Annotated in this window: 54 protein-coding genes (1 of these 54 cut by a window edge); 29 read left to right on the forward strand and 25 right to left on the reverse strand. The window is 59.7% G+C overall.

All coding sequences use genetic code 11. From position 1 onward, the window contains the following. Positions 1 to 55: 55 nt before the first annotated feature. The gene (locus B149_RS18890; RefSeq protein WP_245533228.1) at positions 56 to 487 is read right to left on the reverse strand and encodes a hypothetical protein; all 432 of its coding nucleotides are present in this window, start codon (positions 485 to 487) and stop codon (positions 56 to 58) included. A 193-nt stretch (positions 488 to 680) separates the two neighbouring features. Between B149_RS18890 and B149_RS0114970 the strand changes: the two genes are divergently transcribed. Both B149_RS0114970 and B149_RS0114975 read left to right on the forward strand, forming a co-directional pair. After that, the gene (locus B149_RS0114970; RefSeq protein ID WP_018125983.1) at positions 681 to 1,754 is read left to right on the forward strand and encodes a DUF814 domain-containing protein; all 1,074 of its coding nucleotides are present in this window, start codon (positions 681 to 683) and stop codon (positions 1,752 to 1,754) included. A gap of 49 nt (positions 1,755 to 1,803) precedes the next feature. Next, positions 1,804 to 2,733, forward strand: a complete 930-nt coding sequence (locus B149_RS0114975; RefSeq protein ID WP_026167653.1) for a calcium/sodium antiporter — start codon at positions 1,804 to 1,806, stop codon at positions 2,731 to 2,733. A gap of 46 nt (positions 2,734 to 2,779) precedes the next feature. Here B149_RS0114975 and B149_RS0114980 read toward each other — a convergent pair whose 3' ends face one another. From B149_RS0114980 to B149_RS0115000, 5 genes are all read right to left on the reverse strand, one after another. Next, positions 2,780 to 3,385, reverse strand: a complete 606-nt coding sequence (locus B149_RS0114980; RefSeq protein WP_018125985.1) for a CDP-alcohol phosphatidyltransferase family protein — start codon at positions 3,383 to 3,385, stop codon at positions 2,780 to 2,782. Positions 3,386 to 3,398: 13 nt separating this feature from the next. Beyond that, complete coding sequence (locus B149_RS0114985; protein WP_018125986.1) at positions 3,399 to 4,277, reverse strand: PHP domain-containing protein; 879 nt, start codon at positions 4,275 to 4,277, stop codon at positions 3,399 to 3,401. A 109-nt stretch (positions 4,278 to 4,386) separates the two neighbouring features. After that, positions 4,387 to 5,442, reverse strand: coding sequence for an N-acetyl-gamma-glutamyl-phosphate reductase (gene argC / locus B149_RS0114990; protein ID WP_018125987.1), 1,056 nt, complete (start codon positions 5,440 to 5,442; stop codon positions 4,387 to 4,389). Position 5,443: 1 nt separating this feature from the next. Continuing rightward, positions 5,444 to 5,734: a DUF1844 domain-containing protein gene (locus tag B149_RS0114995; RefSeq protein ID WP_018125988.1), complete on the reverse strand. Its 291-nt coding sequence runs from the start codon at positions 5,732 to 5,734 to the stop codon at positions 5,444 to 5,446. A gap of 70 nt (positions 5,735 to 5,804) precedes the next feature. After that, on the reverse strand, positions 5,805 to 6,878 hold the full coding sequence (locus B149_RS0115000) for an SGNH/GDSL hydrolase family protein (RefSeq protein ID WP_018125989.1): 1,074 nt from the start codon (positions 6,876 to 6,878) through the stop codon (positions 5,805 to 5,807). Between the two features lie 692 nt (positions 6,879 to 7,570). On the opposite strand from B149_RS0115000, the gene B149_RS0115005 reads away from it, so the two are divergent. After that, positions 7,571 to 8,245, forward strand: a complete 675-nt coding sequence (locus B149_RS0115005) for an anaerobic ribonucleoside-triphosphate reductase activating protein (protein ID WP_018125990.1) — start codon at positions 7,571 to 7,573, stop codon at positions 8,243 to 8,245. Beyond that, positions 8,196 to 10,250, forward strand: a complete 2,055-nt coding sequence (locus B149_RS0115010; protein ID WP_018125991.1) for a ribonucleoside triphosphate reductase — start codon at positions 8,196 to 8,198, stop codon at positions 10,248 to 10,250. The genes B149_RS0115005 and B149_RS0115010 overlap by 50 nt, the downstream gene beginning before the upstream one ends. A gap of 529 nt (positions 10,251 to 10,779) precedes the next feature. On the opposite strand, the gene B149_RS18600 is transcribed toward B149_RS0115010, so the two are convergent. The 7 genes from B149_RS18600 to B149_RS0115045 form a co-directional block, all read right to left on the reverse strand. Further along, a complete protein-coding gene (locus B149_RS18600) occupies positions 10,780 to 10,944 on the reverse strand; it encodes a hypothetical protein (RefSeq protein ID WP_018125992.1) in 165 nt (54 codons plus the stop codon). Positions 10,945 to 11,353: 409 nt separating this feature from the next. Continuing rightward, complete coding sequence (locus tag B149_RS0115020; RefSeq protein WP_018125993.1) at positions 11,354 to 11,992, reverse strand: LexA family transcriptional regulator; 639 nt, start codon at positions 11,990 to 11,992, stop codon at positions 11,354 to 11,356. A gap of 68 nt (positions 11,993 to 12,060) precedes the next feature. After that, positions 12,061 to 14,241 carry a ribonuclease R gene (rnr, locus tag B149_RS0115025; RefSeq protein WP_018125994.1) on the reverse strand — a complete coding sequence of 727 codons (2,181 nt, stop codon included), beginning with the start codon at positions 14,239 to 14,241 and terminating at the stop codon, positions 12,061 to 12,063. After that, positions 14,189 to 15,316, reverse strand: a complete 1,128-nt coding sequence (lpxK, locus tag B149_RS0115030; protein ID WP_245533229.1) for a tetraacyldisaccharide 4'-kinase — start codon at positions 15,314 to 15,316, stop codon at positions 14,189 to 14,191. The genes rnr and lpxK overlap by 53 nt, the downstream gene beginning before the upstream one ends. A gap of 50 nt (positions 15,317 to 15,366) precedes the next feature. Further along, positions 15,367 to 16,101, reverse strand: coding sequence for a Bax inhibitor-1/YccA family protein (locus B149_RS0115035; RefSeq protein WP_018125996.1), 735 nt, complete (start codon positions 16,099 to 16,101; stop codon positions 15,367 to 15,369). Positions 16,102 to 16,240: 139 nt separating this feature from the next. Continuing rightward, on the reverse strand, positions 16,241 to 16,696 hold the full coding sequence (locus B149_RS0115040) for a YccF domain-containing protein (RefSeq protein WP_018125997.1): 456 nt from the start codon (positions 16,694 to 16,696) through the stop codon (positions 16,241 to 16,243). Between the two features lie 128 nt (positions 16,697 to 16,824). Then, positions 16,825 to 17,745: an ACP S-malonyltransferase gene (locus B149_RS0115045; protein ID WP_018125998.1), complete on the reverse strand. Its 921-nt coding sequence runs from the start codon at positions 17,743 to 17,745 to the stop codon at positions 16,825 to 16,827. A 205-nt stretch (positions 17,746 to 17,950) separates the two neighbouring features. Between B149_RS0115045 and B149_RS0115050 the strand changes: the two genes are divergently transcribed. Beyond that, complete coding sequence (locus tag B149_RS0115050) at positions 17,951 to 20,710, forward strand: winged helix-turn-helix domain-containing protein (protein ID WP_018125999.1); 2,760 nt, start codon at positions 17,951 to 17,953, stop codon at positions 20,708 to 20,710. Here the strand turns inward: B149_RS0115050 and B149_RS0115055 are convergent. Further along, on the reverse strand, positions 20,707 to 21,009 hold the full coding sequence (locus B149_RS0115055; protein WP_026167654.1) for an MTH1187 family thiamine-binding protein: 303 nt from the start codon (positions 21,007 to 21,009) through the stop codon (positions 20,707 to 20,709). The genes B149_RS0115050 and B149_RS0115055 overlap by 4 nt on opposite strands. A 429-nt stretch (positions 21,010 to 21,438) precedes the next feature. Here B149_RS0115055 and B149_RS0115060 point away from each other — a divergent pair, with 429 nt between their 5' ends. The 4 genes from B149_RS0115060 (at position 21,439) to B149_RS0115075 (ending at position 25,065) form a co-directional block, all read left to right on the forward strand. Further along, the gene (locus B149_RS0115060) at positions 21,439 to 22,428 is read left to right on the forward strand and encodes a hydrogenase small subunit (RefSeq protein WP_018126001.1); all 990 of its coding nucleotides are present in this window, start codon (positions 21,439 to 21,441) and stop codon (positions 22,426 to 22,428) included. Between the two features lie 58 nt (positions 22,429 to 22,486). Next, positions 22,487 to 24,211 (forward strand): nickel-dependent hydrogenase large subunit, encoded by a 1,725-nt coding sequence (locus tag B149_RS0115065; protein WP_018126002.1) that lies wholly within the window; start codon positions 22,487 to 22,489, stop codon positions 24,209 to 24,211. Between the two features lie 73 nt (positions 24,212 to 24,284). Then, positions 24,285 to 24,830: a HyaD/HybD family hydrogenase maturation endopeptidase gene (locus tag B149_RS0115070; protein ID WP_018126003.1), complete on the forward strand. Its 546-nt coding sequence runs from the start codon at positions 24,285 to 24,287 to the stop codon at positions 24,828 to 24,830. Then, positions 24,808 to 25,065 carry a HypC/HybG/HupF family hydrogenase formation chaperone gene (locus B149_RS0115075; RefSeq protein ID WP_018126004.1) on the forward strand — a complete coding sequence of 86 codons (258 nt, stop codon included), beginning with the start codon at positions 24,808 to 24,810 and terminating at the stop codon, positions 25,063 to 25,065. The genes B149_RS0115070 and B149_RS0115075 overlap by 23 nt, the downstream gene beginning before the upstream one ends. Positions 25,066 to 25,149: 84 nt before the next feature. Here B149_RS0115075 and B149_RS0115080 read toward each other — a convergent pair whose 3' ends face one another. The 5 genes from B149_RS0115080 to tmcD form a co-directional block, all read right to left on the reverse strand. Beyond that, entirely contained in the window at positions 25,150 to 25,374 is a 225-nt protein-coding gene (locus B149_RS0115080; protein WP_018126005.1) for a hypothetical protein, read from the reverse strand. 159 nt (positions 25,375 to 25,533) lie between these two features. Continuing rightward, a complete protein-coding gene (gene tmcA / locus B149_RS0115085) occupies positions 25,534 to 25,908 on the reverse strand; it encodes an acidic tetraheme cytochrome c3 TmcA (protein ID WP_018126006.1) in 375 nt (124 codons plus the stop codon). A gap of 11 nt (positions 25,909 to 25,919) precedes the next feature. Then, positions 25,920 to 27,260: an electron transfer complex ferredoxin TmcB gene (tmcB, locus tag B149_RS0115090; RefSeq protein WP_018126007.1), complete on the reverse strand. Its 1,341-nt coding sequence runs from the start codon at positions 27,258 to 27,260 to the stop codon at positions 25,920 to 25,922. Between the two features lie 21 nt (positions 27,261 to 27,281). Continuing rightward, on the reverse strand, positions 27,282 to 27,944 hold the full coding sequence (gene tmcC / locus B149_RS0115095; RefSeq protein ID WP_018126008.1) for a TmcC family electron transfer complex membrane anchor subunit: 663 nt from the start codon (positions 27,942 to 27,944) through the stop codon (positions 27,282 to 27,284). Between the two features lie 5 nt (positions 27,945 to 27,949). Then, a complete protein-coding gene (gene tmcD, locus B149_RS0115100) occupies positions 27,950 to 29,215 on the reverse strand; it encodes an electron transfer complex subunit TmcD (protein ID WP_018126009.1) in 1,266 nt (421 codons plus the stop codon). Positions 29,216 to 29,704: 489 nt separating this feature from the next. On the opposite strand from tmcD, the gene B149_RS0115105 reads away from it, so the two are divergent. Beyond that, a complete protein-coding gene (locus B149_RS0115105; protein WP_018126010.1) occupies positions 29,705 to 29,908 on the forward strand; it encodes a 2-hydroxymuconate tautomerase family protein in 204 nt (67 codons plus the stop codon). 68 nt (positions 29,909 to 29,976) lie between these two features. Here B149_RS0115105 and B149_RS0115110 read toward each other — a convergent pair whose 3' ends face one another. Then, positions 29,977 to 30,324, reverse strand: a complete 348-nt coding sequence (locus B149_RS0115110) for a carboxymuconolactone decarboxylase family protein (protein ID WP_018126011.1) — start codon at positions 30,322 to 30,324, stop codon at positions 29,977 to 29,979. Positions 30,325 to 30,389: 65 nt separating this feature from the next. Here B149_RS0115110 and B149_RS0115115 point away from each other — a divergent pair, with 65 nt between their 5' ends. Beyond that, positions 30,390 to 31,280: a LysR substrate-binding domain-containing protein gene (locus tag B149_RS0115115; RefSeq protein ID WP_018126012.1), complete on the forward strand. Its 891-nt coding sequence runs from the start codon at positions 30,390 to 30,392 to the stop codon at positions 31,278 to 31,280. Here B149_RS0115115 and B149_RS0115120 read toward each other — a convergent pair. Together B149_RS0115120 and B149_RS18120 are read right to left on the reverse strand one after the other, a co-directional pair. Further along, positions 31,277 to 33,394, reverse strand: a complete 2,118-nt coding sequence (locus B149_RS0115120; RefSeq protein WP_018126013.1) for an acetate--CoA ligase family protein — start codon at positions 33,392 to 33,394, stop codon at positions 31,277 to 31,279. The genes B149_RS0115115 and B149_RS0115120 overlap by 4 nt on opposite strands. Continuing rightward, on the reverse strand, positions 33,394 to 35,526 hold the full coding sequence (locus tag B149_RS18120) for a mechanosensitive ion channel family protein (protein WP_018126014.1): 2,133 nt from the start codon (positions 35,524 to 35,526) through the stop codon (positions 33,394 to 33,396). The genes B149_RS0115120 and B149_RS18120 overlap by 1 nt, the downstream gene beginning before the upstream one ends. A 203-nt stretch (positions 35,527 to 35,729) precedes the next feature. On the opposite strand from B149_RS18120, the gene mobA reads away from it, so the two are divergent. Beyond that, a complete protein-coding gene (gene mobA / locus B149_RS0115130; RefSeq protein WP_018126015.1) occupies positions 35,730 to 36,413 on the forward strand; it encodes a molybdenum cofactor guanylyltransferase in 684 nt (227 codons plus the stop codon). On the opposite strand, the gene mobB is transcribed toward mobA, so the two are convergent. Further along, a complete protein-coding gene (gene mobB / locus B149_RS0115135) occupies positions 36,414 to 36,920 on the reverse strand; it encodes a molybdopterin-guanine dinucleotide biosynthesis protein B (RefSeq protein ID WP_018126016.1) in 507 nt (168 codons plus the stop codon). Positions 36,921 to 37,030: 110 nt separating this feature from the next. On the opposite strand from mobB, the gene fdhD reads away from it, so the two are divergent. The 9 genes from fdhD (at position 37,031) to B149_RS0115185 (ending at position 46,360) form a co-directional block, all read left to right on the forward strand. Further along, positions 37,031 to 37,816 carry a formate dehydrogenase accessory sulfurtransferase FdhD gene (gene fdhD / locus B149_RS0115140; protein ID WP_018126017.1) on the forward strand — a complete coding sequence of 262 codons (786 nt, stop codon included), beginning with the start codon at positions 37,031 to 37,033 and terminating at the stop codon, positions 37,814 to 37,816. 2 nt (positions 37,817 to 37,818) lie between these two features. Next, complete coding sequence (locus B149_RS0115145) at positions 37,819 to 39,027, forward strand: molybdopterin molybdotransferase MoeA (protein WP_018126018.1); 1,209 nt, start codon at positions 37,819 to 37,821, stop codon at positions 39,025 to 39,027. Positions 39,028 to 39,249: 222 nt separating this feature from the next. After that, complete coding sequence (locus B149_RS0115150; protein WP_018126019.1) at positions 39,250 to 40,140, forward strand: formate dehydrogenase accessory protein FdhE; 891 nt, start codon at positions 39,250 to 39,252, stop codon at positions 40,138 to 40,140. Between the two features lies 1 nt (position 40,141). Then, complete coding sequence (locus B149_RS0115155; RefSeq protein ID WP_018126020.1) at positions 40,142 to 41,080, forward strand: transposase; 939 nt, start codon at positions 40,142 to 40,144, stop codon at positions 41,078 to 41,080. Between the two features lie 57 nt (positions 41,081 to 41,137). After that, the gene (locus B149_RS0115160; protein ID WP_018126021.1) at positions 41,138 to 41,371 is read left to right on the forward strand and encodes a hypothetical protein; all 234 of its coding nucleotides are present in this window, start codon (positions 41,138 to 41,140) and stop codon (positions 41,369 to 41,371) included. Between the two features lie 25 nt (positions 41,372 to 41,396). Next, complete coding sequence (fdnG, locus tag B149_RS0115170) at positions 41,397 to 44,414, forward strand: formate dehydrogenase-N subunit alpha (RefSeq protein WP_156816851.1); 3,018 nt, start codon at positions 41,397 to 41,399, stop codon at positions 44,412 to 44,414. Between the two features lie 10 nt (positions 44,415 to 44,424). After that, positions 44,425 to 45,150: a 4Fe-4S dicluster domain-containing protein gene (locus B149_RS0115175; RefSeq protein WP_018126024.1), complete on the forward strand. Its 726-nt coding sequence runs from the start codon at positions 44,425 to 44,427 to the stop codon at positions 45,148 to 45,150. Between the two features lie 83 nt (positions 45,151 to 45,233). Next, entirely contained in the window at positions 45,234 to 45,797 is a 564-nt protein-coding gene (locus B149_RS17510; RefSeq protein WP_018126025.1) for a TlpA family protein disulfide reductase, read from the forward strand. After that, positions 45,794 to 46,360 (forward strand): peroxiredoxin, encoded by a 567-nt coding sequence (locus B149_RS0115185; RefSeq protein WP_018126026.1) that lies wholly within the window; start codon positions 45,794 to 45,796, stop codon positions 46,358 to 46,360. Before B149_RS17510 ends, B149_RS0115185 begins: the two co-directional genes overlap by 4 nt. 55 nt (positions 46,361 to 46,415) lie before the next feature. On the opposite strand, the gene B149_RS0115190 is transcribed toward B149_RS0115185, so the two are convergent. After that, positions 46,416 to 47,180: an enoyl-ACP reductase FabI gene (locus tag B149_RS0115190; RefSeq protein ID WP_018126027.1), complete on the reverse strand. Its 765-nt coding sequence runs from the start codon at positions 47,178 to 47,180 to the stop codon at positions 46,416 to 46,418. Positions 47,181 to 47,794: 614 nt separating this feature from the next. Between B149_RS0115190 and B149_RS0115195 the strand changes: the two genes are divergently transcribed. Together B149_RS0115195 and B149_RS0115200 are read left to right on the forward strand one after the other, a co-directional pair. After that, positions 47,795 to 49,156 carry a protoporphyrinogen/coproporphyrinogen oxidase gene (locus B149_RS0115195; protein WP_026167658.1) on the forward strand — a complete coding sequence of 454 codons (1,362 nt, stop codon included), beginning with the start codon at positions 47,795 to 47,797 and terminating at the stop codon, positions 49,154 to 49,156. 2 nt (positions 49,157 to 49,158) lie between these two features. Next, entirely contained in the window at positions 49,159 to 50,229 is a 1,071-nt protein-coding gene (locus tag B149_RS0115200; RefSeq protein ID WP_018126030.1) for a M24 family metallopeptidase, read from the forward strand. Positions 50,230 to 50,341: 112 nt separating this feature from the next. Here B149_RS0115200 and B149_RS0115205 read toward each other — a convergent pair whose 3' ends face one another. After that, positions 50,342 to 50,824 carry a hypothetical protein gene (locus tag B149_RS0115205; RefSeq protein WP_018126031.1) on the reverse strand — a complete coding sequence of 161 codons (483 nt, stop codon included), beginning with the start codon at positions 50,822 to 50,824 and terminating at the stop codon, positions 50,342 to 50,344. Between the two features lie 247 nt (positions 50,825 to 51,071). Here B149_RS0115205 and B149_RS0115210 point away from each other — a divergent pair, with 247 nt between their 5' ends. The 6 genes from B149_RS0115210 to rocD all read left to right on the forward strand — a co-directional run. Next, positions 51,072 to 51,470, forward strand: coding sequence for a Ros/MucR family transcriptional regulator (locus B149_RS0115210; protein WP_018126032.1), 399 nt, complete (start codon positions 51,072 to 51,074; stop codon positions 51,468 to 51,470). 221 nt (positions 51,471 to 51,691) lie between these two features. Then, positions 51,692 to 52,429, forward strand: a complete 738-nt coding sequence (locus B149_RS0115220; protein WP_156816852.1) for an IclR family transcriptional regulator domain-containing protein — start codon at positions 51,692 to 51,694, stop codon at positions 52,427 to 52,429. A gap of 23 nt (positions 52,430 to 52,452) precedes the next feature. Continuing rightward, positions 52,453 to 53,982, forward strand: a complete 1,530-nt coding sequence (betC, locus tag B149_RS0115225) for a choline-sulfatase (protein ID WP_018126035.1) — start codon at positions 52,453 to 52,455, stop codon at positions 53,980 to 53,982. A 50-nt stretch (positions 53,983 to 54,032) separates the two neighbouring features. Continuing rightward, positions 54,033 to 55,133 (forward strand): anaerobic sulfatase maturase, encoded by a 1,101-nt coding sequence (locus B149_RS17515; protein WP_018126036.1) that lies wholly within the window; start codon positions 54,033 to 54,035, stop codon positions 55,131 to 55,133. A 50-nt stretch (positions 55,134 to 55,183) separates the two neighbouring features. After that, positions 55,184 to 56,098: a glycine betaine ABC transporter substrate-binding protein gene (locus B149_RS0115235; protein WP_018126037.1), complete on the forward strand. Its 915-nt coding sequence runs from the start codon at positions 55,184 to 55,186 to the stop codon at positions 56,096 to 56,098. A 161-nt stretch (positions 56,099 to 56,259) separates the two neighbouring features. Continuing rightward, positions 56,260 to 57,334, forward strand: the 5' portion of a protein-coding gene (gene rocD / locus B149_RS0115240; RefSeq protein ID WP_018126038.1) for an ornithine--oxo-acid transaminase. It continues 125 nt past the right edge of the window; the window shows 1,075 of its 1,200 coding nt (coding positions 1–1,075); its start codon is at positions 56,260 to 56,262; its stop codon lies beyond the right edge, outside the window.

Raw genomic sequence — 57,334 nt, forward strand, 5'->3', positions numbered from 1 at the left:
CCCAACAGAGCATCGAATCCCGCCAACCAAGTACCGCAACAATGCCGATCGAGGCCTAGAGGCTCTTTTGGCCGGTCACGCAGGTCCGGGTGGTGTTTGTATCCACAAACGTTTCACCCGGAGCAGTGACCGCGCCATAGAGCCTCTCGCCGAGAGCGGCGGCGCCCCCCAAAAGCGCAGTTTTTGCCTTCTTTTTTCTGCGCAAGCAAAAAAGAAGGTCGGCCAACAGGCCGAAACCTGCAACTGATGCAAACAGCAATGCCTCCGGCGGGCCCTTCAGGCGGACCAAAGGGGCGGGCCCCCTTTGGAATCCCTGAGTTGTCAGCGGCGTTGCAGCTGCCGGGTTCATGCGACCGCACAATTCGCGTTCTGGCTGCAACCCCGCTGACGGGGATTTATGGTTCTGTGCGTTTTGGTCGAACAGCTTGGAACTGCTTAGGCTGCTATATCCCTCACCACTAAAAACCGCCGCCGGCATATACGCCAAGCCGCCTCCGCACCTTAGCTTTCGGAAAGCCAAGTGCGGCTTGGCAACACAAATGTTTTTGGGAGATTCTTAAGAACCCTTTTGCAAAAGGGTTCTTAAGCCCCCGGAGGGCCCTCGGAGAGCGGCCGGAGGCATCTCCACGGCAGCAATCTGGACCTTGCCAGCATGGAAAAGCTCGGGTAAGGGTCCGCGCATGACAAAACGATATGACGGACTGGCTCTGCTTTCCGGCGGGCTGGACTCGCTTCTGGCGATCAAGGTGCTTCAGGATCAGGGGCTCGACATTCTCGGGCTTCATTTTACGACGCCGTTTTTCGGCAAGCCGTGGTTGCAGGACGAGTGGCTCTCGGAATATGGCATTGAGTCAATCAATATTGATATATCCAAGGATTATGTGCGCATGATGGTTGACGGCCCGGCGCATGGGTTCGGCAAATGGCTGAATCCTTGTGTGGACTGCAAAATCATAATGTTGCGCAAGGCTGCCGCGCTGTTGGATGAGCATGGGGCAAAGTTCCTTGTTTCCGGCGAGGTGATCGGGCAGCGGCCAATGTCGCAGCGTCGCGATGCGCTTTCGACGATTCTCAATGAAGCCGGGGTTCAGGACCGGCTGCTGCGTCCGCTTTGTGCCAAGAGCATGAAGGAGACGGTGGTCGAGAAAGAAGGATTGGTGGACCGTGAGCGGCTGCTCGGATTCAAGGGGCGTTCGCGCAAGCCGCAGCTTGAGCTGGCGGAGCATTACGGGTTCACGAAGATTCCTTCGCCTGCCGGCGGTTGCGTTCTGGCGGAGTCCGAGTCTTCTGCTCGCTTCATTAGGTTGATGCAGGCAAAGGCTCTGCCGACTCCTGCGGATTTCCGGCTTTCCCAGACCGGGCGTCAGTGCTGGGCCGGTCCGTTGTGGCTGGCGATGGGGCGCAAAAAGGCTGACAATAATCGGCTGGAAAAGCTGGTGGGTGACGGGGACATCCTGTTGCGTACGGTGGGCTTTCCCGGACCGGTGGCCATTCTGCGGCCCACCGACGACGGGCACCCTTCTGCCGAAGACGTGCGGGATGCCGCGGCGTTCACCGCATCGTACTCCACCAAGGCCCGTAGACATTTTGAGGAGACCGGCGAGCCGGTGACCGTCAGTGCGGCATCCGGGGATCATGTGGAGGAACTTCGCGTGATTCCTTCGCGTGTGACCCCCCTTGGCTGGGCCGAGCCTTCACCGGACGAGGTCAAGCCATGGAAGGATGAGCGCAAGCAGGCCGAGGAAGCCCAATAACTGCCGAATCCGGTTGCCACAGGCGGCCGGTCATGGCATTTTCACAGCGATGACACTATATATTCTAGAATTCCTTCTGGCTGCCGCCATGCTCTGGTTCGGCGCCAACTGGATCGTGACTTCAGCTTCTCTCATTGCCCGCAAGTGGGGCATTTCCGAACTCGTGATCGGACTGACGGTCGTCGCCTTCGGCACATCGGCGCCGGAATTTCTGGTGACGCTGAACGCGGCGTTTCAGGGCGAGGAAGCCATTTCCCTGTCCAACGTGGTCGGATCGAACATATTCAACCTCGGCTTCATTCTTGGCATCATGGCCATGATCAAGCCGCTGACATCCAACAAGCGCATCGTCTACCGCGACGGCATGCTCCTTTTCCTGACCACGGTGGCGATCTACGCCGTATCCTTCACCGGCATGATGAGCCGTACGTTCGGTGCCGCCTTGGTAGCCCTGCTCGTGGGATATCTTGTGTATCTGGGTGTGCGCAAGGAGTCTCCGGGCGAAGACGAGCTGGACGAACTGCCTGAGCGCGCGGCCCAGTGGTACGACTACCCCCTGCTGCTCGGCGGCTTTCTTTCCATCGCCGTGGGCGGACACTTCATGGTCGAGGCTGCCACCGGCATTGCGCTGGCGCTGGGTGTCTCCACATGGGTGATCGGCGTTACGGTCGTGGCTGCGGGGACTTCGCTTCCCGAGATGGTCACCTGCCTCGCGGCCTCCGTGAAGGGCAAAAGCAACATGATGCTCGGCAACCTGATCGGCAGCGACTTCTTCAATTTTGCCGGTGTCCTGGGCCTTACCGCCCTGCTGCGACCGCTGGCGGTGTCGAACGAGGCGCAGTCTTCGCTTATGGTGCTGGTGGGCATGGTGGCTCTGGTGTTGGTGATGCTGCGCACGGGGTGGCGCATCAACCGTCGCGAGGGCGCACTTCTGGTGCTCATAAGTCTTGTGCGTTGGTATCAGGACTTCACAGCCTGACCCACAGCGGCGTCAGCACATATCGCAACAGTGCGGGTCCGGGAGCTTATTCCGGGCCCGCTTTTTCGTGATGGCGATGGATTCGCAGCAGCACGTTCTGCACCTCGACAAAGTAGTAAAGGGCGAAGATCGTACACGGGACCGAGACAAGGTCCCGGTTCAGGTGCAGGGATGCGAGATACAGAAGAAAGAAGGCGTACTTCAGGCGCAGGAAAACCCGAAGCCGAACACCTGTTCGATTGGCATAGACTACAAGGGCGATGAACACGAGGTAGAAGCTGGCGAACAGGACCATGCCCGGTCCCCATGCGCCGAAGTGATGGATCGCCGCAGCCGGGAGCAGAGCGACGCCCAGTTGGTCGGCCACGATATCCATGAGCGCGCCACCGGGGTGTACATGTCCCGTTCGCCGCGCAAGCGGACCGTCCATGCCGTCGCACAGGACGTACAAGGCCATGAGCGCCGTCGCCGTCCAGGCGTGTTCCGGCGAAAAGATGCAGGCTCCTAGCAGCGACACGACTCCGGCCAGCGTCACTTGATTCGGCTGCACGCCGTTTCTCGCCATCACTACGACGAGCGGTCCGAAGACCCTGTCGCGCAGGCTTTCGAAGGTGTGCCGCCAGGATTGCTCCTGCGGATTGAAGTAGTCCATTTTTTCCCCCTTACTAAATAAGAGGGGGGAGCGCAAAGTCTGGTGCGGGAATGTCGGAGGCGTTGTCGTGCAGGCGGCGCAGCCTCTTGAGCGCGCCTTCCATGAGGGTGCTCACTCCGGCGCGTACGAGGCTGTAATTATGGGCCATGTTGGTCTGCCCCATGGGCATGAGCGGGGTCTGTTCCAGCTGAAGACGGCGGCTCAGGAAGTCGAACGCATCCTCGCCGGAGCGGGGATCAAGCCGGGTCTTGCCCACCACGTACTGCTCGCCCGGAAAATGGGCGTCCGAGCCGATGGCCCAGCCGAGATTTCGGCCGCGCTGGGACATGGGCAGGTCCAGCGTCCAGCGCATCTTTTCCAGCGTACGGGGGAAGAGCGGCTTGGTGCAGCTGCGTTTCAGACGTCGGTCGAGATGCAGGGCCGAGCCGTTGTGCACTTCGATGTAATCCGCGTTGTTCAGCAGCAACTTGTAGGAGCGTCTGGAAAGGTTGCTGCCTGCGGCGGTCTTGCTGATGTGGAACGGATGCGGGATGACGCAAAGGCCGCCGGTGTTTCGGCGGATGGACTTCACGTCTCGTACGGACCAGCGGAAACTGGGTGTCTCGTCCAACGCGCGGCGCAGGTCGTCCTCGGTGCGGTAGAGAAAAATCACGTCGATGCCTTCCGAGGAAACGGATTCCACGCCGGGGATGATGTTCACCGGCAGCTGCGCCGTGCTGTCTGCAAGACGCTGGTAGGCTTCGAGGGGATTCTTGTAGGAATGCTCGGTGGAGGCCAGATGATCCAGCGGATGCGACTTCAGAAATTCCACGTGCCTGAGCATGCGCCGGGCCTTGGAGCTGCGCTTCAGGCCATGCACATTGGCGTGGAAATGAAGGTCGAACGTGGTCATTGTCTGTCCTCCCTCTCCGGACGGATCGGAGATGCACCGGTTGGGCTGCGGGACGTGTCCCGCGAGGCCGCTCTGCACCAGCAAAAAGCGGAAGTCAAGCCCTTTCGGGTCAGGGCATGAGCGGCGCTGTGGGCAGGCCCAGAGAAATATCCAGCCCGCACATGAGGTTGGCGTTGGCCAACGCCTGACCGGATGCTCCGCGACAAAGATTGTCGATGGCGGAAAGAATGATCAGGCGTCCGGTGCGAGGGTCGGTCACCAGCCCGATGTCGCAGAACATGGTCCCGCGCACGAACCGGGTTTCCGGGAATTTGCCTTCGGGCAGCACCCGCACGTACGGCTTGTCGGCATAAAAGCTTTCGTAGGCCTCGCGCACGGCTTCCATGGTCACGCCGTCCTTCAGGGAAGTATAGATGGTGGCGAGGATACCGCGATCGATGGGCAGCAGGTGGGTGTTGAAGGAGAGCACCATGTCCGTGCCCGCCAACAGCCCGGCCTCCTGTTCGATTTCCGGCGTGTGGCGATGCTTCGGCAGGCCGTAGGCGCGGAAGGAGTCGTGCACTTCACAGAAAAGGTTGGGCACCTTGGCGCCACGTCCTGCCCCGGATGCGCCGGATTTGGCGTCGATGATCACGCCGTCGGTCTCCACAAGTCCGTTCTTCAACGCCGGAGCCAGTCCGAGGACGGAAGCCGTGGGGTAGCAGCCGGGGTTGGCGATGAGGTTCGCCAGCGGGATGCGGTCCGCGTAGAGTTCGGGCAGACCGTAGACCGCCTGCTCCAGCAGCTCGGGGCGTGTGTGGGGAACATCGTACCACTGCTCGTAGGTACAGCGGTCGCGCAGGCGAAAGTCGGCCGAAAGGTCCACGACCTTGACGCCTTCTTCCAGCAGCACCGCGGCGATTTCCATGGCGGCCTTGTGCGGCACGGCCAGAAAAACCACGTCGCAGGACGTGGCCAGATCGCGCGGGTCCGGCTCCGTGACTTCGAGTTCGCCGGGGCCGAGCCCCTGAAGAAACGGATAGAGGTCGGACAGTTTTTTTCCGGCTTCTGCGCGCGATGTCACGCGCACCAGCTCCATGGAGGGGTGCGACGTCATGAGCCGCGCCAGCTCCATGCCTGCGTAACCGGTCACTCCGACGAGCCCGGCTGCGATGGTTCCCTTCATTCTACTCTCCCGCCTTGTTCACGTAGCTCATGCGCAGATTGTAGAGCAGGTCGCACAGCAATTTGCGCTCGGTATCGTCGAGCCCTTTCTCGAACTTATCCTGCAACATGGCAAGCACGTCGATGGTATGCCGTGCCAGATGCGGCTGAAACTCTGTCTTCCCGGTGCCGGGATCCGGAGCCTCGCCGAGCGCGACCATGGCTGAGGAACTCAGCGAATATATGAAAGTGGTAAAGCTCATCTCGGGCAGATTCATGCCCTTCATGGGGTTTTCCCTGCAGGTGTCAGCCATTCCCTTAACTCCTTGAGACGGTTCGTTAACGCGTTCAACAGCACAGAGGTAAGGCCTGACGCGGCGCGAGTCAACTCCGGCCTGTTCCGGCGAGCAGATAGTTCACGGTTTCGGCGATGATGCGGCAGCCTTTGGGGTTCGGGTGCCCGTCCCGGGAATCCTGCGGAAAGATACGGCTTCCCAGCCGTCGCGCCAGCGGTGCGGACAGGTCATGCATACGCAGCCCGGCATTCTCGCAGGCCTGCCGGATGCCGGACAGCATCCGGTTTTCTGCTTCTCCCAGTGCGCGAAGCGACTCCGGCGAACGCACATCCGCCTCGTGCATCCGCAGGAAGGCGAGATATTCCCGGCTCGGAATCAGGGCCACGTCCACTTCAACACCTCGCTCGGACGCGGTCTCGGCGATGTATCGAACGCTTTTTGCCACCAGTTCCAGCCCCGCAGACGTCGCAGGCGATTCCGGCGCCACCACGGCTCGGGCGAGGCCGTCGCTGAGGTAGAACCTTGAAGCCCTGAGTTCGTAGCGGTTGAACTCGGGCACGTTGCGGTCGGAAAGGGTTTCCAGAAGCTCGGCTGAGGTCGCTCCCGGACGGCTCTTCTTTTCCAAAGTATATGCACGGGCTGCCATCTCCTTGGAGAGCAGCGCCGAAGGCGTTATCCTTTCATACTCCGGTCGCCAGAAGCGTCTTGCCAGCGGATGTGCCGACCGCGAGGCGCAGAGAAAAGCCCTGCGAGCATCGCCGCTGTTCAGCGTGAGCACAAGGCGGGTAGGCTGCCTGTCAAGCTGGCGGTCGAGAACCATGGCGGCCTGCATTGGCCCCCAGCCGGGCAGCGCGGCGTTATAGACCTTTTTGGAAGTCATCCAGCCCAGCAGGGCGGGCCAGCACTGTTCGGCTCCCACTCCGGCGCCGTATGCCAAGGCACCGCCGAGCACGCACATATCCGCGCGCTCCATGGGGGAGCAGTTGCGAAACCCGTGTTCGTCGTGCCCGGCATGCCCGGGATTCCCGCGAACGATCAGCTCGGGATCAGCCAAGGTCCTCGGAGCAACCTGATATCGCCTTCCACCTTCGGAATCGGTCACCTTCGGGGCGACCATGCTTCCGATGCGTCTGAAGACGCCGAGCAATGAATTATTAAGCATTCCTTATTATCCTTACGATCATTTGAAGAACCCTTTCCTCCAATTCCCGTCGATCGTCAACCTGTATCGGATCAGGCAATCAATTCTCCACGTGCTCCTTTTCCCCATCCGGACAACTAGCAAACCACGTGCCTTTCACACCCCTTTTGTGGACCCCGAATTCCCGCCTAAAACCGTAGACAAACCCCAAAACCACGGCAGACTCGGCATCCCCCGCATTTGAACTTTTGCAACGGGATTTTCCCCTATCTTCACCTGTGGATTTTGGTCGAAAATATGTTTTCAGCCAGAGGCCCCTGTGCTAGAACGTTTTCTGTCGCCGCGAACGCGTCGGCCACCTCCACGGGCACCCCAGCCCTGTCGAAAGACCACCCTCTCGATCATCCCCGAAAAAAGTTTCTAAAGTTACTCTAAAAAAAGACAAGTAATTCCACGCTATTTCTTCTGTGCAGTCTGTGGAAAAATTTTCCACAACCTGCACATTATCTTCAGATCGCCAAAAACCGGCCCACAGACGGGATGTGGAAGAGTTTTCCGGCCAAGCCCCCTGTACAAAAACCACATCCTGAAGTATACATTTCAGCGATGGGCGCAGCCGCCCGCGACCCTTGATTTTTCACGCTGCACCCTCTGTCGTCTCCCACCGAGAGAGACCCGAAACCACAAGAAACAGCCCCCCAAGGACGGAAGTGATGACTCAGCCGCAAAGCGTATGGAACCATGTCAGAGGGTTCGAGAACTACAGCCTCTGCGACTGGCCCGGGCGTCCCTGTTCCGTCATTTTCCTCGGCGGCTGCAACCTGCGCTGCCCCACCTGCCATAACGGCACTCTGGCCTGGGACATGCGTTCGCTTCACGTCATGCCCGAGAAAGAGCTCAAGAGCTATCTGCGCAACCGCGCGGCCTGGCTTGACGGTATCACCATCACCGGCGGCGAACCCACCTGCGTGCCTGCGCTGGGCGAGCTTCTCTACGAGATTCGCAAGTTCAAGCTGCCCATCAAGATGGACTCCAACGGCATGCGCCCCGAGATCATCGAAGACGTGCTCTCTTTCGGTCTCGCCGATGTCTTTGCCGTGGACGTGAAAGGGCCGTACCACAAATACCCCGAGCTGACCGGCAACGCTGTTTCCGAAGTGGCCGCACGCGCCAACCTGGATAAAGTTTTCGCCATGGCGGAAGCCAACCCCGATGCCTTCTACTTCCGGCTCACAAAGGTTCCGGGGCTCACCGTCGAGGATATCGAGACCGCCCGAAGCTATCTGCCTTCGGGCTTTTCTCTGAAATTGCAGGATTACGTCGAACCGAGGAGGGAGAATGCCCAGCCAGATCATGAAACGAGACGGCCGGTTGGAAACGTGGTCTAACGACCGCATCGCCGAAGCCATCTTCAAGGCCCTGAAGGCCAGCGGAGTCAAGGACCCCCTGCTGGCAAAGCGTCTGGCCGGAAAGGTCGAGCAGAAGCTCTCCGACCGCGACATCCCCGAGCAGGAGCACGTCCAGAACATGGTCGAGCACGTGCTCATGGAGTCGCGCCAATATGACGTGGCCCGCAAGTACATCCTCTACCGGGAGAAACGTCGCGGCATCCGCTCCCAGAAGGAAGCCTTCCTCGACATCAAGGACGTCATTGACGACTACCTTGGAAAGGCCGACTGGCGCGTGTCCGAGAACGCCAACATGACGCACTCCTTTCAAGGCCTCATGCTGCACCTGTCCGGAACCGTGCAGGCACGCTACGCGCTTGAGAAGTATCCCGAGGAAATCAGACAGGCCCACGAACACGCCTATTTCCACATACACGATCTTTCCTTCGGCCTGGCCGGCTACTGCGCCGGCTGGAGCCTGCGCGACCTGCTGCTCGAAGGCTTCTCCCTTGAAGGTCGCGCATCCGCCGGCCCCGCCCGTCACTTCGACACCGCGCTGGGCCAGATGAACAATTTCCTCGGTACGCTGCAGAACGAATGGGCCGGTGCCCAGGCGTTCAACAACGTGGACACCTATCTTGCTCCCTTCATCCGTCACGACGGCCTGAGCTACGATCAGGTCCGTCAGGCCATGCAGAAGTTCGTGTTCAACCTGAACACCACTTCGCGCTGGGGTGGCCAGAGCCCGTTCACCAACCTGACCTTTGACCTTGTGCCGCCGAAGCACATCGCCAAGGAAGCCGTCATCATCGGCGGCGAACTGCAGGACACCGTCTACGACGACTACCGCGAAGAAATGCTGATGATAAACAAGGCATTCCTCGAAGTCATGTTCGACGGCGACTATCACGGCCGCATCTTCTCGTTCCCGATCCCCACCTACAACATCACCGAAGATTTCCCGTGGGATTCCGAGATCGGCGAACTGCTGCTGAAGCTCACCGCCAAGTACGGCGTTCCGTACTTCCAGAACTTCATCAACTCCGACCTCTCGCCGGAAGACGTGCGCTCCATGTGCTGCCGTCTTCAGATGGATCTGCGCGAACTGCGCAAGAAAACCGGCGGACTGTTCGGTGCCGGCGACCTTACCGGCTCCATCGGCGTGGTCACCCTGAACCTGCCCAAGCTGGCATACCTCGCCAACTCCGAGGACGACTTCCTCGACCTGATCACCGAGTACGCGGGCATGGCAAAGGAATCTCTTGAATACAAACGCAAGCTCATCACGGACAACCTGCAAAACGGCATGTTCCCGTGGTCCCAGCGCTACCTCAAGAACGGCTACAAGGGCCATTTCTCCACCATCGGCGTCATCGGCGGACACGAAGCCTGCCTGAACCTGCTCGGCAAGGGCATCAACACCGAGTCCGGAATTCGCCTTATGCGCCGCGCCCTGAATCACCTGCGCCGCCTGACTTCCGACTATCAGGAAGAAACCGGCAACCTCTACAACCTTGAAGCAACTCCGGGCGAAGGCACCAGCTACCGTCTGGCGAAGATCGACAAGTCGCTCTACGCCGACATCCAGACACAGGGCAACGGCACGCCGTACTACACCAACTCCACGGCGCTTCCGGTGGGCATCTCCGACGACGTCCTTTTCGCACTGGAGCATCAGGACCAGCTGCAGCCCCTGTACACCGGCGGGACAGTCTTCCACACCTACCTCGGCGAAGCCGTGGCGGACGTGGACTCGCTCAAGAAATTCATCGTCACCGCCTTTTCCAAGACCAAGATGCCGTACATCTCCATCACGCCGACCTTCTCGGTATGCAAGGAGCACGGCTACCTGCACGGCGAACACTTTGAATGCCCGCACTGCGGCGCCGAAGCGGAAGTCTACACGCGCATCGTCGGCTACTACCGCCCGGTTTCGCGCTGGAACAAGGGCAAACAGGCCGAGTACACCGACCGCATCGTCTTTTCCGAATGCGACTGCGCGTAGGTTCACCTCGGGAATGAGGATATGGGGAAGCCCCCGTCTCGGGCAGAGACGGGGGCTTTCTCTCGTTCAACGCCCTTTCTCCAAGGAACTTACTGCCACTTCAAGTACACCCACCAGCCTTAACGATGCCTCCTTGCATACTGTCGAGCGCCCCTCGCTTCTGCGACGGTCTTCCGAAGGCGCAGCTCATACCGACACATCCGCCACCGATATTCCCTTCATCTCCTTAACAAGAGTCCCTCCGCACATGCCACCTTCAGGGCTTTTCACGTTCCCTGAACGATCCATACTCCATACAAACATCTTGAGCTTCTGAAACGATTCAAAGAACAACAATCGGGGGATCCACATGGCAGCATTCACGTTTGGAGAACGACAAACGCACCCGGCGGGGCAGCGCCGGATGCGTTTACACTAGGGGGAGGAAGGACCGCTATGGAACGTATACGTTCGCATGCGGTGTCGGGAAGGTCTGTAAACGCGGCATGAAATGCCGCGCACTCGCCACGAGTCGGGCGGGAAAACGCGCCTAGCGCAGCTCGTTGATATTGAGCGTCCTGCGACAGTGAGGACAGGTAGCCGTGGTGGCTCCGCCTTCTCTGGCGAATGCCCAGAAAAGAAGCCGGCGCCGCGCGCCGCGGTTGATGTACTGAACGTGGACCGGGTTGCCGCAGGTGCAATATCTTTTCTGCATGACGTGCTCCTCGCTTGATGCCTCGTTGACGACCTGTTGACTTATTGTTTATCCAACGTCGGCACAAACGTCAATCTTAAATCAACAAAAAGCCAAACAATGTGTTTAAGCGACATTTTTCTCAGCATTTCAGCAAGTAGCGAACTCACCTCTCCAAAACCACGAGCAATCTTCATACAATTTCTGCGACACATTCAGCCCCCTTCGTCATCGATCTCTCACCGACAACTCCCGAAGGCGACTGACCATCTCCACACGAGCCACTTGCTTCCGTAACTATCATCCTTGTCTCCAGCCGGAACCACCACGACACCACAACAAAAAGTCCCCCGGGACAACTCCCGAGGGACATCTATTCTCTACCTTGACCGCGCCCACTGAGCACGTCAGCCGAGAAGACCTGCTGTAACTACATATATTCCCGCGCCACCCAGAGCACACGCCCGATGACGCGGACATTGTCCAGCTCCTCACCGGTGAGCTTGACCGGGGAATAATCCTTGTTGTCACTGTGAAGGACCAGCGTGCGGGGCAGACGCTCCACTCGCTTGACCATCACTGTGTCTTCCACGCCCACGGCATACAATCCACCCGCGAGGATTTCGGTCTTGTCCTGATCCAGCAGCACGAGATCGCCTTCCTTGAGCTCCGGCTCCATGGAGTTGCCCACGACTTCCATGAGCACCATCTTGCGCGGGTTGCCGCGGGAATGCAGCCAGTCGGCGCGAAAGGAGTAATACCCCTCAACCTGCCCTTCGGTCTCGAAGGAGCCGCCGCCGGCCGAGAGTCTGGCACGCACCTTGGGGATGCGCTCGAATGCTTCGTCATCCTCGCCCGTGGCGCTGCCGTCGCCGGTCTCAAGCCAGCGGGCATCCACATCGTACCGTATGGACAACGCCAGAACCCAGCGGGACGGGACCTGGTCCTTCTTCTTGGCCAGCGAGACCGCGGCACGTCCCACGTCGAGGGCGCGCGCGAGATCCGACTGGTTACGGATATCCGTGGCCTGTTTCAGCCGCTCGAAAAACGCTTCAAACTGTTTGCTCATTGCTTCGCCTTGTCAATGTGTTGCTAAGAAATAGTCAATCACAAATTGACAACCACGTCAATGCGTTTCTAGAGCAGTTCCTTGTAGTCCTTGGCGTCATTCTCAGCGTCCGCCAGCGACAGGCTCAGTTCCAGCCTGCCGAGGCTTACGTCATCGAGGCTGACCTGCACGGACTGGCCGATGTGGAAAGCACGCCCCGTACGTTCGCCCACAAGGCACTCGCGGTTCTTCCAGTAGGTATAGTAGTCGTCTTCGAGCGATGAGAGTCGCACCATGCCGTCCGCCATGACTTCCGGCAGCTCGACGCGGAATCCGTAATCCGTAATGCCCGAAATGAGTCCCTTGAAGGTCTGCCCCACCTTGTCCATGAGGAACAGGATGGAGGCTCGGCGGTCGATCTCGCGCTCGGCGTCCATGGCCGTGCGTTCACAACCGTTGATGAGCCCGGCGATTCGATCCAGCTTCTTGCGGCCCGGCAGTGCGTATTCCGGCGCGGCCCCGAGCTTGTGCTTCACGATGCGGTGCACCATGAGGTCGGCGTAGCGCCGGATAGGCGACGTGAAGTGGCAGTAACACTCGCTGGCAAGGCCGAAATGGCCGTCGTCGTCCGGAGAATACCCGGCCTGCATCATGGACCGAAGCAGCAGACGGCTCACGAGAAATTCGCGCTCGGTCCCGCGCACGTGCTGCAACAGTCCGGCGATGGCCTGCGGCGTCATCTCCTTGGGCTGCTGCACTTCCGGGTCGGTCTGTCCGATGAGCCGGAACAGGGCGCGCAGCTTGTCCTCGTCCGCAGGCGGGTGAACGCGGTACATGCACGGCATCTCCGCGTCGCGCAGGGTCCGGGCCACGGCCTCGTTGGCCGCGATCATGAATTCCTCGATGAGCATATGCGCGAACTGCCGCTCGGAAGGACGAATGGACGTGATGCGCCCGCTCTTGCCGAAGCGGATCTCCGGCTCCGGGATGTCCATGTCGATGCTGCCGCGATCCATGCGCCGCTTGCGCATTTTGCGTGCAAGCTGTTCAGCCTGCTCCAGCATGGGCCAGATGTCGCCGAGGCCGAGCCTTTCGCCCTCGTTGCCGTCCAAAGCGCGCTGCACACGGCCATAGGTCAGCCGGGCACGGCTCTTCATGACCGCGTTGAACAGTTCACCATTGCCGCGCACCTGGCCGTCCGGGCCGGTCTCCATGCGCACGGCCAGACACAGGCGATCCTCATCGGGGCGCAGGCTGCAGAGACCGTTGGAAAGCCGCTCCGGCAGCATGGGCTCAACGGACTGCGGGAAATAATAGGAGTTGCCGCGCTCAAGCGCCTCGCGATCCAGCGCGGATCCGGGACGTACGTAATGACTCACGTCGGCGATGGCCACCCAGAGCACCCAGCCGCCGTCCTTGCGTTCCACCGCCACGGCGTCGTCGAAGTCCTTGGCGTCCTCGCCGTCAATGGTCACCAGCGGCAGATGGCGCAGATCCGTCCGGCCCGCAAACTGGTCCTCGGCCGGTGCCTGCGGCAGATTCTCCGCCTCGTCGCGGACATCCGAAGGGAAACGGGTGCGGATGGTGTGGTTCGATTTGACCAGCGCCTCCTGCACCTTGAAATCCGTCTCCTGCCCGAGCTTGGAGATGAACGTGCCCTGCCAGAGAGTGGGGTCGATCTGCTCGCCGGGGTCGCAGATGGCCACATCCCCTTCCTGCAGTTCGAGGCCCTTCTCGTTGCGACACCATACGCCGAAGTTCAGCAGCGGATCGGTGGGGCGCACAAGCCATTCGTTGTCGCGCATGTGCTTGAAGACGCGCACCGGCAGGGTCTGGCGGCCGCGTTCGATGACTCGCACCACGCGCCCCTCATGGTTCTTGCGGGTGCGCTCGCGGATGATGTTCACGGCCACCTTGTCGCCGTGCCATGCCCCGTTGAGCTGCCTGCTGCCTATGAAAATATCCTTACGCCGCACGTCATCGGGGATGACGAAGCCGAAACCGCCGCGCTGCATCTGCAACGTGCCGGTGATGATGTTCATGGGGCCCGGAAGGCCGTACGCGCGACGGATGCGGATAAGCTTCCCCTGCCGCACCAGCGACTTGAGGATTTCCTTGACCCGCGCCTTGTCTTTTTTCTTGAGATTCAGGGCCCTGACGACTTCGGCCCTCGGCAGCGGTTTCTTGGCCCGCTTGAAAACCTTGAGGACGGTTTCCTCATTCAGTTCCGGAGTGGCTTTCCTCTTCTGTCCGGGGCGATGTTTCGCCATCGGCCTGCTCCCTCCCGCTTCTGCGGATGCTTTGCCATTGTTCATCCCACCACACCGGGAACGTGGCCCCGTGTTCGGTGAGCGACGGGCCGAAGCCGATGCGGAGGTCGAAGGTATAAAATTCCTCGGTGCACATTGGGCCGAGCTTCACTGCGTCCTTGGGCGTGCACAGCACCCCCTTGGCCCCCTTGCGGCGCATGGCCGCCAGTATTTCCACCACATCCGCCTTGGTGAAGGCGTGATGATCGGGAAAGGCCAGATGATCCACCGCGCGGTACCCAAGATACCGTTTGGCGGTCCGGTGCACCTGCTTGGGCTCCCCGACGCCCGACACGAGCAGATACGGCTCGCCCCCGAAGTCCGGCGCCGCTTCGCCGGTAATCACCTGCCGGAAGCCGACTGGCTCGATGCCGAACAGAAACACGGGACGACCAAGGGCTTCCAGACGGTACTTTGCCAGAGCCGAGACCTTATTGAAACTACCGGGTTCGGTTTTTATCAGAAATGCCGATGCGCGGGAGAGTGCGCTCACGGGTTCGCGCCACGGCCCGGCAGGGATGACCTTATTCCAGTGCTGGACCAGATCGGACGGCTTGAGCAGCACGAGATCGAAATCCCGGTGCACGGCCATGTGCTGAAACCCGTCGTCGAGCACAACCATGTCGGGGCGGTAGTGATCGAACAGCCATCGGCCGCCGCGACTGCGATTGGGGTCCACCACGATGTGCGCTTCGGGATGCTGCCGGGCGAGCATGAGCGGCTCGTCACCGGACTCCTCCACGAGGCTGCCGGGACCCACCTGAAACGGATAGGATGCGGGACGGCCGCGATATCCGCGCGTGAGCACCGATGGTTGCAGGCTTTGCTTTTCGGCCCAGCGCAGGAGCCAGTCCACCACCGGGGTCTTGCCGGAGCCGCCCCAGCCGATGTTGCCCACCGAGACCGTGGGGGACGGTGGAAGCCACTGCTTGATCATCCCGCGCCTGTATAGATTCTCGCGCGTTTCCATGATCCGGGCGTTGCACCAGGCCAGCGGCTTGAGCAACGGCCCGAATCGATATTGCAGTTCTTCCACGAATGTTGACATAGAAAAAAAGGGGGCCCGAAGGCCCCCGGATACTCGGGTTACTCGCGCTGTCCGAAGAACTGGAGCAGCATGAGGAAGAGGTTGATGAAGTCGAGATACAGCCTCAGGGCGCCCATGATGGATCCACGGCGTACGGCGGCTGCGTCGTTGGGCATGGTTTCTCCCATGGTCTTCAGCGACTGCGTGTCATAGGCGGTGAGGCCGAGGAACAGGATGACGCCGATGCCGGAGATGACGAAGCTCATGGCCGAGCTCTGCAGGAACATGTTGACCACCATGGCCAGCACCAGGCCGATGAGGCCCATGAACAGGAAGCTGCCCCAGCTGGTCAGGTCCTTCTTGGTCACCAGACCGTAGACGCTCATGGAACCGAACATGCCCGCGCAGATCAGGAAGGTCTGCGCCACGGACGCGCCGGTGTACACCAGCAGAATCGGCGTGATGGTGATGCCGTTGAGCCCTGCGTAGAGCAGGAACAGGCCGGTGGCGGTTCCCGGTGCCATTTTGGCCACGCGGGCGGACAGGTAGAAAACGATGCCCAGTTCGGCCACGATCATGACGATGTAGGGCACGGACAGCCCCGCCACGTTGCCGGTGGCCGGATCAACGGTGAAGAAAAGGGACAGAAGGGCCTGATTCTGCGTCAGCAGGAAGGCAATTCCGGCGGTGAGTGCCAGTCCGGCGCACATCCACCCGTAGACGCCCCGCATGAAGGTGTTGACGAGCTCACCCTGCGCGGCGCGGGTCTGCTGGACGTAGTTGTTGGGAGTCATTGTACTTCCTCCGTATACGTAGAATGCATGGTTTCCGGATTTCCCGTGGGCCCGAAGGGGCCGCAATGAGGACACAATCTAAACACGAAAACACCCTGAGGCAAGGGAAACCGTACGAAAAGTGCCCGACCCTGCGGCGTTATCGCCTCGACGAATCCACGAAGCGCTCGGCCTTGCGGCGGTTGACCTCTTCGGCCACGTGCACGTCCACCACGCTCTTGCCTATGGGTGCCAGCGATATTGCCGCCAGCTTCAGATGCTGCCAGCCGAAGGGGATGCCGATGATGGTCACGAAGCAGGCCAATGCCGAGGCCACGTGCCCCACAGCCAACCAGATTCCCGCCACGAGGAACCAGATCACGTTACCCACAAAGCCCACCGGACTTGTTCCGAGATCCTCGCGCCCGGTGAGGTCACGGCGATTCACGATGGTCTTGCCGAAGGGAAAGAACGAGAAGCCCGCGATGGTAAAGCAGGCGCGCCCCCACGGGATCCCTATTATGGAAATGAACATCAGCAGCCCGGCCAGCACCCAGCCGATGCCCATGACGATGCCGCCGAGAACAAACCAGATCAGATTCAGAATAAGACTCATGTGACTGTCCCTCTTTTTTCGTTTCTCTCTTCGTTTCCAGTCTCCAGCTTTACCCGAAGAACCGCCGGAGCAACAAGAAAAAAGGCCGGAACCACGGTTCCGGCCTCGTACGTATTATCAGGCGTCGGCTAGGACACGGCATCGAGCGAGTCGATATTGCGGCCTTCCCACGGTTCGTCACGGTCCTTGAAGTTCGGCTTGAGCAGCTTGAACAGCACGCCCTTCGGCCCGATCTCGGCAAACTCCCGCATACCGTCGCCCCACATGGCGTCGAGGGTCTGAATCCAAAGGACCGAGGAAGTCATCTGCTTCTTCATAATCTCGCGAATGACCTCGGGATCGCTTTCGGTGGAAGCGGTGGCGTTGTGATACACCGGAAACGCGGGGCTGTTCCATTGCAGGGTGTCCAGAAAACGCGCGAACTCGTCGGCGGCTTCCTGAATGAGCGGACTGTGGAACGCGCCGGATACCGGCAGGGGCACCGCACGACCCTTGATTTCCTTGATCATGCCCTGCGCAGCCTCAAGGGCCTCGGCTTCACCGGAGATAACGAACTGGGCCGGTGAGTTATAGTTGGCGATGCGAAGTTCCGCGCCGGTCTGCTCCACTGCGCGCTCCACTATGCCCTCTACATCCCCGATACGGGTCTTGAGCACGGCGGCCATGCCGTGGCCCGCCCCGCCGGATTCCGCCATGAGCTTTCCGCGAAGCGTCACGGCACGCACGGCATCCTCCGGGCTGAGCACGCCCGCAGCGGCGAGGGATGCGTATTCGCCGAGGCTGTGTCCTGCGGTGCAGGCGGGAGTCAGCTTGTCTTTCAGCGCCAGCCACAGGGAGATGTTGACCACGGTCAGCGCGGGCTGCAGGGCGCGGGTGTCGGACATGTCCGCGTCTTCGTCTTCCCAGTAGATAGTGCGCAGGGGCAGGCCGGATTCCTTTTCGGCAAGCTCCCACAGGGCCATGGCTTCGGGAACGGCCTCCGCCGCATCGCGGCCCATGCCTTTTTCCTGCGAGCCCTGACCGGGGAACAATATGGCGAGTGAACTCATTGAAGTCTCCTTTGATAAAGAAATAGGCGCGGCGTCGTTCTCGCGTCCCGCGTCCGACGGCGTCCATCCGCTTCATACACAAATATTTGGCTCATGCAATCCGTCAAACGTTCGTTTGCCGGAGGCTGCCATTCGGCACTTGCGATATACAGGCAGTGTGATACAGCTTTGCTTACGGGACAAGTCTCATCAACGGGGACCATCAATGAACTTCGCTGAACGATCGGGCGCGGAAAGAAACTGGGTCCGGCGGCACGAAGCCTTGAGCTACTGCCGCCTCGCCGACGGCCAAGCCGCCCGTATCCTGCTGATTCAGGCTCGGGCCGGACAGGGAAAGACCACCCTTGCCGAACAGCTTTCGCAGGAATTCGAAGGCCGCACCTGCTGGTGCGACTGCTCTCCGTCCGACGCCGACCATGTCGGCCTGTTGGAAAAACTCTGCCAATCTTTCACATCCATATCCGGTTTCGACGCTTCCACCGTGCTCGCCGCGGCGCGCTCCAGCCAGTCGGCGGTGGAATGCGTCATCGCAGTCAGCAAAGGGCTTCCCACTGCATTCCCGCCCAGCGGACCGCCCGTCCTAGCCGTCATAGACGATGCCCACCTGCTACAGGAGCATCCGGCAAGCCTCGCCGTGCTTCGCGCCTTCATCGACGCATCGCCGCAGCGCGTCACCTTTTGCATCCTGACGCGCACCACGCTGCTCCTCGATGACAGCCCGCTTTTCAGCTTTCACGAGACCATCAGCATTGACGATGACATTCTGGCGCTTACCGGCGCCGAGGTGGCCCAGATTCAGGAGCGCGTCTTCGGCAGAAAGCCGAGCAACGAGGAATGTGCGGCCATTCTCATCGCCACCGGCGGCTGGACCGCCGGCGTACTGCTGCTCGGCTCCGGGACCGTCCACCGCGGCAGCCGGATGGAGCATACACCGGCCGCGCTCGCTCAATATTTCGAAAAAACCTGCCTTGCCGACGCGGATCGTCAGGCGTGGCGTGAACTGATGTTCATGTCTCTGCCGGACGAATTCCCGGCGAGTTTCGCCGAAGACCTGAGCCTTGCCCGCGGCACGGCGCTGGCGGGACGACTGGCGCGTCGCAACCTTTTTGTCAGGCTCGCGGAACGGTGCGGATGGTTCGTATATCGCTTTCACCATCTCTTTCGCGACACACTACGGACCATGGCCCGGGACAACCTGACCCCGGAGGAATGCAATGCGTTCCTGACTGACGCGGCATGGCTCTTCGCATCGCGAGGTCTGCCGGAGCGGGCGGCGGTCTGCCTTGCTTCCGCCAAGAACTGGCCAGCCCTTGCCGATTTGTTTCGCCAATACGGCCTGAAACTGGTGAACGCCAACCATCTCGCCATCATCTCGCAGGTCTGCGCCCAGTGCCCAGATGAGGTCCGCAGCTCTCATCCCTGGCTCGAGCTCATGAGTGCTCGCGCCAGCATGAACGCTAATCCGGGACGCACTCGCGAACGCATCTGCAACGCCATGCGCCGCTTCAGGGCACAGGGCGACCGGACAGGGGAACTGATCGCCATCGCCATGATCATTCATTGCGATACTTTTTTTACCGGAATGCTGAGGCTCTGCGCGCAGCTTTTGTCGCGTGCCTGCACGCTATACGAGCACTCCATGGACACGCTTTCGGCATCGGAAGCGCTTTTCTGCGACTGCGCGCTGTTGCTGGGCTTCAACTACTGCGCGGTCGATAATTCGAAATGGCGGCTTTTCCACGAGCGCGCCATGGAGAACTCCCGCAAGCTCGGCATGGAGACACCGCCGCCGGAGATCAATAATGCGCGAGTCCTGCATCACACCCAGCTGGGGGACATCGACGCTTCACTGAGCCATCTGGATGCCCTATTCTCAGAACTGGAATCGCCCGCGCTGACGGACTCCGTCAAGATGACCCTGCACATCATGTACATGAACAGCGTGCTCATGAAAGGGGATTTCTGCGCCTACAGGAGCTGCAAGCAGGAAAGCGTGTCGCTGTACGAAGACATATTCAAGCAGACTCACCTCGGCGGCTTTCTCGAAATATGGGACGCCGACATGCTGTTCGCCACGGGCGACCTTGCCGGAGCGCTCGACCGGGCACAGGCTCTGCTGGAACACCCCGTTTACGGCAACATTCCACACATTTCATCGCAGGCGCATCAATACCTTGCCCTCATCCACGCCCTTTCCGACAGGAAGGAAAAGGCGCTGGCCAACGCCTTCAAGGCATGTTCGATCCGGGCATCCTGCGGCGGATGGTTCTTTCTCAGGCTGGCGCATACGGTTCTCGGCTCCACCCTCATCCTGTGCGGGGAGCACCACAGTGGACAACGCGTGCTGGGAAGATGCCTGCAAGCCTTCGCGAAGGCCGGCGGCTGTTACCTCGCCCCGCAGGCTTTGGCATACAAGGCCTGGTCACATCTGCAACAGGAAGACATCCCCGCAGCCATGCAGGACGTCGAATCAATGCTCGGCCAGATGGAGCGACAGAAAAACAGCCATTTCTTTTATCAGCCAAAAGCCATTATGGACAATTTGCTGCACTTGGCCGCGAAAAACGGCCCATACCGCCACACGGCAATGCAGATCGAGGAAGTGCGCCGTGTTGCCTTTGCCCCCCCCACGGTCCACGACATCCCGAGACTGGCCTCCACGGCGCGGAGCCATCTGGAGAACGACAGGCCGTGGCACGCCCACAGCATCTTCTCGGCCATGGCAGCCACGGCACGAGAGAACCCGGCATCACTGCCTACGCACGTACGCCAGACGCTCTATGATGGATTCTCTCGCTGGATCGACATGTTGCGAAGGCACGACAGGCCAAGGACCGCCCTTGCTGCCGCCCGGTTCGCACGCCGCATATTCCCCAGCGAGGGGCTTTTCATGCAGCACGAGTACCAGCTCAAACGTTCAGGCGCTCCATCGGCCTTTTCAGACAGAACCGGGCCGCCGAACTAGCTGCCCCCCTCGCGGACTTCGAGGCTTTTCAGCTTGCCGCGCATCCCGTTTTGCCGTCCCTTCCGCCAGTCCACCTTCATGGTGGCGTAAACCCTGTCGCTGTCCTCTTCCAGAACGGCGAAGCAGCGGGTGCAAAGGGACATAAGCTCCGCAATCTCCCCCTCTATGCACGTCCCCATGGAATTGGTTTCATAAGGAAGGCCGGATTGCTTCACGACCTCCAGCACCCGCCCCACATAGGTGCTGACGCTCCCGGTCTTGTCCATGGGAAAAATTGCAAGTTCAAGAATGGCGCTCATGATGCCTCCGTATGATTTTTTGCTTTTCAGCTTGAGGGCCGATTCGATCCGTATCGACGATGCAGGGATCATCATAACAGGCTCGGGACTGCCGCAAAAGCGCCCGCAGCCGCCCTGGTCTTTCACGCATTTTGACACTGAGCCTATTGTACGGGCTATTTCGCATCAGGCTCCTCCATAGCATCCCATCTTCGCAAATCTTTTTTCTACGGCCTATTGATTTTGTATTGAAAGGCAGTTACGTAGGTCGTTAACTAAAGTTTTCAGATGTTTATACGCTTTTTCTGAAAACGTATGGCTATAATGGCACGGACGTGAATACAGTGCCACTATGGGTGGATACAGGTAGAGTTGCGGACGACCACTTTTGTCCGGTTCGGACAAATTCGACGGGTCGTAATCTTGAACTCAATTGTACGGAGGTGTTCCATGAAAATTTCCGTAGGTCATGGCAAGAACGGTGCCGTGGAACGGTTGGAAAAGCGCGGCGTGGGTCGTCGCGACTTCATGAAGTTCTGCGGAACCGTGGCTGCTGTCATGGGTATGGGCCCGGCCTTCGCTCCGAAGGTCGCCGAGGCTCTGACCAACGACAAGCGCCCCAATGTCATCTGGCTGCACAACGCCGAGTGCACCGGCTGCTCCGAGTCCATTCTTCGGACGGTCGAACCCTACATTGACACCCTGATTCTGGATGTCATTTCTCTTAACTACCACGAGACCATTATGGCGGCCGCCGGCGATATGGCCGAAAAATGTCTCGAGGAAACCATGCACGATCCCAAGGGATACGTGGCTGTCGTCGAAGGCGGCATTCCCACCGCCGTCACCGGCTGGGAAGGCGAAGCCGGCGCTCACGGCAAGGTCTCCGGGCACACCATGCTCGCGACCACCAAGAAGGTCGTCAAGGGCGCCCAGGCAACCATCGCCTACGGTACCTGTGCCACCTACGGTGGCGTTCAGGCCGCTGCGCCGAACCCGACCCAGACCAAAGGCGTGGACAAAGTCATCCCCGACGCACCGGTCATCAATGTGCCCGGCTGTCCGCCGAACCCCTACAACCTGGTCGGCACCATCGTGCACTACCTCACCAAAGGCATCCCCGAGCTGGACGACGTTGGTCGCCCCTGGGCCTTCTTCGGCGAGTCCGTGCACGAGAACTGTCCCCGCATGGGTCACTTCGACTGGGGCGAGTTCGCCGAATCCTTCGGTTCCGAGGAAGCCCGCAAGGGTTGGTGCCTGCGCAAGGTCGGCTGCCGCGGTCCCGAGACCTACAACAACTGCCCGACCATCAAGTTCAACCAGATCAACTGGCCCGTTCAGGCCGGCCACCCCTGCATCGGCTGCTCGCAGCCGGACTTCTGGGACGGCGCCGATTGGGGCGGAATAAAGGATCTGTACGCTGATCTGACCGAATGGTAGTTGGGCACTGTTGCCCGGTTTCGTTAAGAGACAAATCTTCTTTTTAGGAGGTTGAAATATGTCCGGTTGCACTCCGAAAGGCGCCCCGGGTATGGCTCATGGTGAAAAGGTCATCGTTGACCCGGTAACCAGAATTGAGGGCCATCTCCGTGTGGAAGCCGTCGTAGACAATGGTAAAATCGTCGACGTCCGCAGCAGCTCGCAGCTGTTCCGCGGCCTCGAAATAATCCTCAAGGGCCGCGATCCTCGCGACGCCCAGCACTTCACCCAGCGTTCCTGCGGCGTCTGCACCTACGTGCACGCTCTGGGTTCCATCCGCTGCGTGGACAACGCCGTGGGCGTGGACAAGGTCCTGCCCCACAACGCCACCATCATCCGCAATCTCGTGCTGGCATCCCAGTTCATGCACGACCACATCGTGCACTTCTATCACCTGCACGCTCTGGACTTCGTCAACGTCGCCAACGTCCTGAACGCCGACGTGAACACCGCAGCGGAGATGGCCAACGCCAACTACAAGATGGTGAACAAGGACTCCTCCCGAGTCACCACTCCCGCAGATCTGCAGAAGGTCAAGGACACCATCAAGGGAATCATCGATTCCGGCCGCCTCGGCATCTTCAACAACGCCTACTTCCTGAAGCCCGGCGGACACCCCGCATACAAGCTGACCCCCGAGGTCGACCTGATCGGCACCGCCCACTATCTGGAAGCCCTGCACCTGCAGGTCAAGGCCGCGCGCATGATGGCCGTGTACGGCGCCAAGAACCCGCACACCCAGTTCACCGTCATGGGCGGCGTCACCTGCTACGAAGGTCTGCAGGAAGACACCATCCAGACCTTCCTCGACATCTACGAGGAAGTGAAGAACTTCGTGGTGGAATGCTACATTCCCGACCTGATCACCGTGGCCTCCTTCTACAAGGACTGGGCTTCCATCGGTGGAACCAGGAACTTCATGAGCTTCGGCGAATTCCCCGCACAGGGCGGCGAAGCGGATCTGGACTCCCGCTACGTCAAGCCGGGCGTCATCTACGACCGCAATCTCGGCAACGTCATGGATTTCGATCCGTCCAAGATCGAGGAGCACGTCAAGCACTCCTGGTACAAGGAAGACACTCCGAAGCATCCGTACGAAGGCGTCACCGATCCCATGTACACCAGCCTGGACGACCCGCAGCGCTACTCCTGGATGAAGGCTCCGCGCTACGAGGACAAGTCCGTGGAAGTGGGCCCGCTGGCCACCGCGCTGGTCAACTACGGCCTCGGTCATCCCGAATACGTGAAATACGTGGACTTCGTTCTCGGCGCTCTCGGCGTCGGCGCCGAAGCCCTGTACTCCACCCTGGGCCGCACCGCAGCCCGCGGCATCGAATGCCTCATCATCACCCTCAAGACCGCTGAATGGGTCGAGGACCTCAAGGCAAACGTGGCCGCCGGCAAGCTGGACATCTGCAAGGACTGGGAAATGCCCGCGGAAGCGGAAGGCGTCGGCTTCGTCAACGCCCCGCGCGGCGGCCTCTCCCACTGGATCAAGATCAAAGACAAGAAGATCGACAACTTCCAGCTCGTGGTTCCCTCCACCTGGAACATCGGTCCTCGTTGCGACAACGATCTGCCCGGTCCGCTGGAAGAAGCACTCATGGACAACACCCCCATCGCCGATCCCGAGCGTCCGGTCGAAATCCTTCGCACCGTACACTCCTATGACCCCTGTATCGCCTGCGGCGTGCACGTCATCGACAACAAGACCGGCAACGTGGCCAAGTTCCGCGTCCTGTAGGAACAAGGCTCCAAGCGAAAGACACGGGGACCCGAAGGTTGACCTTCGGGTCCCCTTCTTCTAGAGCGTGACAATGACGAATGAACAAAAGCGCATTCTGGTTCTGGGCGTGGGCAACATCCTCTATACCGACGAGGGTTTCGGCGTCCGCGTGGCCGAGGAACTGGAACAGAAATACGAGTTTTCCGGCAACGTGGAGATTCTGGACGGCGGCACGCTGGGCACCAAGCTCATGGGACCCATCATGGAAGCCGACCATCTGATCATCACGGACATTGTGCTCAACGAAGGGCAGCCGGGCGATCTGCATCGGCTTCTGGGCACTGAACTTTCCAAAAGCGTGGCCTTCAAGAACTCCATGCACCAAACGGACTTGCTCGACGTGCTCGCCCATTGTAAGCTGATAGGGCAGGTGCCGGACGAAGTGGTCCTTCTTGGCGTGGAGCCTAAGGATTATGAAACCATGTCCACCGAGATTTCCGGCACGCTGGCCGCGAAACTGCCCGAGGTAGTTGAAGCGGTTCTCAAGGAAATCACCGCCGCGGGTGCCACGTATACCCCCCGCTCGGCGGACAACCCCTCATCGGAGAAGGTCTATGTGCCTCGCAGTTCCAGCTGAGATCCTGTCCATCGAAGATCAGGTGGCCACCTGCCGAGTCGGCGAAGGTGACGCCACCATTCAGGCCTCCATCATGCTTCTCGACGAAGAAGTGGAGCTTGGCGACTACATAATTGTTCACGCGGGCTTTGCCCTGCGCAAACTCGACTATGAAGAGGCGCAGGAAACCCTGCGCATTCTCAGGGACATGCTCAAGCTCGCCGACGAGCACGGCGTCGAGCAGGACATGCTGTAGCCGCAATCAAGAAAACAGACAAAAGGCCGCTTCCCAAGGAAGCGGCCTTTTTTTGTGCGAAACGACACGATAGAAGATTTGAGACTACCCTCTACCTCCGTATACCGCGTCAATTTCGTTGAAAATCGCCTCCACCCTTTCCTGCTGCCCGATGCTCATGCTGCCGCCTGCCCGCGCTGCGAACAGGTCGTCGAGCTCAGTCTGCAACTTGTGAATCCGACGTGCCTGACAGCTCGTGATGGGCATCTCCGGAACCGGAGCCGGTACGTGCGAATCAGGCTCGAAAAGGGCGCAATCATGCTCAATCATACTCCTTCCTCCGTTCCTTGACGTTTCGCACTCTACTGAGCAACACCCATGCCACCATCGACACCACAGAAGTAACAAGCTGAAATCAAGACACAAAAAAGCGAGGCCGCCGGAAAAACCGACGGCCTCGCGCTTATTGGTGACGGAAAACCGTCCCGGTTAGTTCACGTGGCACTGGCCACAGGCAACCGGTCCGACCTTCTTTTCGGTATGGCAGTCGATGCACATCTGGTGGTACGCCTCACGAAGCGGGGTTTCCCCTTCGCCTGCGTCCTCGTAGTGACAGTCGGCGCAGCCCATCTCGGGATCGCCCGGGATGAATTCGCCTTCCTCGACGCCTTCATGGTGACACGGGGTGCAGTCGTATATTTCGGCCATCTCGTTGTGCTCGTCGTGGTTGAACACGGCGGCCGGGCGCTTGTTTTCGGTAAACGCCGGGTTGCTCAGTTCCACGATGTCCTCCTGACCCATGGCGGGCAGGAAGAACACCAACACGAGCACGGCTGCAAGCAATGCGGGTACGATCTTATTCATGGCGCTCCTCCTTATTCCTCGACAGCCTTGGTCTTGACCATGTTGGCGTAGATGATGTCGCCGATGAACTTCAGCTCCATGCCGAGGTCGTATCCGTGAATGATGTCTTCAAGACCGCCGTGGCAGTTGTGGCACGGGGCGATGCAGATATCGGCGCCCTGTTCCTTGGCGCCCTTGAGCTGCTCGGCCTTGGCCTTGTTGCCCTTGACGCGGACGTTCTTGAACGGAGGACCGCAGTTGATGACGCCGCCGCCAGCCGCACAGCAGAAGTTGTGCTCCTGATTGGGCGTCATTTCGATGACCTCTTCCGCAATCTCGTGAACCACGTAGCGCAGTTCTTCCATCAGACCGCGGCCGCGGATGATGTTGCAGGGGTCCTGAATGGTCACGGGGCCAGGGATCTTGCGGGCCATCTTGATCTTGCCGGAGCGCAGCAGCTCTGCGTAGAACTCGACGGCATGGACCACTTCAACCGGGTAGTCGGCCCAGCCGAGCCAACGGTTGCCCTGGTCGTACACGGAGCGGAAGGCGTGACCGCATTCGCCCATGACGATGCGTTTGACTTTGAGCTTCTGCGCACACTCGAAGTGGTCGCGCTTCAGACGGCCCATCATTTCGAAGTCGCCGGTGAACATGGCCATGTCGGAGTTGTCCCAGCCGTGCAGGGTCGGCATGGTCCAGTCAACACCGGCTTCATGCATGATGGCGGCGGCCTGATAGATCAGGTGCGTGCGGAACTTGGGCTCGGGTCCGATGACCGAGTACATGATGTCCGCGCCATCCTTGTCCAGCGGGATGCGCAGGTCCGGGAACTCGTCGCGGGCCTCTTCTTCCTGCCAGAGCAGGGAGTCCACCCATTCATCGTCCTTGACCCACATCTGGTTCATGGTGGCGGAATGGGAATGCGCGGTGTCCTGAATGTACTGCGGCGTCACGCCCAGCTTATGGCAGATGCGGCGCACGGTTGACATGATGTACGCGGTGTCGATGCCCAGCGGACAGTAGTGCACGCAGCGGCGGCACAGGTTGCATTCGGTGTAGGCGATCTGCGCGGCGCGGTAGATAAAGTCCGCATCGACCTTGCCCTTCTTGTCGATCATCTCGGTCATGGTCTGCACGACCTTGCCCACAGGAGAGTAGGTCGGGTCGCCGTCATGGGAGACATAGAAGTGGCAGGCCTTGGCACACAGGCCGCAGCGCACGCAGGTTTCGTGATAGACCTTCAGCTTGGCGCCGGTCTCGCCTTCAAGCACGGCCTGAATGGTCTTCTGTATCTTTTCGGGCGTAAGCTTACCGGCTCCGGTCTGCAGCCCGATGTCCTCGATTTTTCTGTCGAAAACTGGTTTCTTCATGTCGCTATTTCTCCTTTCCCTCTACCAGTCCTTGCAGTGGCGGACGCCCTGGAACTCGGAGCCGATGTAGGCGCGAGAGTACCAGGAAACCAGCATGTGGCTCAGACGGCTAAAGGGGATGAGGGCCAGCCAGGCAATGCCCGTGACCACGTGCAGCACGATCATGACCTCGTAATTGAAGATCTGATGGTAGGCCAGGAAGCCGGTCACGAACGGAGCGACGACCACGCCGAGTACCCACCAGTCCTTGGCCTCGGTGACGAAGGCCACTTCGGGAACGCTCAGACGACGCCATGCGTAGAAAGCGCCGCAGAGGATCACCAGGACGGTCATGATGTCTGCCACAGTGTTGGGCAGTGCCGGAATGCTGACGCCGAACCACTCTTCCCAGAGGATGACGTGGGCCGACAGGAAGATGGGAACCAGCACCAGACAGATATGGAAGATGAAGGTCACCACGGTGACGGCGGGATTCTCGCGCCAACCGAGGGTACCGAACGGAGTCAGCCAGTGCGCGATGGAGCGCAGGGCGAACTTCGGCTTCACATAGTGAATGGAGGTCTGATCCTTCTTTCGGGCAAGGCTCCAGAGGCTTGTAAGCTTCCAGATGGAGCCGAGGATGAACACACCCCAGCCGAACCAGGCAAGGGGACCGGTCACGAATTCGTATATTTCGTTGAACATGGTGGCTATGCCTCCTTGCGGAAGTCGCCCACGGTCGCGACGATGCGCTCGTAAGCTCCGTTGCGAATGCCCTTGACCAGTACCTTGTCGCCCTCGGGGCTGAACACGGGGTCGAAGACCATGTCGAAGTCTTCGCTGTAGGGCTTGCCGTCCAGCACGATGTTGTAGCGCCCGCCCTTCTTGACCTTGGCGGCCACGGCGGACCCGTCGGGGCTGAACACCGGCTTCCATGCCATGTCGTAGTCACCGGACCAGGTGGTACCGTCAACGATGACGTTGTACCCGCTGTCGCGGTTGTGACCCAGCGCCGCGGCGCGGCGTCCGTCATGGCTCAAGGAGAGATCCACCACCGCACCGAAGGTGCAATCCCAGGGCTTTGCGTCGCGACATACGGTGAACTTGCCGAAGTCGGTGGCGCAAATGGCCCACAGGGCGGATCCGTCCGGGCTGAACTGCTGCTGCCAGAGCTGGGAGAAACGAGGCTCCCAGATGATCTCGGCGTTGCGGGCCATGCCCCAGCGTCCGCTCACGCGCACGGGGGCCACGACGCTCTTGTCCGCCGGGTTGAAGCAGGGTTCCCAGACGCAGGCGAAGTCCTTGCTCCAGAACTTGCCGTCCACCGCGATGGTGTAGTCGTAAAGAGTCTTTCGGGTCTGACAGGCCACGCTTCCGGCATCCGCGCTGAACACCGGGGTGTAGACGTTCATTGCGCGAAGGTCCCAGAGCTTTCCGTCCACGGCCAGAGAGAATATACCCTCCTGAAAGCCGAAGATGTCGGCCGGCCCCATGGACTCCGCCTGAACGGCAGCGGCCGAACGCGTTCCACAAGCGCTCAGCTTGTACTGGTTCGCGTTCTCAAAAAGTTGATCCCAAGGTTTCCCGTCGACGATCATCCCGTACTTCATGTCCTGCTGTACGGCCACGGCAAGCTTGCCGCCGCCGAACTGCATGTCCCACAAAAACCCGTAGGTTTCTTCCCACGGTTTCCCGTCAACGGCCACGGTCCACTCCATGTCCAGAGAGACCAGCGCGGCCAAGCTGCCGTCGGGGGTGAATTTGGGACAGATCGCCTTTTCGAACCTGTTTTCCAGCACTTCGCCGTTGACGACGAAGCTGAACTCGGCATCATCCGTACAGGCCACGCACGCGACGGTTTCACCGTCGGGACTGGCGTGCCACTCTTCGGTCCAGCGAACGTCTTCGCTGATTTCCGAGAGGTTCTGCACGGTTTTCTTGCCGGGCTCCCAATTCCAGCCGTTAGTATCAGTCATATGCTCCTCCAGGCCCGGCTACCGGGCCAATTTTCCTCACCTCATCAGCTCGACCGGGACAGTCGAGCCGAACAGCCCGTGAAACTCTTAGAAAAAGAGCAATTTTCACAAGCTCTCACCTCATCTTTCAACCTTACGGCCAAATACCACGGCCAGTCCATCGTGGCAAACCACTTTGTGAACATCTGCCCGTAATACTCAAAAAGCCAATTAATCAATAATTTCAATGCATAAATATAATCCACCCAAAACACACCCTATTCACCTATGGGCGGTTCCGAAAAACTTGTTGATCAATCAATCAGTCCTCGCATTTTGTCAAGACCGCATAGTGCTCGGCCCAGTTTCAAGACCCGACTTTACAAAGGACGGAGGTACAGACATGGTTCAATAATGGTACGCATATTCATATGGTGACCATTATTATATGAAATGCGCCCTCTTCTTTTATCGAAACCTAAACACTGCCCGTGAAACAGGGAGGCCCGGATGCCATATGTAAACATTCGGATAACGCGCGAAGGCGCCACTGCGGAACAAAAGCAACAGCTCATGGACGGCGTGACAGCCCTGCTCAGGGACGTACTGGGCAAGAATCCCGAGACCACCTTCGTGATCATCGATGAAGTGGATACCGACAACTGGGGAATAGCCGGAGAATCTGTCACCAATCGCCGGAAGCGTGGTCGCTGATGCATGGCAAACAAAAGACGGCGCCCCCTGAGGGACGCCGTCTTCCATGAGCAGACAGTATGCTTCGCCTAGTCCAGCATGCCGCGCTCTTCCAGAAACTGCATGAGCCGCGTGGCCTCGGCTGCCCCCATAGTGCCGCCAAGCGCCGTGGCAACAGCTATGGTCTCAAGGAACTCATCCAACGTGGCCCCCTGCTCGATGGCGTTGTCCGCCTGATACAGGATGCAGGCGCGGCAGCCTTTTATCATCGCGGCGCAGAGCGCCATGAGCCGCTTGTGCTTTGCGCCGATGCTCCCTCCGGCATACGCTTCCGCAGCAATTGCGTCATACGCCTGCGCAAACTCGGGCATGCGTTCGCGATACTGTGCCCAACTCGCTCCGATGCTTTCCTTCAGTTCAACCTGACTCTCGCTCATATTCGTTTCTCCTTGTTTTCAGCACCATGCCGCGTGGCAAAACATTAGACAAACGAATTGATTTTATGCGACCCATAAACATGCTTGATACTTCGCGCGCCACCAGCCTGCCCATTGATCTTCTGAGGACCTTCGTCGCCGCTGTGGACTGCGGCAGCTTCACCCGTGCCGCACATACGGTGCACCGGACCCAGGCCGCAGTCAGCATGCAGATGGCCCGTCTGGAGGATGAAGTAGGGACGCTGTTGTTTCGACGTGCAGGCCGAGGCGTGACCCTGACGCTGGAAGGGGAAACGCTTGTCGAATACGCGCGCAGGTTGCTTTCATTGCACGACGAAGCGCTCTCGGCCGTCACCGCGCCGGAAATGGAGGGACGTGTCCGCCTTGGTGCCCCGGAGGACTATGCGTCGTGGTTTCTTCCGCAGATGCTCGCAGCCTTCCACGAAACTCATCCGCTCGTGCGCGTGGAGGTTTTCTGCGGCACAAGCCAGTCGCTGAACCTTCGCTTTCAGCGGGGAGAGCTGGACCTGACCATACTCAGTCACGCCGCGGATCCGCTGGACGACCAAACCGCCGAGGTGATTCATCGCGAACCCATCGTGTGGGTCACGGGCCTGAGCGGCAACGCGCATGAACGCGAACCGCTCCCGCTGGCGGTCTTTCATGATGGGTGCACTTATCGCCGCTGGGCCGTGGAGGGATGTGAGCGCATGGGCCGCGACTATCGGATAGCGTTTGTGAGCCCCAGCCTGACAGGCGTGCTTTCGGCCGTGAAGGCGGGCCTCGGCGTGGCCCCGGTGGGGCGCAGCACGGTGGACGGCGAGTTGCGGCTGCTTGGAGAATCCGAAGGGTTCCCGGCCCTGCCGAGCTCTACGGTTTGCCTGCACCGACATCCCGGAGCGCATGGCGAAATCGTCGAAGGGCTGGCGCGGTTCATCCGCCGAAAGCTGGTCTAGCTGCTCCCGACCTTGGGATCGAGGGTGATCCGCACGTCAGCCACAACGGCCCGCTCTGGGCCAACAAGCACGGGATTGAACTCGGCCTCCAGCACTTCCGGCAGGTCCACGGCCAGCCGCGACATGGTCAGAATCACCTCTTCCAGCTTGTCAAAGTTGGCATACGGGCCACCGTCGATGCCCTTGAGCAGCAGGTAGGACCGGATTTCGCGCACGATCTCGAACGCGTCCTGCTTCGACAGCGGAGCCAGCCGCAGGGCCACGTCCTTGACGATCTCCACATATACACCACCCAGCCCAAACATTAGCAGTGGCCCGAACTGGTCGTCGCGCTTGAACCCCACGATGACCTCGCGTGACCCGGCCGGGGCCATCTCCTGAACGAGACAGCCCGCGATGTAGGCGTCCGGGCGCATACGTGTGGCCCGAGAGGTGATGTCGGAGAACGCCTCGGCCACGGCCTCGGCATTTTTCAGCCCCACGGCCACGCCGTCCACGTCGGTTTTATGCGATATCTGCGGCGAGGCGATTTTGAGCGCCACGGGATAGCCTATGGCATCCGCGCCGCGTACGGCCTCTTCCGATGAACGGGCAAGCAGGGTTCCCGGGACGTCCAGTCCATAGGCCGAAGCCACCTCCTGCGCCCGGAACTCCACCACTTCGCGCTCACCTCGCGCCGCGGACTCGCGCAGGACTTTCCGCGCCCGCTCCACGTCGCGGTAAGCATCCAGATACTCTGGTTGCGGACGATGACGTCGCACGGCGTGGGAATGCATGGCGTAAATGCTCTCCACCGCGGCCGCCGGGAAATCGTAGCAGGGGATTCCCGCTTCACGCAGGATTTTTCGCCCGGCACCGACGCGCCTGCCGCCGATGAAACTGGCAAAGACAGGCTTGCCGCATCGTTCTGCGGTTCGGGCCACGGCTTTGGCGGTATCCTCAATGCCCACGGCGGCTGTGGGGGTCAGCATCACCAGCAGGCTGTGCACCGTCGGGTCCTCGGCCACCACCTCCATGGTCGCCGCATACCGTTCGGCGTCCGCGTCCCCAATGATGTCCACGGGGTTGTTGAACGCCGCGTATCCCGGCAGAAATTCCTGCAGCCGCATGACGGTGCGCGGCGTGAGGGACGGCACGGACAGTCCGTGCAGCACCGCATCGTCCGCCGCGAGGATGCCCGGCCCGCCCGAGTTGGTCACGATGCCCACGTTGGGCCCCTTGGGCAGCGGCTGTTCGGAAAAAGCGAGAGCGAGGTTGAACAGCGACTCCACGTCGCGCACGCGAATGACCCCGGCCTTGCGAAAGGCGGTCCCGTACGCACTGTCCGACCCGGCGATGGCTCCGGTGTGCGAACTGGCGGCCTTGGCCCCGGCTGCGGTGGAACCGGACTTGATCATGATCACCGGTTTGTTGCGCGTGACGGTTTCGGCCCGAAGCAGAAAATCCTTTCCGTTCTCCACGTTCTCCACATAGCCCAGAATGACATCCGTCTCAGGGTCCGAGTCGAGGTAGCGGAGCATGTCCGCTTCATCCATGAGGGCCTTGTTGCCGAGGCTCACGAACTTGGAGAACCCGATGCCCGCACCGCGCGCCCAGTCGAGAATGGCCACGCACAGCGCGCCCGACTGGGAAAAGAAGGCGATGTTGCCCGGCAGCGGCTGGCCCGCGGCGAACGACGCATTGACCCCCGCAGGAGAGTTGATCATGCCGAGGCAGTTCGGCCCGAGCAGGGCCATGTCCGCATCACGGCAGATTCCGGCCAGCTCCTGTTCCAGATCGTACCCTTTATGACCGACTTCCTTGAATCCCGCAGTGATGACGATAACCGACCGGCAACCGATCGATGCCAGCTCCCGGGCCGTGTCGATCACGAAGCGTCGCGGCACGGCGACCACGGCGAGGTCCACGCCTCGCGGCAGGTGCTCCACGCTCGTCACGGCCTCCACGCCCATGATGTCCCCGCCTTTGGGGTTCACGGGCAGCAGCTTTCCGCGAAATCCTGCGGAGAGCATGTTTTCCATCACCGTATGCCCGACCTTGCCGGGTGTGGAGGATGCGCCGACCACGGCCACGGTCTCGGGATTGAAGAACGGTTCCAGACTGGGTTTTGCCATCAACGTCCCCCGCTTGCGCCGGGCTCGGCGTTTTGCTCTTCATCGAGAATCTGCTGCGCTGCGGCCGCACCGGCCCGGGACGCGGCCTCCGCGTCGCCCGCCTCGTCATGCGCCACGTGCACGGTTACCTTGCGGTGGGCGAATTGCAGCCCCGCATCTTCGAACTTCTTGCGCAGCTTGGCCAGCACGGCCTTTCGCACCGAGAACTGACCGCCCGGCTTGGTGGTGAACTTGATGCGCATGAGCATCCCCACTTCATCGATGCGCTTGACGCCCTGCGACTTGATCTTGCTCAGAAGCACGCTGTCGAATTCCGGAATCTCGCGGATCTCCTTGTCGATCTTCTTGACGATCTTCTTGACCTGCCCGATGTCGGTATCGAACGGCACGTGGTATTCCAGCTTCATTATGGAATAATCCCGGGTCATGTTCTTCACCTGAGAAATGTTGCCGAAGGGGATGGTGTAGACCATGCCCAGATGATGGCGCAACTGCATGGAGCGAATCGAGATGCGTTCCACCGTGCCCTTCGCGCTGCCCACCTCAAGATAGTCGCCCACGCGGATGGCGTCGTCCAGCAGGAAGAAGATACCGGAGACGATATCCTTGACCAGCGTTTGCGAACCAAAGCCGATGGCGATGCCGAAGATGCTTGCTCCCGCCAGCAGCGGCCCGATGTCCACCCCGATGGACGAAAGCACGATCAGCGCAACCACGACCACCAGCGCGGCGAAGATGAACCGCTTGAGCAGATGCAGCAGGGTGGAGAGTCTGTCGCCGCCATGTCCGCCCTCACCTTCCGCCTCTTCGGCCTCTTCCTCGTCGGGTTGGATGCGACGCTCGATGGCCGCACTCACGAAGAGCCAGAAGATGTAGGCAAGCACCAAGGTCACCATGACGTTGAGGAGCGCGCGTGCCGTGGCCTCGCCCAGCGGAAGGTTCACGTCGTAGAGCGAGAGCAGCCAAAAAAAGAGCGCGGCCGCGATGCCGATGCGGAAACCGCCGGACAGGATCGCCCGCACCCTTGCAATACGCACCGGGTCATCATGCTCCCCGGCCATGTCGGTGGCATAGCTCACCAGCCGCTGGGCCATCCAGTTGAAAATCAGGAACAGCGGCACGCACAGCATGGCGGCCAGACCGTTCCATGCCTGCCCCGCGCCGAAAAGGATCAGCCCCAGCACCCAGACCACCCAGAACAGCAGCAGGTAGCTCACCGCCGCCAGATGCCAGATGCCCGCGAAAACCTCCTGAAGCCCGCCGCTACCGCGACTGCGCATATACTCTGCCACGGGTTGTCGGTTCTTAATGATGAGGACGCAGAGCAGGAGCGTGAGCAGCAGTCCCACCCCGGCCAGCGTCAGCAGGTGCAGCGCCTCGGAGTCACTGTCGAGCCGCAGCAGGCCGCATGCGAGCAGACTCGCGGCCACCAGCAGGCCGAATCGTTCGGCCCATTTGTACATGTACTGTGCCGCATGGTCGGGAATGGGCAGAAAGCGCAGCGCCGGGGCGCGCGGGGCAAGGATAAACCGCGCTGCGGCATTGGAGAGTCCCCAGAGGATCATGGCCGCAAGCCAGGTGATGACCACCGGCTTGGCGCCGGAGTATTCGCCCACGAAAAGAAGGTAGAGTATGAACACCGCCGCCGAAAGCAGCGCGATGCACATGACGTCGAGCAGGGCCCTGAGGAAGAGCCTGCCCAGCTTGGTCAACGCGGTCGGATTCTCCGGTACCGAAGCCAGCCGGACTCGCAGGACCCCGGTGCGGCGCCGCAGCATCCACGCGGCAAGTGCATACATGGCGGTGAGGAGCGCGACCCCGGCCAGGGACGCTTCCGGAGGCACGCTCCTGTCCAGCCCGAAAACCCGTTGATACGCCTCGGGCATGGCCCTCGGCGCGCTTCCGGCACCTTCAAAAAGGTAGATGAACCGATTTCTGACAAAGTCACCCGCACGGTGCAACCTGTCGATGAAACTACTGATCCTGTTGCCGCCGGTTTTGGCCGTTCCGAGAGCCGGCTCGGTTTCCCTTCTTTCCAGTTCCGCGACAAGCAGCTTACGCAGCTGATCGTCAGTCATGCCCGCCAGCATTGCCTTGAGCTCCGCCGGGGAGGCGTTTTCGGCGATATGCACTGCCTCCCCTCCCCCCCTGTCACCGCTCTTCTGCAACAAGTTCATGGCGGAAGCTGTGGGAGAAGCCGCAGCCATTCCCGCAAGCGTCGCCACCAGACAAAGAGAAACAAGAAAGCGAAGGAACATGGATGCCTACCGGGTTGAACAGTATTGGTTTCCCAACAATTGGTAGCACGCGGCGCACGACTGGGCAAGACAACCACATGAAAATGAAAAAGAACCGCTCCCGCTTGCGCAAGGGCTTGCCTTTCCGGCCGGGACGGGTCATTTTCCGGAACATGAATCCGAAGAACATGTCCCTGATCATTCTCGCGGGCGGGCTCGGTTCCCGGATGGGCGGCGTGCGAAAGGCCTTTCTGGAAGTCGGCGGCAGACGCATCATCGAAAGGCTTCTGGATGAACTGTCCCCGGCTTTCGGCGAGACCGTGGTCTCATGCCGGGCCCCGGAGGACTTCGCGAACTACTCGGTCCGCACGGCTCCGGACCGCTTCGAGGCGCGCAGCTCGCTGACCGGCATCCACGCGGGGCTCAGCGTCTGCGCTTTCGAGCACGCCTTTGTCTGCGCCTGCGATGCGCCTTTCGTGCGGCAGGGGCTGGCGGTCAGGCTGGCCGAACAGGGAGAGGAAACCGATGACGTGGTCATCCCGCTCAAGGAGGACGGCTACCGCGAGCCGCTGTGCGCCGTCTATTCCCGACGCTGTGTCCGCCCCGTTGCCGAACAGCTCGACCGGGGAGAGTACAAGATCATAGGTTTCTTCGGTCAGGTGCAGGTGCGCGAAGTGCCGGTGTCCCTGTTGCGCCCCGGCGATCCGGATCTGCTCTCCTTCGTGAACGTCAACACGCCCGAAGAACTGGAACGCTGGCGGGCAGCCGCCGAAGCGCTCTGATCACAGGCCAAACCAGTCGGCGATGAGTGCGGCCAGCCCGTCCGCGTCGTCAAGGCCGAAGACCGGCACGCCCGGGTCCACCTCGGTATCCGTGACAAAGGCCAGCAGCCTGCGTTCCCACGCGGTTTCCGGATCGCACAACGGCTGGGCGTGGGCCTCGGCCCGAAAAACCTCCACCTTGGGCATATCCGAATTGAAAAACCCTTCGGTGACCACGATGTCCCGATCCGCGAAAAAGGTTTTCGCCAACTGATCCAGCGACATTTCCGAAGCGGTTTCCTTGATGACGGCCAGACGGTTGGGCGACGAGATCACCACGGTTTCGGCCCCTGCCTCGCGGTGACGCCACGTGTCCTTTCCCTCGCGGTCGATGTCGAAGCCGTGGGTGTCGTGCTTGACGGTTCCAACGCTCAGGCCGCGCGCTTTCAGGGCCGGTATCAGCTTTTCCAGCAGCGTGGTCTTGCCGGACTTCTTCTTGCCCACCATGCAGACGACAGGGGTGCTCATCGGAACTTTCCTCCGGTGCAAGAGCTCGGTGAATAGGTCGCCCCTTTTGCGGGACGGCGGTGATCACGTATACGTGAAAGCGTCGATGAAAATCAACGGGAGCCGCAAACATGATCGATTCCTACCATTACGACATCACGGAATACAGCGCAGGCGGATTCGGCGTCAAACCCATCCGGTCCATTCGCGAAGTACCTCTGACCATACGCATCAACGGCCGCGAGGCAGTGACCCTGCTGTGCACGGCCAAATATCCCAAGGAACTGGCGGTGGGCTTTCTCAAGTCCGACGCCTTCCTGCAAAGCCCGGAACAGATCACGGCGCTTGAAGTTGAAGAGGACGACGAGCGCATCGTGGTGGATGTGGAAGTATGCCACGATCCGTGGAAAAACCGTACGGTGGAGCGCTCCATCACCTCCGGCTGCGGCAAGGGTACCAACTTCGGACGCAACGTCTCCACCATCTCCCGGCGGCGCATCGGCGGGGACGTGCGGGTGACCCCGCAACAGATCCTAAGCCTCGTGGACGAGCTGCACCGGCGCTCCACGCTCTATGGCGCAACGCGCGGCTGCCACAACTCCTCCCTGTGCACTCCCGAAGAGATGCTGCTGTTCCGTGAGGACATCGGCAGGCACAACGCCATTGACATGATCTGCGGGCAATGCTTTCTGAAGGATATGAGCGTTGACGACAAGATGGTCGTCAGCACGGGCCGGGTCGCCTCCGAGATTCTGCTCAAGGTGCTTCGGATGGGCGTGCCCGTGCTGGTGTCCACCGCCGTGGCCACGCGCTTTTCCGTGGAACTGGCCCGCAAGACCGGCATCACCCTCATCGGCAACGTGAAGGACGATTCCTTCTGGGTCTACAACGATCCCGGACGACTTATCAGGGAGTGATCATGCTGAAAAACGCGACGCGCACGCAGGCGCTCGAAGCCTTGCTGGAACGGGTTGTTCCCGCGTCGCCCGAGTCTTTGTCCCCGCACCGCGCCGTGGGCCGCGTCCTCGCCGAAGACGCCCACGCCGCGCGACCGGTGCCGGATTCCCCTCGCTCCTCCCGCGACGGGTATGCGCTGGACTCGTCGGAAACCGTCGGCGCAACCCCGCAAAATCCCGCAGAATTGCAAATCTCCGGCGTTTCCGCGCCCGATGCTCCCGTGGCCGTGCTTCAGGAGGGACATGCCATGCGCATCCTCACGGGGGGGCCACTGGCGGTAGGCGCGGACGCCGTGCTCATGGACGAGGAAGCGCAAGTGACCGAAAACACCCTGGCCGTTACCGCCGAAACGGAAGCGGGACAGTATGTTTTTCCGGCCGGGCACGATCTTCCGCAAGGGCACCCCGTCGGTTTGCGGGGCGAGACCGTGACGCCGGCCATGGCTGCGGTAATGACGCGCTCCTTCGTACCGTCGGTGACCGCGCATCCGCCGCCGCGCGTGGCAATCTACGCACTCGGCGACGAGCTGGTGCGCGCCGACCAGACACCGGGGGCGGGAGCCTTTCGCTCCGACAACCTCATCCTCGCCTCCGAGCTGCTGCGACGCGCCGGGGCCGAGATTCGCACGGCGGACACGGTCCGCGATACCCCGCGTGACATGCGCAGGACCCACGCCGGATTCCATGACGCCCAGCTGGTGATCACCATGGGCGGAACCGGCCGCGGCGACCGCGACCTCGCACGGAAATCCGCCAGGGAAGCGGGCTTCGAAATCCTCGTGGACCGCCTCGCACTCAGGCCGGGCAGGACGATGTTCGCGGCAACGCGGGCGGACTGTCTGCTGCTGGGCTTTCCCGGCCCGCCCCACGCCGTCTCCCCCCTGCTGCACGCCTTCGCGCTTCCTCTGGTGCGAGCCCTTTCCGGGCGACCGGTATCCGGCGAAAGAAAAGCCGAGCTGCTCCAGCCGCTACACGTTCGCAAAGGCTCCGAGTGGCTGGCCCCATGCACATTGGAGATGCAGGACAACCGTCTCTGCGCCCGCCCCCTTCCCGAAGGTCTCCCACCGCTTGCAGAAATCGCTCGCCTTGACACCTATCTCGCCGTTCCCGGCGGGGCCGAGTTAAGAAAAAATGAAATTATAACGGTTCTTCCCGGTCCCGAATTCTCCTGATTTCACCTGCACAACCAGCTGGAACCTTACATGTTCCTTACAGCATTATGCCCGTTTGGGCATAATATTGTACATTTTTGGCAACGGATAAATAACCGCTCTAACATGACTTTCGTTAGGTTTTGTGTCAGACCATGAGCAAGAGAAAAGTCGTTGGCAACCGCCATAGTGGCACCTAGTGTTTTACCGAATGATAAAAATGCTAGAGCATGGAGAAAAATGATGAGCGACATACAGAAGCAGTTCGACGCCTCCTTTGCCGACAGAGCGGCCACCATACGCAACCGCGAGCACATCCCCGCGGTACTTGTTGACATGCTCGAAGCCGTTACCGAACTTCAGGCCGAGGCGGCCAGAAACGTCAGCATCGCTCTTCCCGATCCTTCGACCCTGCCCAGCGAGGAACAGAACCTCATGGGCAAGCCGTTGCTGCCTCGCGATGAGTTTCCGCACGACGCTGCCAATGCAGCCGAACTTTTCCGCAAGCTCCTGCCTGTACTGTGCCGGGACGAAAGCCCCATGGCCGAGGCAGCCGGGGTTCTTGAAAAAGCCCTTGATGAAGGTGAACTGGACCTTGAAGAAGCGTTCTGCGCATTCCATCGCGATGACGAAGAATATTTTATGAAATGGGCTGAGCGTACCGGGGATGCCCCCCGCGCCCTGCCGTTTCTCGTCAAGGCCGCACTGGAGCCGAGCCTGCGCGCCGTTGCCGAAGGGCTGTCCAAGCACACCGGAACCAGAAATTCCGCACGGATGCATGGCACGTGTCCCATCTGTGGCAGCATGCCCCTCATTTCCCGGCTGAACGGCAAGGAAGGGTTCCGTTTCGCCACCTGCTCCCATTGTCTGCACGAATACCGCGTGCGCCGCATCGCCTGCCTGCTGTGCGACGAGGATGCCCACGACAAGCTCTCGTTCTTCACCGCCAAGGAGGAGCCGGGATACCGCGTGGAAGTCTGCAAGACCTGCGGCAACTACTCCAAGACCATCGATTTTCGCGAAATGGACCGCAAGTCCCTGCCCGTCCTCGATGATCTTGATTCCATGACGCTGGATTTCGTGGCCCGTGAAAACGGGTACCAGCGCGCAACCCTTTCGGCGTGGGGATTCTAAAGTGCAGAGCGGCGCGGCAAAGGAATCGGTAAGCTACACGGGCTCGGCGCATGGCGCGCGCCCACTGACCAGCGTGGACAGGCTGCTCTCCACCGAGGACGCGGCCCGTGAATATCTGCTGTCCTTCTGCTGGCCCGACGGCGATCCGTACTGTCCGCGCTGCGGCCACCGAAAGGTCTATTCCCTCTCGGCGGGAAAGCGCATGCGCTGTGCCGCCTGCAAGTATACCTTCCAGCACTTCAGCGGACGCTGGATCAACAACGGTGCCCTGAGCTGTTCGGACTGGCTCGCACTCATCCGACTCTTCGAACGCGAGGCCACGGTGCATGAGATCACCGAGGCCCTCGGCCTGAGCTACAATACCGTATACAAGGCACTCACCGCGCTGCGCTTCTCCGTTCTGGCCCACGCCATCGACGCCAACCAGCTTCTCGGCCCCGAAACCGGGCTGGACGGCTACCTCAAGGGCAACCGCCTCACCGGCGGGCCCAAGGACATGCGCATGGATACGATCCCGGTTTACGGCATCATCCAGCGCGGCAGCATGGCCTTCATCGATCTGGTGCCGGGCTTTCAGGCAGAAACCGTCTTTCATTTCCACATGAACTTCCACCTGAGCATGGTCCGCTCCGGCAACCTCGTCTACACTGACCGTTACAAGGACTATGACGGGCTCATCTTCTGCGGCAACGACACCCTTCCGTACCACGTCATCCGCAAGCAGAAGAAGCGGCCCATGCTGGACGAATCCGACAGTGAGTTCTGGAAGTTCGCACGCAAGAGACTGCGCCGCTTCCGGGGCATTTCCTGCCAGCGCTTCCCGCTCTACCTCAAGGAATTGGAGTTCCGTTTCAACAACCGGGGCCGCCCGATATTTGAAACGCTGGCGAGCTACCTCTGCGCCGTTGTGCAGGAGCGTGGTCAAGAAGCCTCCCTTTGATTCCCTTCTTCCCCTGTTCCATTATGCGTATCAAGGAAAACCGTAGAGGTACGCATCATGAACAACCGACCCAACCGCAAGCGTGGCATTCGCCGTGAAACCGCCGCCCCCTTCGGGGGACTCGGCTTCGATCTGGCGTGCGTCCGCGAAGCGGCCCGGTGCATGACCGTTCGCGTCACTCCACTCCCGAAAGGGAACGCGTCGATCTGCCCGGACGCTTCTCGGCCCGTCGTCAGGCCGCACGGTTTCGCCCTGCTCACGGTCCTCGGCCGCGAGATCAGGGGCCGGTGAACAACCACCAAGTCAAGGAGGAAGGATGAACGTCAATCGAAGAAGGTTCCTCAAGCTCTCCGCTACGGCGGCGGCAATGACCGCCTTCGGAGGCCTGGGCTGCCGCCACACCGCTCTCGCGGTGGACCGCGCGACCATGCTCAAGCCCGAGTGGACCAAGCAAACCACCACCATCTGCTGCTACTGTGCCGTCGGATGCGGCCTGGTCGTCAACACGTCCCTGGAAACCAAAAAGGCGGTCAACGTCGAGGGCGACCCCGACCATCCCGTCAACCAGGGAGCGCTCTGCGCCAAGGGCGCGTCCATCTACCAGCTCAACGACAACCCCCGTCGTCCCGAAGGGCCGCTGTACCGCGCCCCCTTCTCCAAGGAATTCAAGCAGGTCTCCTGGGAATGGGCGCTTGAGAAAATCGCCCACCGAGTCAAGGACACCCGCGACAAGACCTTCGCCTTCAAGAACGACAAGGGCGAAACGGTCAACCGCACCGAAGGCATCGCGTCCCTCGGCTCCGCGGCGCTCGACAACGAGGAGTGCTGGGCTTTCCAGACCATGCTCCGCAGCCTCGGCCTGGTGTACATAGAGCACCAGGCGCGTATCTGACACAGCGCGACTGTTGCGGCTCTGGCAGAGTCGTTCGGACGCGGCGCGATGACCAATCACTGGGTAGACATCAAGAACAGTGATTGCATTCTGATCATGGGCAGTAACGCTGCCGAAAACCACCCCATTTCTTTCAAGTGGGTCACCAAGGCCCAGAAAAAGGGTGCCAAGCTCATCCATGTGGACCCCCGCTTCACCAGGACCTCGGCCAAGGCCGACCTCTGGGCGGGAATCCGTTCCGGCTCCGACATCGCCGTACTCGGCGGCATGATCAAGTACATCCTCGACAACGAGCTGTACTTCAAGGAGTACGTGTCCAACTACACCAACGCGAGCTTCATCGTCGGCGAGGACTTCTCCTTCGAGGACGGAATCTTCGCAGGGTACGATCCCGAAACCAACAGCTACGACAAGTCCAAGTGGGGCTTTGAGCTGGACGCCAACGGCGTGCCCAAGCAGGACCACACCCTGAAGCATCCCCGCTGCGTACTTCAGCTCATGAAGAAGCACTACGAGCGGTACAACATCGAGAACGCCTCCAGCATGTCCGGTCTCTCCAAGGCCGAACTGGAAGAGCTCTACTCGGCGTTTGCCGCCACCGGTGCCAAGGACAAGGCCGGAACCATCATGTACGCCATGGGCTGGACCCAGCACACGGTCGGCGTGCAGAATATCCGCGCCATGGCCATGGTCCAGCTGCTGCTGGGCAACATCGGCGTGGCTGGCGGCGGCGTGAACGCACTGCGCGGTGAATCCAACGTGCAGGGTTCCACCGACCACTGCCTGCTTTACCACATCCTGCCTGGCTACCTGAAGACGCCCAAGTCCTTCCAGCCCACGCTGGCGGATTACGACAAGGCGTACACCCCGGTATCCAACGACCCGAAATCCGCCAACTGGTGGAGCAACTATCCCAAGTACTCGGCCAGCCTGCTCAAGTCCATGTGGATGGACGACACACCGGCCAAGGCATACGAGTACCTGCCCAAGCTCGACACAGGTGCCGCCAGCGAATACGCATGGCTGACCCTGTTCGACAAGATGTCCACCGGCAAGTTCAAGGGCCTGTTCGCGTGGGGCATGAACCCCGCCTGTTCCGGCGCCAACGCCAACAAGAACCGCGAAGCCCTCGCCAATCTTGACTGGCTGGTTAACGTGAACATCTTCCCCAACGAAACCGGTTGGTTCTGGGAAGGCCCGGACATGAATCCCGAAACGATCAAGACCGAAGTCTTCTTCCTGCCCTGCGCAGTTTCCATCGAGAAGGAAGGCTCCGTCACCAACTCGGGACGCTGGATGCAGTGGCGCTACAAGGGTCCGGAACCCAGAAAGGGAACCAAGCCCGACGGCGACATCATGTACGAACTGATGAAGGAAGTGCAGCACCTGTACGAAAAGGACGGCGGCGTCTATCCCGAGCCCATCACCAAGCTGAGCTGGGACGGCATTGCCACCGACGGCGTGTTCGACCCGCACAAGACCGCCAAGCTCATCAACGGGCACTTCACCCGCGACGTGACCGTGAAGGGCAAGAGCTTCCGCAAGGGTCAGCAGGTTCCGAGCTTCGCCTACCTGCAGGACGATGGCTCCACCTGTTCCGGTAACTGGCTGTACTGCAACTCCTACACGGACGACGGCAACATGGCTGCGCGCCGCGACACCACCCAGACCGACATGCAGGCCAACATCGGCCTGTTCCCGAACTGGAGCTGGTGCTGGCCCGTCAACCGCCGCATCCTCTACAACCGCGCCTCCGTGGACCTTCAGGGTAAGCCTTACGCCACCGAGAAGCCGGTCATCAAGTGGACCGGAGCCAAGTGGGTCGGCGACGTACCCGACGGCGGCTGGAAGCCCGGATCCAAGCATGCGTTCATCATGCGCAAGCACGGCTACGGTCAGCTTTACGGCCCCGGTCGCGCCGACGGTCCGCTGCCCGAATACTACGAACCGCTGGAATGCCCGGTCAAGGAACACCCGTTCTCCGGCCAGCTGCATAACCCCACGGCCATCTCCTTCGCCAAGGAACAAAAGGCCGTGTGCGACCCGCGCTACCCGCTGGTCTGCTCCACGTACCGCGCGACCGAGCACTGGCAGACGGGCGTCATGACCAGAAACGTCCCGTGGCTGATTGAGACCGAACCGCAGGTCTTCTGCGAAATGAGTCCGCAGCTCGCGAAGCTCAAGGGAATCGAAAACGGGGAAAAGGTCGTCATGGACAGCCTGCGCGGCTCCATCTGGGCCATCGCAATCGTCACCCCGCGCCTCAAGCCCTTCACCATCGACGGCAACACCGTTCATCAGGTGGGGCTGCCCTGGCACTACGGCTGGACATGGCCCAAGGACGGCGGCGACTCCGCCAACATCCTGACCCCGTCGGTGGGCGACCCGAACACCGGCATTCCCGAAACCAAGGCCTTTATGGTCAACGTCCGCAAGGCCTAAGGAGGACGACATGAACGGAAAAAGCTTCTTAGTCGACCTGACCAAGTGTACGGCCTGCAGGGGTTGCCAGATTGCCTGCAAGCAATGGAAAAAGCTGCCCGCCGAACAGACGAAGCAGCTCGGCACTCACCAGAATCCGCCGGACCTGTCCTTCGACACCATCAGGCTGGTCCGCTTCCGCGAGGAAATGGTGGACGGCAAACTGCACTGGAACTTCTTCCCCGAGCAGTGCCGCCACTGTGTGTACCCGCCCTGCGTGGGATACTCCGAAGTGGAAGGCTCCATGTACACCGACCCCGACACCGGGGCCGTCATCTACACCGAGCTGACCAAGCAGGAGATCTTCGAGGACATCCACATGGCATGTCCCTACAACATCCCCCGCGCCAGCGAGGAAACCGGCGAGATCACCAAGTGCGACATGTGTAACGACCGTATCGCCATCGGACTGCGGCCCGCCTGTGTCACGGCCTGCCCCACCGGCACCATGAACTTCGGCAACCGCGATGAGATTCTGGACCTTGCCTATGAGCGTCTGGAAGAGGTACAGAAGAAGTACCCCGAAGCGGAACTGGTCGATCCGGACGATACGCGCGTCATCTACCTCACGGCCTATCCGGCCGACCAGTACTACGAGTACCTGATGGCCGACGCATCGCCCGCTACCAATAAGGGACTTACCCGCAAGCAGCTGCTGGCCCGCCTGCGCAGGCCCGCCGCCTCCATGCGGGGCTAGGACGCCTCCACCCATAGACAGCCGCCGGGGGAGATACGTCCTCTCCCGGCGGCTTCTTCATGAACAGAAAAGGAGTGCCCCACATGCCGAAGGATATCACCACAAAACTCACACGCGTCACCCTGTCCGCGCTGCTCATGCTGCTCGCCTTCTCCGTTACGGCTCATGCCGCCCAGAAAATGCCCGACCTGCATCTGACCGCAGGCCCGGGGCAGGCAGAAGAACTCGGCCTTGGAAAAGGAACCGAAGCCTTCCGGCTTTCGGACATTCCGGCCGAAGCCGTCTTCATCGAAGTATTCAGCATGTACTGCCCCATCTGCCAGCGCGACGCACCAAGGGTGGAGGAACTGTACGACCTCGTACAGAAAAAGGCGCCAGGCCTGCTCATGTTCGGCATAGGCGCGGGCAACTCCCAATACGAGACCGACGTCTACTCCGAAAAATACAACGTGCGCATGCCCATGCTCCCGGATGCGGACTACAAGGCCCACAAGGCCCTCGGCAATGTCGGCACGCCCTTTTACATCCTGCTTGAAAAAAACGACGACGGCTCCTTCAAGGTCCTTTTCACGCAGGAAGGCGAGATTCTCAAGAAACAGGAATTCTTCGAAACCGTGATCAGCAAGGCGCAAAAGGCATTGAAATGAGAACATTTCTTTTTGCATTCCTCATGGCTCTGGCGGTGCTTCCAGCCCATGCGCTGGAAGCCTACCCCGTTGGTCAGCTCAAGCCCGTGGACAGTGAGATAAAAGTCCACCCCGGCGACCTGGCACCGGATTTCGAGCTGCCTTCCACAGATGGCGAGACCGTGCGCCTTTCGGACTACCGCGGCAATAAGAACGTCCTGCTGACCTTCGTGCCGGCGGCATGGACTCCGGTCTGCTCCGACCAATGGCCCGGCTACAACATCGCCCTGGACCTGTTCGCCAAACACGACACGGTGCTCGTCGGCATCTCCATCGACAACACACCGAGCCAATGGGCATGGGAACAGGGCATGAACGGCATCGACTTCCCGATCCTGTCCGATTTCTGGCCCCACGGCGCCACCGCAGACAGCTACGGCATCCTGCGCAGCGACGGCATGTCCGAACGCGCACTCATCCTTGTGGACAAGGAAGGCATTGTCCGCTGGACCCACGTCAACGACGTCAATGGACGGCCCGATCTGAAAATCGTCATGGAAGCCGTCAAGAACAACACCAAATAAAAAAGCCCCCGACCCGAAGGCCGAGGGCTTCATCAACAAACATTGCGCCAAACGGCTACACACCCATGATGTTGTACCCGCTGTCCACGAAAATGACCTCTCCGGTGGTGCCGGAAGAGAGATCAGAAGCCAGATACAGCGCACTCTTGCCCACATCATCAATGGTAATGTTGCGCTTGAGCGGCGCCTTTTCCTCAATACGCTCCAAAATGGTGCTGAAGCCGGAAATGGCAGAAGCGGCCATGGTCTTCACAGGCCCGGCGCTGATGGCATTGATGCGAACGCCCGACTCGCCCAGGTCCACGGAAAGATACCGCACACAGGCCTCAAGAGCAGCCTTGGCCACACCCATGGCATTGTAGTTCGCAACCACTTTGCCCGCGCCATAATAGCTCATGGTCAACACAGAGCTGCCCGGACTGAAAAGCTTTTCATACTCGCGACACAACGCCACCAAAGAATACGAAGACACATCCAGAGCAACCTTGTATCCCTCACGGCTCGTATCAATAAAACGACCCTTCAGATCATCACGGTTGGCATAGGCGATGGAATGAACCAGCGTGTCCACGCCACCCCACTTCTCCTCCACCAAAGCCGCACCCGCCGCAAGGTCTTCCTCGGAAGTCACGTCACACTTGAACATGAACTCGCCGCCAAGCTCCTCGCAAATCGGCTCCAGCCGACGCTTGATAGGATCAGCCGCGTAACTGAATGCCAGCCGCGCACCCTGCTCCTTGAACTGCTTGGCAATGCCATAAGCAATGCTGCGTTCGTTCACCACACCAAAAATAAGAGCTTTCTTTCCTTCCAAAAGCATTGTCGTCTCCTTTGTTAACCCCGCAATTATACCCATGGCGTGCCGTTTGGCAATGGTTTAAACACCCGCGCACGAACGGCTGCGGGCATAGCAGGCCTCCGGCGGGTCTCCGACGGCCCTCCGGGGGCTTAAGAACCTTTTTGCAAAAAGGTTCTTAAGAATCTCCAAAAATCATTTGGCTTGCCAAGCCGCATTCAAGCTTTCCGAACGCCGAAGCCCGTAGGCGGCTTGACGGGTGAGCTGACGGCGGGTGTTAGATCAGTGGGGATGGGGAGGGTTTGGAATCGGGAAAAGTGATGAGTACTGGTGGTAAACGTGTGAAGTTAGAAAGCCCTCTAACTCTCACCCTAAAGCAGTTCGCCAGCCAGCCCCCACCAACCACCCAAAAGCCCGTCAGCGGGGTTGCAGCTAGGACGCGGGTTATGCGGCCGCATGAACCCAGCAGCTGCAACGCCACTGACAACTCAGGGATTCCAAAGGGGGCCCGCCCCTTTGGTCCGCCTGAAAGGCCCGCCGGAGGCATCCTATCCACACATATGCTTCTTTTCGTGCTTAATCCTTGCCATGCCTTGCGATTTATCGTGCAATGCGCAAAAGTTGGCTATGGAGGTTGCATGAAGGTCAAGTATGCCATCATAGGTGCTGGTCCGACGGGTCTTGGTGCTGCTCATCGTTTGGGTGAGTTGGGCGAGGATGATGTTCTGGTTTTGGAGCGTCATGATCATGCTGGGGGGCTGGCGGCCAGTTTTCGTGACGATGCCGGGTTTACGTGGGACATCGGCGGGCATGTGGTATTTTCGCATTATGAGTATTTCGACCGGCTGATGGAGTCGCTTCTGGGTGATGAACGGCTGGAGCATCAGCGCGAGTCGTGGGTACGTTCCTGTGGGACGTGGGTGCCGTATCCGTTTCAGAACAATGTGCGTCATCTGCCTCGCGAAGCGCGTTGGGAGTGTGTGCGGGGGCTGCTGCCGGGAAAGAGGCCCGAGGACGCGCCGAAGAATTTCCGGGAATGGATCGAGCGGATTTTCGGTGACGGGATCGCCAAGTATTTCATGCTGCCGTATAATTTCAAGGTCTGGGCCACGCCGCCTGAGCTGATGCAGTTTGGCTGGATCGGCGAGCGGGTGAGTGTGGTGGATCTCAAGAGTGTGCTGAAGAACGTTATTCTTGAGCAGGATGATGTGGCGTGGGGGCCGAACAATACATTTTTCTTTCCTTTGCACGGGGGGACGGGCGAGATATTCCGGCGCATGGCGTCGCGGCTTGACCAAAAGGTGCGCTATGGGCAGGAGGTCGTTTCCGTGGATGCCGTTACTCGGACGCTCCGGACGGCGGATGGGCTGGAGGTGCAGTACGAGCATCTTTTGAACACGGCGCCTTTGGACATTCTGGCCGGGAAGTGGCTGCGCCAGGGTGATGATGCCATGGTGAAAGCTGCTGGCGATCTGGACCGGAACGGGGTGTATGTCGGCGGCGTCGGGCTCGATGTGGCAAGCGAAGCGGAGCGCAACAGCCGGTGCTGGATGTACTTTCCGGACAGCGACAGCCCGTTCTACCGCGTTACCAACTTTCACAATTATTCACCAAACAATACGGCAAGGCCCGGTGAGCAGCTCGCATTCATGTGCGAGACATCGTACTCGGAGCACAAGCCGGAGAATCTTTCGGAACTCATGGACCGCACCGTTGACGGACTGGTCAACTCCGCTCTTCTGGACCGGGAGCGGGTGCCTGAGATACTCACGCGCTGGGAAATCAGCGTGGACTACGGGTATCCGGTGCCCACGCTCGGACGAGACGGCGCGCTTGCACATATTCAGCCGAGGCTGGAGAGCATGGGAATCCAGTCGCGCGGGCGTTTCGGCGGCTGGAAGTACGAGGTGGCCAACATGGACCACAGCGTGATGCAGGGCGTGGAGTGGGCCGACCGCATGGTCAATGGAACACCTGAAAAAACATACACATGGAAGTAGAAATGGATTTGAACATCTTTGCGAATCGACGTGACAAGCTCAAGCGCCTGCTCAAGGACCGTAAGCTTCCGGCGCTCATCGTTTCCCACGCCGCCAACCGGTACTACCTGAGCGGCTTTGAACTGCACGACTCCCAGTGCAACGAGTCGAGCGGCTGGCTGCTCATCACCGCCGATGGCCCGGACTTCCTTTTCACGGATCCTCGCTTTCACGATGCGGCCAAACGACTCTGGAACGAAGACGACATCTGCATCTATTCCGCACGCAGATTGCAGACCATTGCGGAATTCATCAAGGGCAAGGGCTACGACACCGTCTGTTTCGAGCCGCAGGCCATGAGCCTGTTCGACTACGAAGGCCTGAAGGAAACCCTTACGCTTCAGGCAGCCAAAGAGCTTGTGGAAGAATTGCGGGTGAAAAAGGACGAGGATGAGATCCGCAGACTGCGCAGTTCCATCGACCTGAACCACCGACTCTTCTCATACATTGAGGACCGGCTCATCCCCGGCCGGACGGAGAAGGAAATCGCATGGGACATCGAAAAGTTCTTCCGTGAAAACGGGGCGCAGGAGCTGGCCTTCTCCACCATTGTGGGGGTTGGTCCCAACGCCGCGCTTCCGCACTGTGTGCCTTCCGATGAGCCGCTTCGCGACGGCGAACTGGTACTCATCGACACCGGTTGTCGGCTCCATGACTACAATTCCGACCAGACCCGCACCTTCTGGGTGGGAGACAAGCCCTCCGACCGCTTCAAGAAAGTGTTGGAAATGGTACAGGGGGCGCAGCAGGCCGCCATCGACGTGCTGCGGCCCGGTCTTTCATTGCATGACGGCTGGAAGGCCGCCTGGGACTACCTTGACCAGCGCGGCGTGGCCGAACACTTCACCCACGGCCTGGGGCACGGGGTGGGGCTGGAAACCCATGAACCTCCGCGCCTGAGCAAGGTTGCGCAGGGCACGCTGGAGCCGGGGATGCTCGTCACCGTGGAGCCCGGCCTGTACTGGGGCGACTGGGGCGGCATCCGCTGGGAGCACGAAGTGCTGATCACCGACAACGGCTGTCAGGTTCTCTAGCCTGCCGGGAATCCGAAGACAAAAAAGGGAGCCGCAAGGCTCCCTTTTTCATACGGAAAAGACTGATTTCCCGCCACTCCAATCCGGGACCACGACGCCCCCGGACCGGTTCTTACTGAATCTTTTTGCTCAGCACGCTCTGCCTGAACTTTTCGAGCATGGCCTGAATCTCCTTGAGCTGCGCGCGCTGCTCCTCGTCGTTGATCTGACCTTCGAGGTATTTGGCCTCCATGGCCATTTCATTGGTCAGTCCGTACACGACGGTGCGGGTCATCTGGCCGTTGACATCTTCAAGGTCCACAAGGCGCTCGTCCAGGGTCTGCACCTGTCCGCGCAGTTCACCCAGGCTCTTCACTTCGGCACTGAGACCGGCGATGTTCTGGTTGAGACCGAAGAAGAAGATCACGAGAAGCACGACAGAAAGCAGCGAGACAATGACAGCCACCTTGCCCATGTCGCGATTGGCCGCTTCCCTGCCTGCGGCGGGGCTGGGCGCTTCTTCGGACTTTACTTCTTCCGTTGCTGCAACCTCTTCATCTTTTTCGACTTCCTTGTTTTCCTTCAGAAGATGGATATTGTTCTTTTCCGTGGACATTGCTTTTCCTCCTGCTCCCGGCGAATTGTTCTTGAAAAAGCATTTATTACTTGATGCGCACTCAAGAATCAACTATGCCCCGGTTTTCCGTGCCTGCAATGCACTGGATGAAATACGATCATGTTATTTTCTGTAAACGACGTGCACATATTTATTGCAATGACCTAGACGTAATGCATCTCATCTGCTAGGCCTTCAATAAATCACCTTGTTGTGCATAAAACACTATTTTACTCAGGGGGAACAAATGGAAGAGTACCTGAAGCAAGCACTTGAAATCGTCAAGGCGCAAGCCAGCGTGCGTACCATGACCGAAGAGGAAATAACCTCCATGGTTCAAAAGATCGCCAACGGCATCCAAGGTATAGCCGAAGGCAATGCACCTGAAGAGGAAGAAGCGCCGGCTTGCGATCCCCAAAAGGCCCTGCGCGAGAAGTCCGTCATCTGCTGTGTCTGTGGCAAATCCTTCAAGATTCTCACCAAGAAGCACCTTGCAACCCACGACCTGACTCCGGCCGAATACCGCGAGAAGTTCGGGTACAAGAAAAACGCTCCTCTGGTCTGCAAATCCCTGCAGCGTGAACGCCGCAAGAAGATGAAGGAAATGCAGCTCTGGAAGAAGAGAGGCTCCGCCAAAAAGAAGTAGAACATTACTTCATACGTCGTTTTCAAGGGGTACCGATATTTTCGGTGCCCTTCTTTTTTCGCCTTTCTCCTGCATATCCCCCCTTTCTGCCTTGCTGGCTGACTGCGCCTTCACCCGACCTTTGTCCATCCACCCTTTCCTGAGCCCCTCCAATTTGACAACAGCTGTCTCAGACTGTATTACTACACAAATACAAACTTAACTACACATATGAGTAGCAAATGAGCCAGTCAACACTAACAAGAGCCCTCATGGTCATGGATGAAGCCAGCAAAAGCGCGGATGGACTTCGCTTTTCCGACGTACAAAAGCTGCTTGGCAACCCCAGCCCCACGACAGTGAACAAGATTCTCAAGGAACTCACCGCCGCGGATGCCCTGAGCAAGACGCGCGAAGGCCGATACGTCGTGGGCATGAAGGCTTACTTTTGGGGAAAGACTGTTGCCTCACGGCAAGGGCCGATGCAGGTGGTCCGAAACTGCATGAAAGAGCTTCATGAACGGTTTGCAGCGTCCGTGAACCTGTTCACCTGCTCCGGCGAGTACATGCTCTGCCTTGAGAGCATTACCTCCCCGCAGTCCCCTTCCCTATGGCCGGCCGGGTCGAGCCTGCCCATTCAGTTGCCGGTGATAGGTTCCGTCTTTTTTTACCCGCCCGAGCGGATGGATGATGAATCATTTCTTACGGCTGAGTGCGCCCGGCATGATCCGACGCTGGACGTGGACAAGGTCAGGGAAATGATCCGCAGTACGCGCGAGACGGGTACCCAGTTCGATGCCGGGCTGTTTTACACCGGTGTCTATCGTATGGCCGTGCCCATCATGGAGCAGGGACGGATCGCCATGGTGCTCGGTCTCGGCGTCATCGAAGCAAGCGTCTCCGGGATGGACTACCTGAACGAAATCGCCACCGCCATGGATGACATGAAGCAGCGCATCGAACGCAATATGTACATGTAGAAACGAGGAACAGGAGTTCTGCTATGGACGACCAACGACCCAACATACTTCTCATCCAGTGTGACCAGCTGGCCGCGGGCGCGCTTTCCTTCTACGGAAATGAAGTGACCAAAACCCCGCACATGGATTCGATAGCCGAAGACGGTGTCGTATTCACCAGCGCTTACTGCAACAGTCCGCTCTGCGCGCCTTCTCGCTTTTCCATGATGTCCGGACAGCAGCCTTCACGCATCGGTGCGTACGACAACGGAGCCGAATTTCCGGCCGACATTCCCACCTTCGCCCATTATCTGCGCGCCAACGGGTACCGGACCACCCTTTGCGGCAAGATGCATTTCGTGGGCGGCGACCAGATGCACGGGTTCGAGGAGCGCCTGACCACCGACATCTACCCCGCCGACCATGGCTGGACACCGGACTGGTCCGATCCCGACCGTCGCTTCGACTGGTGGTACCACAACATGGACAGCGTCACCGAAGCGGGTCACAACGAACGCGCCAACCAGATTGATTTCGATGACGAAGTTGGCTTCAAGGCGCAGCGTCATATCTACGATCTTGCCCGGGACAAAGATGACCGCCCCTTCTGCATGACGGTCTCTTTCACCGACCCGCATGACCCGTACATCTGTCCCCAGGAACACTGGGACCGATATGATCACGACGAAATCGACATGCCTCGCGTGGGACACGTGCCGTATGAAGAGTGCGATCCGCACAGCAAACGGCTTCGCCACGCCTACAAGATGGGTACGGGCGAAATGAATCCGGACGATATCCGCAACGCACGCCACGCCTATTACGGTCAGATCAGTTACCTTGATGACAAGATAGGCCGCATCCTCAAGGCGCTTGACGACACGGGAATGCGCGAGAACACGGTGGTTATGCTCACCGCAGACCATGGCGACATGCTTGGTGAACACGGCCTCTGGTACAAGATGTCCCTGCGCGAAGGCTCTGCGCGGGTGCCGTTCGTCATCAGTGCGCCAAAGATGTTCAACGCCGCTCGCGTTGATAAACCGGTCTCCCTAGTGGACCTGCTGCCCACCATGTTGGATCTCGCCGAAGCGCCGCAGCTTCACGAACCGTCCGACACCATGGATGGCTACAGCCTCCTTCCGCTGGCGCGCGACGGCAAAGACCCGGACCGTGGTCCGGTCATTTCCGAATATCTCGGCGAAGGCGCGATAGCCCCCATGATCATGATACGCGACGACCGCTTCAAATTCATCTGCTGCCCCATGGACCCGCCCCAGCTTTTCGACTTGAACAACGACCCCGAAGAGCTCGAAAATCTGGCGGACAGCCCGGACTACGCTGAGACGGTCCGCTCGTTCCGGCGTCAGGTGGACGAGCACGTTGACCTCGAACAGCTCGACCGCAACGTGCACGCCAGCCAGAAGCGCCGCCGCATCGTCTTTGAGTCCCACATGACAGGCCGTCATACCTCATGGGATTACCACCCTCCTTGTGACGCCGCGAACCAGTACATGCGTAATCACTTGGACCTGAACGACGTGGAGTCCAACGCAAGGATCAAGCGAGGGTAGGGCTTGTACGGTCGCCCCTGCCCGCAGGGGCGACCGGCCTGTCCGTCATTATGGAACCATTTTCATTACTGCTCAAGCCAGCGTCCGCGGACTGCAACCTGCGCTGCGACTACTGCTTTTACCTTGAAAAAAGCTCGCTGTATCCCGGTAGCGGTAAACGCCGCATGACGGATCAGACATTGCGGACGGTGCTGGAACGCTATTTTGAAACAACTCAGCCCGTGTATTCCATGATCTGGCAGGGTGGCGAACCGACGCTCATGGGTGAATCATTTTATAAACGTGTTGTTGATCTTCAAAAAAAACTCGCCCCAAGGGGCGCCCACATTGCCAACGCCCTTCAGACCAATGCAACCCTCATCAAAAACGATCTCGCAGCCCATTTGGCCAAATATCGCTTCCTTGTCGGGTGCAGTATCGACGGCCCCGCGGACTTGCATGACGCGCACCGCCGGACCCGGACTCGACGCAACAGCCACGCCCGAGCAGTACAGGGCGTGCGGACACTTCAGGCAGCAGGTGTTCCGGTCAATGCGGTTGTGCTTGTTTCGGCCACCAATGTATCAGCACCGCTAAAAGTCTATCGGCACCTTCTCGAACTCGGCATACGTCACATCCAGTTCGTTCCCTGCGTTGAGAGCGATTCCTCGGGCAGGCCGCTCCCCTTCAGCATTGACGGCAAAATCTGGGGCGAATTCCTGCTTGCTATTTTCGAACAGTGGCACGCAGCCCACCGCGGCCTTGTATTCATACGCAATTTCGATTCGGTCATGGCCAAAATGGCTGGCCTTGCGGACACGGAATGTCGCCTTTGCAATCGGTGCGACCAGTATCTGGTGGTGGAGCATAACGGTGACGTGTATCCCTGCGATTTTTATGTCGGCACCGAAATGAAGCTGGGAAACGTCTTCTACGACTCGTTCGAGGCAATGCGAGAGCGGCCCCTGTATTCAAGCTTTTCCACAGCAAAACAATCCATCCCCACTGGATGCACAACATGCGAACATGCATCCCTTTGCATGGGCGACTGCCCGAAATTCCGTTCAGGCAAGCAAAGACAAGGTGTCAGCATTCTGTGCAGCGGATGGCAACACTTCTTTCAGGAGGCAAGAGGACGGCTGGAATTGCTGGTCCGCGATGCGGTCCGGTAGTCCGGCTCCGGGTATTTCCCGGACTGTCGAATTTCAAACCAGGAGGAATCATGAAAAAGCTTACCATGTGTCTCACGCTTGTCCTGACATTGCTCATGTACGGCACACAGGCGTTCGGGGCCGAGAAAATCCGTTTCGGTGTTCCGCCGTGGCCGGGCGTGGAGGTAAAAACCGAAATCGTGCGGCAGGTGCTTGAGAAACTGGGCTATGAAACCGAGGAACTCCAGATCGGTCCCCCGATCATCTACAAGGGGTTGGTTTCCGATGAAGTGGATGCCTTCCTCGGAGCATGGGTACCTCAGCAAAATTCGCTTCTGGAACCGCTTCTGGAAAAGAACGCGGTTGAAATCGCCCAGACCAACCTTGAAGAAGCCAAAATCAGTCTTTGCGTCCCGAGATACGCGGCAGAAGCTGGCGTGAAAAGCTTCGCCGATCTGGACGCGCACGCCGAAAAATTCGACAAAACGATTTACAACATTGAAATAGGCTCCCCCATGCATACCGCCATGGATGAGATCATTGCCAATGACGTGGCCGGACTGGGCGACTGGAAGCAAACCGGGGCGACGACCTCAGCCATGCTCATGGAAGCCAAGAGCATCATGAAGGACAAGGGCTGGGTTGCCTTCGCATGCTGGAAGCCCCACTGGATGAACGTCGGAATCGACATGACATATCTCGACGCGGTTCCCGGCACCGAAAAATTCTCCAGCGACTCCAAAGTGCACACTGTCGTCAGCGCGGAGATGAAGTCGATTCACCCGCAAGCATACCGTTTTCTCCAAAATATCAAAGTAGATTCCGCCACGCAGAGCCGTTGGATCATGGATTACTCCAAAAAGGAACTGCCTTTGGATACGGTTGCATCCGAATGGATCGCCTCAAACCCCGACACCCTTGAGAAATGGCTTGCCGGAGTCAAGGCAGCCGATGGCACAGACGCCATGACGCGGCTTGCCGACTGATCTATATTTTAACCAGATTCCTTCCGACAAGGGGGCGTTATGTCCCCTTGTCGAAGAATCTCTCCTACTTCTCCATCCCTTTTTGACCCACGGCGCACTGGCGCCGCTTTCCATCCGACTCGAATGGGTGCTATGCTTTCCCCAAACTCCGGAGGCAGAGCATGGAATCGAGACAGTTCATCGAAGTCGAGGATCGGTTGGGGGCTTACAATTACAAGCCGCTCGACGTCGTCATCAGCAAAGGTCGGGGCATCTGGCTCGAAGATGTAGCCGGCAACCGGTACATGGATTTTCTTGCGGCATATTCCGCCGTCAATCAGGGCCACTGCCATCCCCGCATCCTGAAAGCCATGACTGATCAGGCGAAGCGGCTCACTCTCACGTCACGGGCCTTTCGTAATGACCAACTCGGTCAATTCTACGAAGAAATCTGTTCGCTCACCAAATCCCACAAAGTTCTGCCGATGAACTCGGGAACCGAAGCCGTCGAAACCGCCATAAAAGCCGTCAGAAAATGGGGGTACGAAAGCAAAGGCGTACCGCGCGATCAAGCCGAGATCATCGTTTGTGACAACAACTTTCACGGACGCACCATTACCATCGTCGGGTTCAGTAGCGAGGAACAATACCGGGATGGTTTTGGCCCGTTCACACCTGGATTCGTCAGTGTGCCCTTCGGGGATGCCGAAGCGTTTGAAGCTGCGATCACCCCGAACACAGTTGGCTTTCTGGTCGAACCGATTCAGGGAGAAGGGGGCGTCATAGTTCCAGCGGAAGGCTATCTGGCTCAATGCCGAGAGATATGTGACCGACACGGCATCATGATGATCCTTGATGAAATCCAGACCGGACTTGGACGAACCGGAAAACTTTTTGCCGAAGAACATGACGGGATCGAGGCCGACGCCACTCTGGTTGGTAAGGCTTTGTCAGGCGGCTTCTACCCCATCTCGGCAGTCCTTTCGAACAATGAACTGCTGGGCGTATTCATGCCGGGCGATCACGGGAGTACCTTTGGTGGGAACCCGCTGGCCTGCGCTGTTGCGCGGGAATCGCTGAAGGTCCTTATGGATGAGGGGCTGATAGGCAGGGCCCATGAACTTGGTGACTACTTTTTGAAGAGTTTGAAGAATCTTGATTCTCCGCTTGTAAAAGAAGTTCGAGGCAAAGGGCTTCTTCTCGGCGTGGAGTTACTTGAAGAGGTTGGTTCTGCGCGACCGTACTGCGAGTCGCTCA

Source organism: Desulfovibrio oxyclinae DSM 11498 (assembly GCF_000375485.1).
Lineage (GTDB): Bacteria > Desulfobacterota > Desulfovibrionia > Desulfovibrionales > Desulfovibrionaceae > Pseudodesulfovibrio > Pseudodesulfovibrio oxyclinae.

Coding starts and splice junctions, on each gene's coding strand:
- B149_RS0115070 (WP_018126003.1), top strand. CDS start 24,285: ATGACGAATGAACAAAAGCGCATTCTGGTTCTGGGCGTGGGCAACATC.
- B149_RS0115195 (WP_026167658.1), top strand. CDS start 47,795: ATGAAGGTCAAGTATGCCATCATAGGTGCTGGTCCGACGGGTCTTGGT.
- B149_RS17515 (WP_018126036.1), top strand. CDS start 54,033: ATGGAACCATTTTCATTACTGCTCAAGCCAGCGTCCGCGGACTGCAAC.
- betC (WP_018126035.1), top strand. CDS start 52,453: ATGGACGACCAACGACCCAACATACTTCTCATCCAGTGTGACCAGCTG.
- B149_RS0115075 (WP_018126004.1), top strand. CDS start 24,808: ATGTGCCTCGCAGTTCCAGCTGAGATCCTGTCCATCGAAGATCAGGTG.
- B149_RS0115060 (WP_018126001.1), top strand. CDS start 21,439: ATGAAAATTTCCGTAGGTCATGGCAAGAACGGTGCCGTGGAACGGTTG.
- B149_RS0115115 (WP_018126012.1), top strand. CDS start 30,390: ATGCGACCCATAAACATGCTTGATACTTCGCGCGCCACCAGCCTGCCC.
- tmcD (WP_018126009.1), bottom strand. CDS start 29,215: ATGACTGATACTAACGGCTGGAATTGGGAGCCCGGCAAGAAAACCGTG.
- B149_RS0115185 (WP_018126026.1), top strand. CDS start 45,794: ATGAGAACATTTCTTTTTGCATTCCTCATGGCTCTGGCGGTGCTTCCA.
- B149_RS0114980 (WP_018125985.1), bottom strand. CDS start 3,385: ATGGACTACTTCAATCCGCAGGAGCAATCCTGGCGGCACACCTTCGAA.
- B149_RS0115210 (WP_018126032.1), top strand. CDS start 51,072: ATGGAAGAGTACCTGAAGCAAGCACTTGAAATCGTCAAGGCGCAAGCC.
- rnr (WP_018125994.1), bottom strand. CDS start 14,241: ATGGCGAAACATCGCCCCGGACAGAAGAGGAAAGCCACTCCGGAACTG.
- B149_RS18600 (WP_018125992.1), bottom strand. CDS start 10,944: ATGCAGAAAAGATATTGCACCTGCGGCAACCCGGTCCACGTTCAGTAC.
- B149_RS0115040 (WP_018125997.1), bottom strand. CDS start 16,696: ATGAGTCTTATTCTGAATCTGATCTGGTTTGTTCTCGGCGGCATCGTC.
- B149_RS0115145 (WP_018126018.1), top strand. CDS start 37,819: ATGCTGAAAAACGCGACGCGCACGCAGGCGCTCGAAGCCTTGCTGGAA.
- B149_RS0115200 (WP_018126030.1), top strand. CDS start 49,159: ATGGATTTGAACATCTTTGCGAATCGACGTGACAAGCTCAAGCGCCTG.
- B149_RS0114995 (WP_018125988.1), bottom strand. CDS start 5,734: ATGGCTGACACCTGCAGGGAAAACCCCATGAAGGGCATGAATCTGCCC.
- B149_RS0115050 (WP_018125999.1), top strand. CDS start 17,951: ATGAACTTCGCTGAACGATCGGGCGCGGAAAGAAACTGGGTCCGGCGG.
- B149_RS0115055 (WP_026167654.1), bottom strand. CDS start 21,009: ATGAGCGCCATTCTTGAACTTGCAATTTTTCCCATGGACAAGACCGGG.
- B149_RS0115010 (WP_018125991.1), top strand. CDS start 8,196: ATGCCCAGCCAGATCATGAAACGAGACGGCCGGTTGGAAACGTGGTCT.
- B149_RS0114970 (WP_018125983.1), top strand. CDS start 681: ATGACAAAACGATATGACGGACTGGCTCTGCTTTCCGGCGGGCTGGAC.
- mobA (WP_018126015.1), top strand. CDS start 35,730: ATGAAAATGAAAAAGAACCGCTCCCGCTTGCGCAAGGGCTTGCCTTTC.
- B149_RS0115005 (WP_018125990.1), top strand. CDS start 7,571: ATGACTCAGCCGCAAAGCGTATGGAACCATGTCAGAGGGTTCGAGAAC.
- B149_RS0115000 (WP_018125989.1), bottom strand. CDS start 6,878: ATGCTTAATAATTCATTGCTCGGCGTCTTCAGACGCATCGGAAGCATG.
- B149_RS0115120 (WP_018126013.1), bottom strand. CDS start 33,394: ATGGCAAAACCCAGTCTGGAACCGTTCTTCAATCCCGAGACCGTGGCC.
- B149_RS17510 (WP_018126025.1), top strand. CDS start 45,234: ATGCCGAAGGATATCACCACAAAACTCACACGCGTCACCCTGTCCGCG.
- B149_RS0115035 (WP_018125996.1), bottom strand. CDS start 16,101: ATGACTCCCAACAACTACGTCCAGCAGACCCGCGCCGCGCAGGGTGAG.
- B149_RS0114985 (WP_018125986.1), bottom strand. CDS start 4,277: ATGACCACGTTCGACCTTCATTTCCACGCCAATGTGCATGGCCTGAAG.
- B149_RS0115110 (WP_018126011.1), bottom strand. CDS start 30,324: ATGAGCGAGAGTCAGGTTGAACTGAAGGAAAGCATCGGAGCGAGTTGG.
- B149_RS0115105 (WP_018126010.1), top strand. CDS start 29,705: ATGCCATATGTAAACATTCGGATAACGCGCGAAGGCGCCACTGCGGAA.
- B149_RS0115220 (WP_156816852.1), top strand. CDS start 51,692: ATGAGCCAGTCAACACTAACAAGAGCCCTCATGGTCATGGATGAAGCC.
- B149_RS0115235 (WP_018126037.1), top strand. CDS start 55,184: ATGAAAAAGCTTACCATGTGTCTCACGCTTGTCCTGACATTGCTCATG.
- fdhD (WP_018126017.1), top strand. CDS start 37,031: ATGATCGATTCCTACCATTACGACATCACGGAATACAGCGCAGGCGGA.
- tmcB (WP_018126007.1), bottom strand. CDS start 27,260: ATGAAGAAACCAGTTTTCGACAGAAAAATCGAGGACATCGGGCTGCAG.
- tmcA (WP_018126006.1), bottom strand. CDS start 25,908: ATGAATAAGATCGTACCCGCATTGCTTGCAGCCGTGCTCGTGTTGGTG.
- B149_RS0115205 (WP_018126031.1), bottom strand. CDS start 50,824: ATGTCCACGGAAAAGAACAATATCCATCTTCTGAAGGAAAACAAGGAA.
- B149_RS0115190 (WP_018126027.1), bottom strand. CDS start 47,180: ATGCTTTTGGAAGGAAAGAAAGCTCTTATTTTTGGTGTGGTGAACGAA.
- B149_RS0115175 (WP_018126024.1), top strand. CDS start 44,425: ATGAACGGAAAAAGCTTCTTAGTCGACCTGACCAAGTGTACGGCCTGC.
- B149_RS0115150 (WP_018126019.1), top strand. CDS start 39,250: ATGAGCGACATACAGAAGCAGTTCGACGCCTCCTTTGCCGACAGAGCG.
- mobB (WP_018126016.1), bottom strand. CDS start 36,920: ATGAGCACCCCTGTCGTCTGCATGGTGGGCAAGAAGAAGTCCGGCAAG.
- B149_RS0115080 (WP_018126005.1), bottom strand. CDS start 25,374: ATGATTGAGCATGATTGCGCCCTTTTCGAGCCTGATTCGCACGTACCG.
- B149_RS0115045 (WP_018125998.1), bottom strand. CDS start 17,745: ATGAGTTCACTCGCCATATTGTTCCCCGGTCAGGGCTCGCAGGAAAAA.
- argC (WP_018125987.1), bottom strand. CDS start 5,442: ATGAAGGGAACCATCGCAGCCGGGCTCGTCGGAGTGACCGGTTACGCA.
- B149_RS0114975 (WP_026167653.1), top strand. CDS start 1,804: ATGACACTATATATTCTAGAATTCCTTCTGGCTGCCGCCATGCTCTGG.
- B149_RS0115020 (WP_018125993.1), bottom strand. CDS start 11,992: ATGAGCAAACAGTTTGAAGCGTTTTTCGAGCGGCTGAAACAGGCCACG.
- B149_RS0115065 (WP_018126002.1), top strand. CDS start 22,487: ATGTCCGGTTGCACTCCGAAAGGCGCCCCGGGTATGGCTCATGGTGAA.
- B149_RS0115160 (WP_018126021.1), top strand. CDS start 41,138: ATGAACAACCGACCCAACCGCAAGCGTGGCATTCGCCGTGAAACCGCC.
- tmcC (WP_018126008.1), bottom strand. CDS start 27,944: ATGTTCAACGAAATATACGAATTCGTGACCGGTCCCCTTGCCTGGTTC.